The 56,624-nt window shown below is 71.1% G+C and carries 52 protein-coding genes and 1 tRNA gene (1 of these 53 running past the window's edge); 21 read left to right on the top strand and 32 right to left on the bottom strand.

Translation table 11 applies throughout. From position 1 onward, the window contains the following. Together DY218_RS33235 and DY218_RS33230 are read left to right on the top strand one after the other, a co-directional pair. Positions 1-1,286 carry the 3' portion of a nicotinate phosphoribosyltransferase gene (locus tag DY218_RS33235; protein ID WP_128559908.1) on the top strand. It extends 43 nt beyond the left edge of the window, so only the last 1,286 of its 1,329 coding nucleotides appear in the window; the start codon falls outside the window, past its left edge; it ends in the stop codon at positions 1,284-1,286. A gap of 197 nt (positions 1,287-1,483) precedes the next feature. Next, positions 1,484-2,071 carry a nicotinamidase gene (locus DY218_RS33230; RefSeq protein WP_128559907.1) on the top strand — a complete coding sequence of 196 codons (588 nt, stop codon included), beginning with the start codon at positions 1,484-1,486 and terminating at the stop codon, positions 2,069-2,071. 46 nt (positions 2,072-2,117) lie between these two features. Here DY218_RS33230 and DY218_RS33225 read toward each other — a convergent pair whose 3' ends face one another. Both DY218_RS33225 and DY218_RS33220 read right to left on the bottom strand, forming a co-directional pair. Then, a complete protein-coding gene (locus DY218_RS33225; RefSeq protein ID WP_128559906.1) occupies positions 2,118-2,438 on the bottom strand; it encodes a hypothetical protein in 321 nt (106 codons plus the stop codon). Positions 2,439-2,561: 123 nt separating this feature from the next. Continuing rightward, positions 2,562-4,940, bottom strand: coding sequence for an immune inhibitor A domain-containing protein (locus DY218_RS33220; RefSeq protein WP_128559924.1), 2,379 nt, complete (start codon positions 4,938-4,940; stop codon positions 2,562-2,564). Between the two features lie 392 nt (positions 4,941-5,332). Here DY218_RS33220 and DY218_RS33215 point away from each other — a divergent pair, with 392 nt between their 5' ends. Further along, positions 5,333-5,611 (top strand): hypothetical protein, encoded by a 279-nt coding sequence (locus DY218_RS33215; RefSeq protein WP_128559905.1) that lies wholly within the window; start codon positions 5,333-5,335, stop codon positions 5,609-5,611. An 82-nt stretch (positions 5,612-5,693) separates the two neighbouring features. On the opposite strand, the gene DY218_RS33210 is transcribed toward DY218_RS33215, so the two are convergent. Then, a complete protein-coding gene (locus DY218_RS33210; protein WP_128559904.1) occupies positions 5,694-6,374 on the bottom strand; it encodes an RDD family protein in 681 nt (226 codons plus the stop codon). 102 nt (positions 6,375-6,476) lie between these two features. Further along, positions 6,477-8,042: an RDD family protein gene (locus DY218_RS33205; protein WP_128559903.1), complete on the bottom strand. Its 1,566-nt coding sequence runs from the start codon at positions 8,040-8,042 to the stop codon at positions 6,477-6,479. Positions 8,043-8,466: 424 nt separating this feature from the next. Here DY218_RS33205 and DY218_RS33200 point away from each other — a divergent pair, with 424 nt between their 5' ends. The 3 genes from DY218_RS33200 (at position 8,467) to DY218_RS33190 (ending at position 10,242) form a co-directional block, all read left to right on the top strand. Next, positions 8,467-8,940 carry an SsgA family sporulation/cell division regulator gene (locus DY218_RS33200; RefSeq protein WP_128559902.1) on the top strand — a complete coding sequence of 158 codons (474 nt, stop codon included), beginning with the start codon at positions 8,467-8,469 and terminating at the stop codon, positions 8,938-8,940. Positions 8,941-9,002: 62 nt separating this feature from the next. Further along, the gene (locus DY218_RS33195; protein ID WP_128559901.1) at positions 9,003-9,686 is read left to right on the top strand and encodes a helix-turn-helix transcriptional regulator; all 684 of its coding nucleotides are present in this window, start codon (positions 9,003-9,005) and stop codon (positions 9,684-9,686) included. 31 nt (positions 9,687-9,717) lie between these two features. Beyond that, positions 9,718-10,242 (top strand): DUF3291 domain-containing protein, encoded by a 525-nt coding sequence (locus tag DY218_RS33190; protein ID WP_128559900.1) that lies wholly within the window; start codon positions 9,718-9,720, stop codon positions 10,240-10,242. Here DY218_RS33190 and DY218_RS33185 read toward each other — a convergent pair. Further along, the gene (locus DY218_RS33185; protein ID WP_128559899.1) at positions 10,220-11,599 is read right to left on the bottom strand and encodes an FAD-binding oxidoreductase; all 1,380 of its coding nucleotides are present in this window, start codon (positions 11,597-11,599) and stop codon (positions 10,220-10,222) included. The genes DY218_RS33190 and DY218_RS33185 overlap by 23 nt on opposite strands. 103 nt (positions 11,600-11,702) lie before the next feature. Here DY218_RS33185 and DY218_RS33180 point away from each other — a divergent pair, with 103 nt between their 5' ends. Beyond that, positions 11,703-13,382, top strand: a complete 1,680-nt coding sequence (locus DY218_RS33180) for a tetratricopeptide repeat protein (RefSeq protein WP_233522032.1) — start codon at positions 11,703-11,705, stop codon at positions 13,380-13,382. A 4-nt stretch (positions 13,383-13,386) separates the two neighbouring features. Here DY218_RS33180 and DY218_RS33175 read toward each other — a convergent pair whose 3' ends face one another. The 3 genes from DY218_RS33175 to hppD form a co-directional block, all read right to left on the bottom strand. Next, positions 13,387-13,830, bottom strand: a complete 444-nt coding sequence (locus DY218_RS33175) for a DUF6578 domain-containing protein (RefSeq protein WP_128559897.1) — start codon at positions 13,828-13,830, stop codon at positions 13,387-13,389. A gap of 50 nt (positions 13,831-13,880) precedes the next feature. After that, positions 13,881-15,353: a hypothetical protein gene (locus DY218_RS33170; RefSeq protein ID WP_128559896.1), complete on the bottom strand. Its 1,473-nt coding sequence runs from the start codon at positions 15,351-15,353 to the stop codon at positions 13,881-13,883. Positions 15,354-15,420: 67 nt separating this feature from the next. After that, entirely contained in the window at positions 15,421-16,566 is a 1,146-nt protein-coding gene (gene hppD / locus DY218_RS33165; protein WP_128559895.1) for a 4-hydroxyphenylpyruvate dioxygenase, read from the bottom strand. 128 nt (positions 16,567-16,694) lie between these two features. On the opposite strand from hppD, the gene DY218_RS33160 reads away from it, so the two are divergent. The 8 genes from DY218_RS33160 (at position 16,695) to DY218_RS33125 (ending at position 23,588) form a co-directional block, all read left to right on the top strand. Then, positions 16,695-17,168: an Lrp/AsnC family transcriptional regulator gene (locus DY218_RS33160; protein ID WP_128559923.1), complete on the top strand. Its 474-nt coding sequence runs from the start codon at positions 16,695-16,697 to the stop codon at positions 17,166-17,168. Positions 17,169-17,226: 58 nt separating this feature from the next. Next, positions 17,227-17,874 carry an ABC transporter permease gene (locus DY218_RS33155; RefSeq protein ID WP_128559894.1) on the top strand — a complete coding sequence of 216 codons (648 nt, stop codon included), beginning with the start codon at positions 17,227-17,229 and terminating at the stop codon, positions 17,872-17,874. After that, positions 17,867-19,171 (top strand): betaine/proline/choline family ABC transporter ATP-binding protein, encoded by a 1,305-nt coding sequence (locus tag DY218_RS33150; RefSeq protein WP_407703717.1) that lies wholly within the window; start codon positions 17,867-17,869, stop codon positions 19,169-19,171. Before DY218_RS33155 ends, DY218_RS33150 begins: the two co-directional genes overlap by 8 nt. Next, complete coding sequence (locus DY218_RS33145; protein WP_128559893.1) at positions 19,168-20,046, top strand: ABC transporter permease; 879 nt, start codon at positions 19,168-19,170, stop codon at positions 20,044-20,046. Before DY218_RS33150 ends, DY218_RS33145 begins: the two co-directional genes overlap by 4 nt. Beyond that, the gene (locus DY218_RS33140; RefSeq protein WP_407703716.1) at positions 20,043-21,047 is read left to right on the top strand and encodes a glycine betaine ABC transporter substrate-binding protein; all 1,005 of its coding nucleotides are present in this window, start codon (positions 20,043-20,045) and stop codon (positions 21,045-21,047) included. The genes DY218_RS33145 and DY218_RS33140 overlap by 4 nt, the downstream gene beginning before the upstream one ends. Positions 21,048-21,148: 101 nt before the next feature. Continuing rightward, positions 21,149-21,763 (top strand): winged helix-turn-helix domain-containing protein, encoded by a 615-nt coding sequence (locus DY218_RS33135; protein ID WP_128559892.1) that lies wholly within the window; start codon positions 21,149-21,151, stop codon positions 21,761-21,763. Continuing rightward, the gene (locus tag DY218_RS33130; RefSeq protein ID WP_233522027.1) at positions 21,760-23,058 is read left to right on the top strand and encodes an MFS transporter; all 1,299 of its coding nucleotides are present in this window, start codon (positions 21,760-21,762) and stop codon (positions 23,056-23,058) included. The genes DY218_RS33135 and DY218_RS33130 overlap by 4 nt, the downstream gene beginning before the upstream one ends. Continuing rightward, positions 23,052-23,588 carry a GNAT family N-acetyltransferase gene (locus DY218_RS33125; RefSeq protein WP_128559890.1) on the top strand — a complete coding sequence of 179 codons (537 nt, stop codon included), beginning with the start codon at positions 23,052-23,054 and terminating at the stop codon, positions 23,586-23,588. The genes DY218_RS33130 and DY218_RS33125 overlap by 7 nt, the downstream gene beginning before the upstream one ends. 18 nt (positions 23,589-23,606) lie before the next feature. On the opposite strand, the gene DY218_RS33120 is transcribed toward DY218_RS33125, so the two are convergent. From DY218_RS33120 to DY218_RS33095, 6 genes are all read right to left on the bottom strand, one after another. Further along, positions 23,607-24,407, bottom strand: coding sequence for a YlbL family protein (locus DY218_RS33120; RefSeq protein ID WP_128559889.1), 801 nt, complete (start codon positions 24,405-24,407; stop codon positions 23,607-23,609). A 103-nt stretch (positions 24,408-24,510) separates the two neighbouring features. After that, positions 24,511-25,152, bottom strand: coding sequence for an IclR family transcriptional regulator (locus DY218_RS33115; protein ID WP_128559888.1), 642 nt, complete (start codon positions 25,150-25,152; stop codon positions 24,511-24,513). 342 nt (positions 25,153-25,494) lie between these two features. Continuing rightward, entirely contained in the window at positions 25,495-27,282 is a 1,788-nt protein-coding gene (locus DY218_RS33110; protein WP_128559887.1) for a DEAD/DEAH box helicase, read from the bottom strand. 215 nt (positions 27,283-27,497) lie between these two features. Then, positions 27,498-28,481, bottom strand: coding sequence for an IS481 family transposase (locus DY218_RS33105; protein WP_031031371.1), 984 nt, complete (start codon positions 28,479-28,481; stop codon positions 27,498-27,500). 10 nt (positions 28,482-28,491) lie between these two features. Continuing rightward, positions 28,492-29,631, bottom strand: a complete 1,140-nt coding sequence (locus DY218_RS33100; RefSeq protein ID WP_031031369.1) for an FAD-dependent oxidoreductase — start codon at positions 29,629-29,631, stop codon at positions 28,492-28,494. 49 nt (positions 29,632-29,680) lie between these two features. Further along, positions 29,681-31,180: an MDR family MFS transporter gene (locus DY218_RS33095; RefSeq protein ID WP_031031367.1), complete on the bottom strand. Its 1,500-nt coding sequence runs from the start codon at positions 31,178-31,180 to the stop codon at positions 29,681-29,683. 150 nt (positions 31,181-31,330) lie between these two features. Between DY218_RS33095 and DY218_RS33090 the strand changes: the two genes are divergently transcribed. Beyond that, entirely contained in the window at positions 31,331-31,936 is a 606-nt protein-coding gene (locus DY218_RS33090) for a TetR/AcrR family transcriptional regulator (RefSeq protein ID WP_031031364.1), read from the top strand. Positions 31,937-32,111: 175 nt separating this feature from the next. Here DY218_RS33090 and DY218_RS34695 read toward each other — a convergent pair whose 3' ends face one another. After that, on the bottom strand, positions 32,112-32,258 hold the full coding sequence (locus DY218_RS34695) for a hypothetical protein (protein ID WP_199566933.1): 147 nt from the start codon (positions 32,256-32,258) through the stop codon (positions 32,112-32,114). A gap of 421 nt (positions 32,259-32,679) precedes the next feature. Between DY218_RS34695 and DY218_RS33080 the strand changes: the two genes are divergently transcribed. Continuing rightward, positions 32,680-32,751, top strand: a tRNA-Cys gene (locus DY218_RS33080). A 134-nt stretch (positions 32,752-32,885) separates the two neighbouring features. Here DY218_RS33080 and DY218_RS33075 read toward each other — a convergent pair. Beyond that, on the bottom strand, positions 32,886-33,560 hold the full coding sequence (locus tag DY218_RS33075) for a TetR/AcrR family transcriptional regulator (RefSeq protein WP_128559886.1): 675 nt from the start codon (positions 33,558-33,560) through the stop codon (positions 32,886-32,888). Positions 33,561-33,682: 122 nt separating this feature from the next. On the opposite strand from DY218_RS33075, the gene DY218_RS33070 reads away from it, so the two are divergent. Beyond that, positions 33,683-34,612, top strand: coding sequence for an SDR family NAD(P)-dependent oxidoreductase (locus tag DY218_RS33070; protein WP_128559885.1), 930 nt, complete (start codon positions 33,683-33,685; stop codon positions 34,610-34,612). A 31-nt stretch (positions 34,613-34,643) separates the two neighbouring features. Here DY218_RS33070 and DY218_RS33065 read toward each other — a convergent pair whose 3' ends face one another. From DY218_RS33065 to DY218_RS33050, 4 genes are all read right to left on the bottom strand, one after another. Next, positions 34,644-35,120: a VOC family protein gene (locus tag DY218_RS33065; RefSeq protein ID WP_128559884.1), complete on the bottom strand. Its 477-nt coding sequence runs from the start codon at positions 35,118-35,120 to the stop codon at positions 34,644-34,646. Between the two features lie 206 nt (positions 35,121-35,326). After that, complete coding sequence (locus tag DY218_RS33060; protein WP_128559883.1) at positions 35,327-35,881, bottom strand: GNAT family N-acetyltransferase; 555 nt, start codon at positions 35,879-35,881, stop codon at positions 35,327-35,329. After that, positions 35,874-36,407 (bottom strand): GNAT family N-acetyltransferase, encoded by a 534-nt coding sequence (locus DY218_RS33055; RefSeq protein WP_128559882.1) that lies wholly within the window; start codon positions 36,405-36,407, stop codon positions 35,874-35,876. Before DY218_RS33055 ends, DY218_RS33060 begins: the two co-directional genes overlap by 8 nt. Positions 36,408-37,075: 668 nt before the next feature. Then, entirely contained in the window at positions 37,076-39,340 is a 2,265-nt protein-coding gene (locus DY218_RS33050) for a DUF6571 family protein (RefSeq protein ID WP_128559881.1), read from the bottom strand. 69 nt (positions 39,341-39,409) lie between these two features. On the opposite strand from DY218_RS33050, the gene DY218_RS33045 reads away from it, so the two are divergent. Beyond that, positions 39,410-39,925, top strand: coding sequence for an NUDIX domain-containing protein (locus DY218_RS33045; protein WP_128559880.1), 516 nt, complete (start codon positions 39,410-39,412; stop codon positions 39,923-39,925). Here the strand turns inward: DY218_RS33045 and DY218_RS33040 are convergent. Continuing rightward, complete coding sequence (locus DY218_RS33040) at positions 39,916-40,224, bottom strand: hypothetical protein (RefSeq protein WP_233522031.1); 309 nt, start codon at positions 40,222-40,224, stop codon at positions 39,916-39,918. The genes DY218_RS33045 and DY218_RS33040 overlap by 10 nt on opposite strands. A gap of 523 nt (positions 40,225-40,747) precedes the next feature. On the opposite strand from DY218_RS33040, the gene DY218_RS34405 reads away from it, so the two are divergent. Further along, positions 40,748-40,885: a hypothetical protein gene (locus DY218_RS34405; RefSeq protein WP_158574185.1), complete on the top strand. Its 138-nt coding sequence runs from the start codon at positions 40,748-40,750 to the stop codon at positions 40,883-40,885. A 1,251-nt stretch (positions 40,886-42,136) separates the two neighbouring features. Here the strand turns inward: DY218_RS34405 and DY218_RS33035 are convergent. The 7 genes from DY218_RS33035 to DY218_RS33005 all read right to left on the bottom strand — a co-directional run bounded on the left by DY218_RS33035 (position 42,137) and on the right by DY218_RS33005 (position 51,047). Then, entirely contained in the window at positions 42,137-42,664 is a 528-nt protein-coding gene (locus DY218_RS33035) for a hypothetical protein (RefSeq protein ID WP_128559879.1), read from the bottom strand. 270 nt (positions 42,665-42,934) lie between these two features. Further along, positions 42,935-45,241, bottom strand: a complete 2,307-nt coding sequence (locus DY218_RS33030; RefSeq protein WP_128559878.1) for a xanthine dehydrogenase family protein molybdopterin-binding subunit — start codon at positions 45,239-45,241, stop codon at positions 42,935-42,937. Further along, complete coding sequence (locus DY218_RS33025) at positions 45,238-47,025, bottom strand: 2Fe-2S iron-sulfur cluster-binding protein (RefSeq protein WP_233522026.1); 1,788 nt, start codon at positions 47,023-47,025, stop codon at positions 45,238-45,240. Before DY218_RS33025 ends, DY218_RS33030 begins: the two co-directional genes overlap by 4 nt. After that, positions 47,022-47,921, bottom strand: coding sequence for an FAD binding domain-containing protein (locus DY218_RS33020; RefSeq protein ID WP_128559877.1), 900 nt, complete (start codon positions 47,919-47,921; stop codon positions 47,022-47,024). Before DY218_RS33020 ends, DY218_RS33025 begins: the two co-directional genes overlap by 4 nt. A 310-nt stretch (positions 47,922-48,231) precedes the next feature. After that, positions 48,232-49,863 (bottom strand): beta-N-acetylhexosaminidase, encoded by a 1,632-nt coding sequence (locus tag DY218_RS33015; protein ID WP_128559876.1) that lies wholly within the window; start codon positions 49,861-49,863, stop codon positions 48,232-48,234. A 172-nt stretch (positions 49,864-50,035) separates the two neighbouring features. Further along, positions 50,036-50,338, bottom strand: a complete 303-nt coding sequence (locus DY218_RS33010) for a DUF3039 domain-containing protein (RefSeq protein WP_128559875.1) — start codon at positions 50,336-50,338, stop codon at positions 50,036-50,038. Positions 50,339-50,459: 121 nt separating this feature from the next. Further along, positions 50,460-51,047, bottom strand: coding sequence for a YqgE/AlgH family protein (locus tag DY218_RS33005; protein WP_128559918.1), 588 nt, complete (start codon positions 51,045-51,047; stop codon positions 50,460-50,462). Positions 51,048-51,351: 304 nt separating this feature from the next. Between DY218_RS33005 and murA the strand changes: the two genes are divergently transcribed. Further along, a complete protein-coding gene (murA, locus tag DY218_RS33000) occupies positions 51,352-52,698 on the top strand; it encodes a UDP-N-acetylglucosamine 1-carboxyvinyltransferase (RefSeq protein ID WP_128559874.1) in 1,347 nt (448 codons plus the stop codon). A 103-nt stretch (positions 52,699-52,801) separates the two neighbouring features. Here murA and DY218_RS32995 read toward each other — a convergent pair whose 3' ends face one another. From DY218_RS32995 to DY218_RS32980, 4 genes are read right to left on the bottom strand one after another with little or no spacing between them, the layout of a single operon-like run. Next, a complete protein-coding gene (locus DY218_RS32995) occupies positions 52,802-53,764 on the bottom strand; it encodes an endonuclease/exonuclease/phosphatase family protein (protein ID WP_128559873.1) in 963 nt (320 codons plus the stop codon). Positions 53,765-53,801: 37 nt separating this feature from the next. Next, positions 53,802-54,866, bottom strand: coding sequence for an ABC transporter ATP-binding protein (locus tag DY218_RS32990; RefSeq protein ID WP_128559872.1), 1,065 nt, complete (start codon positions 54,864-54,866; stop codon positions 53,802-53,804). Beyond that, on the bottom strand, positions 54,863-55,708 hold the full coding sequence (locus DY218_RS32985; protein ID WP_128559871.1) for an ABC transporter permease: 846 nt from the start codon (positions 55,706-55,708) through the stop codon (positions 54,863-54,865). The genes DY218_RS32990 and DY218_RS32985 overlap by 4 nt, the downstream gene beginning before the upstream one ends. Next, on the bottom strand, positions 55,696-56,610 hold the full coding sequence (locus DY218_RS32980; RefSeq protein WP_128559870.1) for an ABC transporter permease: 915 nt from the start codon (positions 56,608-56,610) through the stop codon (positions 55,696-55,698). Before DY218_RS32980 ends, DY218_RS32985 begins: the two co-directional genes overlap by 13 nt. Positions 56,611-56,624: the final 14 nt, after the last annotated feature.

Below are 56,624 nucleotides of genomic sequence, written 5' to 3'. Positions count from 1 at the left end.
CAGCACTCTTCACGGACCACTACGAACTGACGATGCTGCAGGCCGCCCTGAAGGGCGGAACCGCCGAGCGGCGCTCGGTGTTCGAGGTCTTCACCCGGCGGCTGCCGGAGGGGCGGCGGTACGGCGTCGTCGCCGGCACCGGCCGAGTCCTGGACGCCATCGAGAGCTTCCGCTTCGACACCCGCGAGCTGAACTTCCTGCACGAGCGCGGCGTGGTCGACGAACCGACCCTGCAGTGGCTCGCCGACTACCGCTTCCGCGGCGACATCTGGGGCTACCCGGAGGGCGAGGTCTACTTCCCCGGCTCGCCCGTGCTGCGCGTCGAGGGCTCCTTCGCCGAGTGCGTCCTGCTCGAGACCGTGATCCTCTCGATCCTCAACCACGACTCGGCGATCGCCGCCGCGGCCTCCCGGATGGCCTCGGCCGCCGGCGAGCGGCCACTGATCGAGATGGGCGCCCGGCGCACCCACGAACTGGCCGCGGTGGCCGCATCCCGGGCCGCCTACGTCGGCGGCTTCACCACCACCTCGGACCTCGCCGCCGGGTTCCGTTACGACATCCCCACGGTCGGCACCTCGGCGCACGCCTTCACCCTGCTGCACGACAACGAACGCGACGCCTTCACCGCCCAGGTCGACTCGCTCGGCCGCGGCACCACGCTTCTCGTCGACACCTACGACGTCGCCGAGGCCGTCCGTACCGCGGTGGAGGTGGCCGGACCCGAGCTCGGCGCCGTGCGCATCGACTCCGGCGACCTCCTCCTGGTCGCCCACCGGGTACGGCAGCAGCTCGACGAACTGGGCGCGCGGAACACCAGGATCGTGGTCACATCGGACCTCGACGAGTACGCCATCGCCTCCCTGGCGGCCGCCCCGGTGGACGCGTACGGGGTCGGCACCCAGCTCGTCACCGGCAGCGGGCACCCGACCTGCTCGATGGTCTACAAGCTGGTGGCCCGGGCGCGCTCGGCGGAGCCGGACGCCCCGCTCGAGCCGGTGGCCAAGAAATCGCTCGGCGCGAAGACCTCCAAGGGCGGCCGCAAATGGGCGGCCCGCAGGCCGGACGCGGACGGCCACGCGGAGGCCGAGGTGATCGGCACCGGACCCGTCCCCGAGGAGCTCGCCCCGCACCAGCTGCTCGTCGAGCTCGTCCGGCGCGGCGAAGTGGTGGCCCGCGAACCACTGGACACGGTGCGCGCCCGGCATGCCGAGGCCCGCGCCAAGCTGCCGCTCTCCGCGACCCAGCTGTCCCGTGGAGAGGCCGTCATCCCTACGGAATACGTCTGACCGCTCCCCCTCCACGAAGGGGGGTCGTTCCGGCCGCTCGAGCGCCCGGATCGCGCATCCCCACCAGGTACCGGACACTCCGATGGCAAAATCGTGCACCCTTGAACGAATACGCATGAACACCCGACGAGCGGGAATGCAACGGCTGCTCACCGTCCGGCCCGAACCACCCGTCCCCCAGCCGAAGGAAAGGCATCATGCGTCGCGCCCTGATCGTCGTCGATGTGCAGAACGACTTCTGCGAGGGCGGCAGCCTCGCGGTCTCCGGCGGTGCCGACGTGGCTGCCGCGATCACCGAACTGGTGGGCCAGTCCGCCGGCGCCGGATACCAGCACGTGGTGGCGACCCGTGATCACCATGTGGACCCCGGGGACCACTTCTCGGACAATCCTGACTATCGGCGCAGCTGGCCGCGGCACTGTGTGGCCGGGACCGAGGGCGTCGGCTTCCATCCCAATTTCGCCCCGGCCGTCGCCTCCGGCGCCATCGACGCCGTCTTCGACAAGGGCGCCTACTCCGCCGCGTACAGCGGCTTCGAGGGCGCCGACGAGAACGGCACGGCGCTCGCCGACTGGCTGCGCGGCCACGAGGTCACCGAGGTCGACGTCGTGGGCATCGCCACCGACCACTGCGTACGCGCCACCGCCCTGGACGCGGCCCGCGAGGGCTTCCGCACCCACGTGCTGCTCGACCTGACCGCGGGGGTCTCCGAGGAGTCCACCGACGCGGCCCTGGACGAGCTGCGCACGGCGGGCGTGGAGCTCACCGGGAAGCCGGTCGTCTGAGGCTCGCGCAGCGGCACAGGCCCGTCCGCCCCCGAGGCGGCGGGCCTCAGGCCGGCCGGGCCGGCCTCAGCAGCGCCCGGATCGGGTGCCAGAGCTCCTCGGCGCGGTCCGGAGCGGTGCGCCATATGAGCCCGTCGGGATGGTGGAGCACCGCCGTGATCTCGTCCGGAGTCGGTGGCTCCGTGTTACCCCGCAGATACACCGCGCGCAGGCCCAGATTCCTGATCCGGGTCAGCGCCCGGGCCCGATTGCCCGCGTGCACCAGCACCCGGACCGTGCCGCCGGCCGGGCCGGCCGCCGGGTCGGGCAGCGACAGAGCGACCACCACCGTGCCGTTCGGCAGCTTGCTGAAGCCTCCTCCAGCCATCCCGATTCACACCCCCGTGAGACGTAGCGTCAATAAGAAATCCACAGCACGCACCTAAACACGATTGGCCGCGACCCGCTAGAGGGTCGCGGCCAATCACGCTCTGACCTGCAGTTTTGCTTCTCAGCCGTCCGACGGGCCGACCTGGAGCGTGATCGTCTCGCCGCTGCGCGGCTCCTTCACGATCTCGATCCTGGTGTTGGTGTCAGCGACCTTCACGCTTCCCGTGGGGTTCGACGGGTCGTAGTACGAGACCCAGTGGCCGTCGTCGAAGGCGGACACGCCCTCCTTGCCGGGGACCTTCGTCGGCACGCCGTCGTTGTGCAGCGTGAAGCCGTCGGTGCGGTGCCGGCTGAAGGGTGCGTCGTAGGCCTGGATGCGGTTCCGCATCACCGTGCCGTCGGCCCACTTCTCGGCCTTCGGGTGCGCGTCGATCGGCAGCACCAGACCCTCGCCCGGGTGCTGGCTGGTGTTGTTGTCCGCCTGCGAGGTGTCCCACTGCCAGATCATCAGGCCGTTCTGGTACGGGTAGTGCTCCACCCAGTTCGGCCGGTCGGTCGCCCAACCGAAGTTGTACGGGCCGGACTTGAGGGTCTTGTCGTAGCTGACGTACTGGCGGTTCTCCGCGATGTAGTACTGCGGGTAGTCCTTGGTGAAGGACTCGCCGACGCGGCTGAAGCCGTCCGCCGTCCAGCCGTTGTCGTCCTCCTCCGCGCCGTCCGCGAAGAGCTCCTCGCCGTCCGCGGTGATGCTGATCTCGTCGGCGGTGAAGCCGCGTTCGGCGAGACCGCCGTCGGTCTGGTAGCGGAAGCGCAGGTCGACCTTGTGGCCCGCGTATTCGTCGAGCGGGAAGTTCAGCTTCTGGTACTTCTCCGAGACGCCGGTCAGGCCGGGCTTGTCGCCGCCGTCGCGCGGGATCTGCTTGCCGTCCGCGGTGCCGTCGAGCGGGGTGTAGGTCGCGCCGCCGTCGGTGGAGGCCTCGACGTACAGGAAGTCGTAGTTCTCCTCGATCGACCACCAGCCCGAAAGGTCGAGGCTCGCCTCGGACTTGCCGGTCAGGTCGACCTCGCGGCTCAGGGTGTTCTTGAGGTCGTTGCCCTGGCCGCTCCACCACTGCTTGGTGCCCTCGGCGGGCTTGGTGATGGTGGTGGTGACCTCCTTGGTGGGCAGTTCCACCACGAGGCCCTGCTTGTTCTTGGTGTTGTACTCGGCGAGGCCCAGCTTGTGCGTGGACTTCGTCGCGGCCTTCGCCGTGTCGTAGTCCAGCCAGCCGAGCTGCAGCTTGTCCCAGGCGGTCATGTCGCCGGGCAGGTCACCGATGGAGTCCTTGCCGCGGCCGAGCCAGGAGCCCGACGACATCAGGGTCCAGAAGGCCGTGGAGTTCTCGCCGCCACTGGTGTCGTAGTGGTCGGGCAGACCCAGGTCGTGGCCGTACTCGTGGGCGAAGACGCCGAGTCCGCCGTTCTCCGGCTGCATCGTGTAGTCGCCGACCCAGATGTCGGTGTTGCCGATCTCGGTGCCGCCGGCCGGGTTGTCCGCCGGTCCCGTCTTGCCCGCGTCGGTGCCGTACGCGTACCAGCGGTGCGCCCAGAGGGCGTTCTCGCCCTCGGCGCCGCCGCCCGCGGACTCGTCCTCGCCGGCGTGCACGATCTGGAAGTGGTCGATGTAGCCGTCCGGCTCGTTGAACTCGCCGTCGCCGTCGAAGTCGTTGCGGTCCCACTGGTCGTACTCGGCGAGCTGCGCCTTGATCTCGGCGTCGGTCTTCCCGGCCGCCTTCTGGTCCTCGGCCCAGGCGGTGACGCCGTCGCGGACCGCGTCCCAGACGTTCGGGCAGTTGGAGTCGCCGCAGTAGTTCGAACCGTAACGGGCCTCGTTCCACTCGACCTTGACCCAGTCCGAGACCTCGCCGTCCACCGAGTAGCGGCCCGAGGACTGCTTCTCGTAGTACTTCTTGACGGACTCCTTCTTCTTGTCCGTGGAGAAGTAGAGGTCCTGGAAGTGCTGTTGGTCGAAGTCCTTCTGCCAGTCCGTGGAGTTGTCGTCCTTGCGGTCCGGCTCCGCGATGGTGTTGTGCAGCGGCCCCGGCTCGCCGCCGTACTTCTTCACCGGCTCCTCGGGCCCGTCCGGGCCGTCCGGGTCGTACATGGTCTCGTCGTCGACCTTGTCGCCGAACTCGACCAGGATGGTGAAGATCTTGTCCGTCTTCTCGCGGCCGAGCTCGACGTACTTGCCGTCGTCGAGCTTCACGACGTTCGATCCGCCGCTCTTCTTGACCTTCGCGTCGCCGGATATGACCTCGCGCAGTGCGTCCTCGCGCAGTTGGGCCTGCCGGTCGCTGAACGGGCCCTTGAGGTCGTGGTCCCCGTGCCCCTTCGCGGGCGCCGGGTCGCGGCGCTCCACTCCGGGCGCCCCCGCGGACCGGTCGTCCGCCTGCGCGGTCGCATACGCCGAGGCGGTGGCGCCCGTCGCGGCGAGCGCCGCGAGCACGGCGACCGTGCGCATCGACCGGCGGTGTCTGCCGGTGCCTGTCTCTCTGTTCACTTGACGTGTTCCTCCCCCGCGGCCGCGCCTGCGGATGGAGGTGGGTGTGGGGGTGGTGCGGAATCCGCGCGCCTGGCCGCGTCACAAGTGACGTCATTCGACCGGAGTTACGGAAGAAAAGACAGACCTTGACTTGAACCCGCCAAGTGCGTTACGCGGATGCGGAGTTGCGTTATCCGGACGGCGGGGCGGCGCGTCCGTCTCGACTGCTGGAACGCGGCATGAACCCGTGCGCCCCCCGTGCACCGGCGCCGTGGGTAAGGTCACGCTTACTTCCGGTTCCGGGCGGGAATCCAGCGAACTAGGGTCGCTACCGCTGCCCCGACACCGCTGTTCCGAGGACGGATTACGCCATGCCTCGTCCGACTGCCGCACAGCTCGCCTTCGGCTCCGCCACCGTGGTCTTCTCGACCCTCGCCATGCTGCTGCTCTCCGGCGCGACTTCGGCTCTCGGGGCCGCGGTCGTGGCCGTCGCGGGCCTCGGGCTCGGGCTGCTGGTCGCGGTGACCGTGCCGGCCCGGCCGCGGGCGGCGACACGTACCGTCGCGCCCCTGCCCGTCGCCTCGTCCGTCGAGCCCGCGCCCCGCACACGGCGTACGGAGGGCGAGCGCGTCTCGGCCCTGCACCGCTGACGCGGACACGCAGACGGCGGGCCGCTCGAGTCCCACGGCCCGCCGTTCGTGTGCTTCGCCCGCGCTCATCCCGCGCGGGCGCTCAGGGGACCGTCACCACCACGGTCTTGGCCGCCTTGTCGTGCAGCCCCTGCTTGTACGGCTTGTCCACGAAGCTCCAGCCACCGCAGATCGCGGTCCAGATGCAGGCGCAGCAGAACGCGAACGGCAGCCACAGGACCGCGGCACGGACCAGGCAGGTCTGCAGCGTCGGGGTCGCGCCGTCGTCCAGATTCGCGACCCTGAGACCCATCCACTTCTTGCCCAGGGTCTGACCCGTCCTGGAGATCATCACCGCGTCGTAGCCCATGTAGAGGACGGCGGCGAGCAGCGACTGTCCGAACGACGAGGTGTAGTTGACCTCGTCCGGGTCGGTCTCGAAGCGGACGCCGCCGAAGAGCAGCGACAGGACGTAGACCACGATCGCGACCATCAGCATGTCGATGATCCTGGCGAGTACGCGCTTGCCGCTGTCCGCGAGCGGGGGCATCCCGGCGAGGGGGTCCGCGCCGCCTCCGCCGTAGGGGCCGCCGCCGTACGGGGGCGGGCCGCCTCCCGGGGGCGGAGGGCCGCCCGAGCCCGGCGGGGGGCCGTACGGACCACCGCCCTGCGGGGAGTCGTAGGGGGAGCCGCCGCCGGGGCCACTGCCGGTGGGCGGCTGCTTCAGAAACGGGTCGTCGTCCGGCGGTTGGCCCGCGCCGGGGGGCGGCGGTTCACTACTCATGCGTCGAGTCGAACGCGGGGGCGAGGGTGACGCATCCGGGTGGGGGCCATTCGGGGCGTCGCCCCCCGGTCGGGAAGGCCAGCCCCGACGCGGGGCTGGGCCTCAGCCCCTGTCCGGCCCGAGGACGAACGTCCGCGCGGCCTTGTCATGCAGGCACTGCCGCCAGGGCCGGTCGAAGACGCACCACACCACACCCACGACCCCGACGACCAGCACCCCCGGCACCGCGTACACCAGCCACCGCCGCAACGCCGCCCCGAAAGAGGGCGATTCGTGGGCCTCGATGTCCCGGACCTGCAGCCCGAACAGCTTCTTGCCCAGGGTGCGGCCCCACTTCGCCGTGGGCACCGCCTCGTAGAGCACGCCGAAGACCAGCAGGACGCCGAGGACGATGCCGAGATACACCGATGTGGTGCCGTCGATCAGCCAGACCGTGACGGTCTCGCCGGACATCTTCGCCGTCTGGATCTTGTCGTCGATGTGGTCCGACGCCTTGGTGACGAACGGCAGCGCCGCGGCCCCCGTGACGGCCGCGAGCACCACCGTGTCGACGAGCCGCGCCAGGAACCGCCGCCCGAGCCCGGCCGGACGGCCCGAGGCCGCCGCCTGCGCGGCCGCCAGGAACGGGTCGTTGACCGGCGGCTTCCACGGCGTGACCGGCTGCGACTCCCCCGCCTGCGCCTGCGGCGTCTGCGCCAGCTGATGCACCTGCTGCGCCCAGGAGGCGGAGCCGCCACCGGACCCGGGGGTGAGCGGCGACCCGGCCTGCGCTGCCGGGGCACCCTGCGGATACCCGTACGCGGGCGGCGCGCCGGGTGACGCGGGAGCCGGAGCGGCGGGGGCAGGGGGCGCGGGAGCGGGGGCCGCGGCCGCGGAGCTCTCCGCGGAACTCCCTGCCGTACGCCCCGAGTCGGCCGCACTCCCGGGCAGCGCCCGGATCGTCATGGTGCCCTCGGTCGCCGGCGCGGGCGACGGCGCGGCGGGGTCCTCCTCCGCGGCGCGCCGCTCGCGGGCCTTCGCGTCGCCGGGCTGCATCCGGCGCACCATCATCGTGTCCTCGCCGGGCTTCTGCTCCGGCACCCGCGCGGCGGTGTCCGCGGACAGCGACCGGATGGCCATCGTCCCGTCGGCACGCGCGCCCTCGTCCCGGCCGCTCCCCGGCGCGGCGTTCGCATCCGAAGGAGTGGCGGATGCGGGGGTGGTTGACGAGGGAGCTGTTGACGCGGCCCCGCCGGACGGCGCCGACCCGGCCCGCGGGTCAGGGGTACCCGGAGTACCGCCCGGACCGGCCCCCCGCGGCGTACGCCCCGAGCCGCCCCAGGACACCCGTCGCTCGTCGTCGCTGCCGAAGCCCGCCTGCCGGTTGGTGTCGGCCTGCCAGGCGGAGGCCGGTTCCGGACGGGAGCCGTGCAACTCCGCCTCGTCCTGCGGCTCCTCGTCGAAGAAGACGGGTCCGGTCTCGTCCACGGGACCACCGTGCGCGGGAGGAGGCCCCGCCGCCGCGGCCGGCGGCGTCGGCATCGCCTCGCCCTCGGACGGCGCGGGCCGGCTCGTGCCGGGCACCCACGCGACGCCGTTCCAGTACCGGACATAGCCCGGAATGGAAGGGTCCGGATAGAACCCTGCCTTGGGGCTGCTGTCGCCGGGTGCCGGGGTTGGGGCGCTCATGGTCCGTCGTCCCGTATCTGCTCGGGGGTCTGTGGAGGGTCCACATTTATCAGACCCACGCTCGCTGCCGGGCCGGTCCCACCGTTCCTTCCACTTTCCGGTCACGTTCCTTCCGCTCCTGCGGGCGGGGCCGGTCAGAGTACAAGGGTGGTTGCTGCAAAGGGAGTTGAGGAGGAGACGGGTGCGACACGGACCGGCCGGTGCGGCCCGGCACGGGTACCCGAAGTACTCGTACCCGGGCGGGCGATCGTGACATGCGGCGGAATGCCGGGGGCTCAGCGTAGGGGCCGGGATCCGGGAGCGGACGGGTCTCGGAGAGGCCCTGAGAAAAAATCTCCGGAAGTCGCGTAATGGATGGTGAGGACCGCGCTCTCTCCGGTTGCGGGCCTGCCGAAGGCCCCGTCGCCGAGAGGAGCGCATCGAGATGAACACCGTCGTGGAACGCGAACTTGAGCTCAACCTGGTCCTGTCGCCGGAGCGGAGCATCCCCGTACCGGCCCGGCTCGCCTACCGGGCGAGCGACCCGTACGCCGTGCACATCACCTTCCACATCGGCTCCGAGCAGCCCGTGAACTGGACGTTCGCGCGTGAGCTCCTGGTCGAGGGGGTCTTCAGGCCGTGCGGTCACGGGGATGTCCGGATCTGGCCGACGAAGGTGGACGGCCGCAGCGTCGTCCTGATGGCCCTGACCTCGCCGGACGGGGACGCCCTGCTCGAGGCACCGGCCGCGATCGTCTCGGCCTGGCTGGAGCGCACGCTGCGCGTCGTGCCGCCGGGCACCGAGCAGGACCGCCTCAGCCTCGACGAGGTACTGGCCGACCTGCTCACCCCTACCCCGGCCGACGACCTGTGGCTGCAGAACCCGTGGCCGTCCGACGAGTCCAAGGACGGCGACTGACCTGCCCCGGGGAGCACCCGCACGCCGATTTCACAAGACTCGTTGGTCATAGAATTCGCCGTATGACCGACGAGGATTCCGCATTCGCGGCGCTCGGCATGCTGGGCGACCCGCTGCGCCGCCGCCTCTATCGCTACGTGGCCGCCGCCCCGGCCGAAGTCGGCCGGGACGCGGCCGCGGAGGAGGCGGGTATCTCGCGTTCGCTCGCCGCCTTCCATCTGGACAAGCTGGTGGAGGCCGGGCTGCTCGCCACGTCCTTCCGGCGGCTCTCCGGCCGCACCGGACCCGGCGCGGGCCGCCCGGCGAAGCTGTACCGGCGGGCCGACGGCGAGCACGCGGCGTCCGTGCCGCCGCGCTCGTACGACGCCGTCGGCCGCCTGCTCGCCCGGGTGGTGGAGGACGGCGGGCTCGACCGCGCGCTGCAGGCCGCGGCGAAGGCGGAGGGAGCGGAGCATCCGGACGCGGCGGCCGGGGATCTGGTCGAGGTGCTGCGGGCCCGCGGATACGAGCCGTTCCAGGACGGGGAGACGCTGCGCCTGAACAACTGCCCCTTCCACGGCCTCGCCGAGGAGTTCCCGGCCCTGATCTGCGGCATGAACCTCGCCCTGATCGAAGGGCTGGCGACCGGCCAGTGGTCGCCGACGATGGATCCGCAGCCGGGTGGCTGCTGTGTGAGCCTGCGGCGGGACGGCGTCCGGGACGCCTCTCGCGACGACCGGCGAGACTCTAAAAACAAAAAGGATTGACCATAGAACTGGACCCAGCCATCCTGACCTCATGCCCAAGACTGGATTCCATCTCGCCCAGGTCAACGTCGGCCGCATCGTCGCACCGATCGACAGCCCCGAGCTCGCCGGATTCGTCGAGCAGCTCCCCGAGATCAATGAACTCGCCGACCGCAGCCCCGGGTTCGTCTGGCGCATGGTCGACGACGAAGGCCAGGACGCGACGGGCCTGCGCCCCGACGGGCACGACGACCTGTTCCTGATCAACTGCTCGGTCTGGGAATCGGTCGAGGCCCTGCGGGCCTTCACGTACGAGACCGGGCATCTGCGTGTGCTCAGCAGGCGGCGCGAGTGGTTCACGCGCATGGTGGAGCCGCACCAGGCCCTGTGGTGGGTCCCGGCGGGTCATCTCCCGTCGGTGGCCGAGGCGTTGGAGCGGGTGCAGCTGGTGCGGGACCAGGGCCCTGGACCGGAGGCCTTCACCTTCCGCAGCCCGCACCCCGCACCGGACGAGGCCGCCGCACCGCCCGCGGCCCCCGAGGCGCCGGACGGGCTCAGAACACCTTCCCGGGATTGAGGATCCCCAGCGGGTCGAAGACCGACTTGATGCCGCGGTGCAGGTCGAGCGAGACCGGGCCGAGCTCCCTGGCCAGCCATTCCTTCTTCAGGACGCCCACGCCGTGTTCGCCGGTGATCGTGCCGCCGAGTTCCAGGCCGAGCGCCATGATCTCGTCGAAGGACTCGCGGGCGCGGCGGGACTCCTCGGCGTCGGACGCGTCGAAGCACACCGTCGGGTGGGTGTTGCCGTCACCGGCGTGCGCACAGACGCCGATGGTCAGATCGAACTTCTCGGCGATCCGCGCCGTACCCTCCAGGAGCGCCCCCAGCTGCGAACGCGGCACACACACGTCGTCGATCATCGTGGTGCCCTTCACCGCCTCGAGCGCGACCAGCGACAACCGCCTCGCCTGCAGCAGCAGTTCGGACTCCGCCCGGTCCTCCGCGGGCACCACCTGGGTGGCGCCCGCCGCCGAGCAGAGCGCACCGACCGCGGCAAGGTCGGCGGCGGGGTCCGCGGTGTCGAAGGCGCAGAGCAGCAGCGCCTCGGTGGTCTCCGGCAGTCCCATCTGCGCCATGTCGTTCACGGCCCGGATCGTCGTACGGTCCATCAGCTCGAGCAGCGACGGCACGTGGCCGCCGGCCATGATCCGGCAGACCGCGTCGCAGGCGGCCGCGGCGGAGGTGAACTCGGCGGCGAGGACCAGCTGGGCGGGCGGCCGCGGCTTGAGGGCGAGCACGGCGCGGACCACCACACCGAGGCTGCCCTCGGATCCGACGAAAAGCCGCGTGAGGTCGTATCCCGCGACGCCCTTGGCGGTACGGCGGCCGGTGTGCAGCAGGCGGCCGTCGGCGAGGACCACGTCGAGGCCGAGGACGTACTCCGCGGTGACTCCGTACTTGACGCAGCACAGGCCGCCGGATGCGGTGCCGATGTTGCCGCCGATCGTGCACTCCTCCCAACTGGAGGGATCCGGCGGGTAGTAGAGGCCGTGCTCGTCGACCGCCCGGGACAGCACCGCATTGACCACACCCGGCTCGACGACCGCGATGCGGTCGACGGGGTCGATCTCCAGGACGGCGTCCATCCGCACCAGGGACAGGACGATCCAGCCGTCCTCGGCGTTGGCCGCGCCGGACAGGCCGGTGCGGGCGCCCTGCGGGACGACGGGGACGCGCAGTTCCGTGGCGGTGCGCATCACGTGCTGCACCTCTTCGACCGTGCGGGGCAGGACCACCACCGCGGGGGTGCCGGCCTCGCAGAAGCTCGCCATGTCGTGGCCGTAGCTGCGGGTGATGTCCGGGTCGGTGAGGACGGCGTCGGCGGGCAGACCCGCACGCAGGAGCTCGGCAAGCCGTACGGAAGCAGCGTCCATGATCCAAGGGTGGCACTCGGGGCCATCGGTGTGAACCCGTCTGCGAACCCGTTCACGGACACCGATGTGCTCGTCGTACGGGCGCAGAGTGAGCGGCATGGAGATGGAGACGATGGAGCACGGCTCCGCGACGGAATCCGGCACGCGGGCGCCGAACGCACTGGAAGCGCGGACGCCGGAGCCGTCCGGGCCGGCCGCACCCCGTCGCCGCCGCCTCTCCCCCGTCGCACGCAAGGCGCTGATCTCCGCTGTGGCGGGCTGTGCGGTCCTCGCCGGGGTCCTGGTCCTCGTCCCGTGGGGCGACGGGACGCCGCCCCCGCCGGGCCCGGCCGACCGGGCGCTGCTCGCCGCCGGGGCGGGGCTGCCCGCGGCGCTGCCCGATCTGGCCGCGCTGATCGGTGAGCGCAGGGCGCAGGTCGCGAAGCACCCGAAGGACGCCAAGTCCTGGGCGGTGCTCGGCTCGGCCTATGTGGAGCAGGCGCGCAGGACCGGGAAGCACGCCGCGTACCCGAAGGCCGAGCGCGCGCTGCGCACCTCGCTCACCGTCCGCCCCGCAGCCCGCGGCAACGTGGACGCGCTGCAGGGCATGGCCGCGCTCGCCGACGCGCGGCACGACCACCGGGCGGCGAAGAAGTGGGGCGAGCAGGCGGTGGCCGCCGCCCCGGCACGCTGGACCGTGCACGCCCGGCTCATCGACACGTACACCGGGCTCGGCGACGCCAAGCGTGCCGATGCCGCGCTCGAGAAGCTGCAGAAGTACGGCAAGGGGCCCGCGGTCCTCGCGGGTGCAGCGGAGTTGTACCGGGAGCGGGGCTGGCGCGAGGACGCGGCGGCCGGGCTCTCGGACGCGGTGGCGCTCGCCGAGTCGCCCGCCGCGGAGGCCGAGTACCAGCACCGGGCCGGCGAACTGGCCTGGGAGCGGGGCGAACCCGCCGAGGCGCTGCACTACTTCGACGCCGCGCTGCGCGCCGACCCGACGCACCACGCCTCGCACGCGGGACGCGCTCGGGCGCTCGCGGGTCTGGACCGCGGGACGGACGCGGTCGCCGCGTACCAGACCGCGTACGGCGCGCAGCCACTGCCTCAATATGCCCTGGAACTGGGCGAGTTGTACGAGTCACTGGATCTGGAACCTGCGGCCCGCGGACAGTACGAGAGGCTGCGTACACGGGTGGCGCAGGAGGGCGCGGTCGGGGTGGGCGACGAAGGGGTGCTCGGACTCTTCGAGGCCGACCACGGGGACGCGGGTGCGGCGGTGAAGCGGCTGGAAGCGGAGTGGAAGCGGCACCCGGGGGCGCGGGTCGCGGATGCGCTCGGGTGGGCGCTGCACCGGGCGGGCGACAGCAAACGGGCGGAGAAATTCGCCAAGCGGGCGATGGAGAACGGGCCGCTCAGCGCGCTCTTCGCGTATCACCGGGCGGAGATTCAGCGGGAGTTGGGCGATCAGGGCGCGGCCCGCCGATTCTTCGAGCAGGCGCTTCGCATCAACCCGCACTTCTCCCCGCTGCTCGCGCCCGCCGCGCGTGCGGCGCTGAAGGACCTCGGGGAGCCGCCGGAGGGCGGGCCGGAGCAGGTGCAGCCGCCTGCGCCTGCTCCGCCGTCGAAGGCGGGGGGTGGTCACCGGCCCGCTCGGCCGGCGCCGTCCGGGTCCCCGTCCGCATCCGCGTCGCCGTCTCCGTCGGCTTCTGCACCTGCTTCGGCTTCGGCTTCGGCTTCGGCTTCGGGAAAGCCCTCCCCGGCGGGAACGCCCTCCGCGAAGCCTTCGGGCTCCGCCGCGCCGTGACGGGTCAGCGGGCCGACGGCAGGAGTTCGCCGTCGAGCTCGACCAGCATGCTCTGCTCGCTGCGATGCCAGGCGGCACCGCCGGGGCCGGTACCGGAATCGGTCTCGTGGCCGAACCACTTCGGTGCCCGGTCCACCGGGCGCAGCCACACTTCGCCGGGGACCGGGTGGAACATCCGGCTCCCCGGCTCGTGCTCGACGTAGCGCTGCTTCACCACCTGGATGCCCGCCACGCGGCCGCGCATCCGGACGCCGACGGCGGAGTGGCCGATGTGACCGATGTACGCCAACAGCCCCCGCTCGCCGTCCACTTCGCTGAGCGCGTCCGCCGGCCAGCCGGCCTCGTCCGGGATCAGCGACAGCTCCCAGTCGACCTCGTCACCGACGGAGAACGGCTCGCCGCAGCACTCCATCTCCCAGCCCTCGTACAGCACCTTCCGCATCGTCATGCCGTCCAGGATGCGTCACGGGGGCCCGGCGCGTCCGCTCCCGCACGGCGTCACCGCGCCCTGCGCCGGCGCCACAGGACCAGCAGACCGCCTGCCGCGGCGGTGGCTCCCACCGCCGTGAAGCCGATGGTGAGGCCGCTCGGGCCCGCTGCCTCGGACACCTCGGCCGGCAGGGCGACGGTGTCGTTGCCGTGCGTGCGGTCGTACTTCCCCACGGCGCGCACCGAGCCGCGCGCCCCCGGCACCTTGCGGTCGATGCGGATACGCGTGGTGACGGTCGCCCGCGCACCCTTCCGGCCCTCGACCCCTTCGAACGCTTCCCCGCCGAGGTCGCAGATCCACACCCGCTCGCGGTGCCGTGCCTCGGCGCACGCGCCGTCCATGGGATCGCCGTCCACCTCGTACGGCGTGGAGGTGATGGTGGTGCCCTCCGGCGGTACGACCTCCACGTGGTCGGGGTTGGGCCCCGGCAGCCGGCCGCCGTTGACGTTGCGCACCCCGATCCGCAGGCTCACCGTGTCGCCGACGCGACCGCGCAGCTTGCCCTGCACGACGGGCGCGTAGTCCATTTGCGCGGGCCCGCGCACCAGCAGGGCGCTCGCCCCGGTGCGGCTCTCGCGCACCTGCTTCGACGGGACGCGCTCGAGGTCGAGCTCCGGCCCGCTGCCGCGGTACGGGAAGTTCTTCGGGTCCCGGGTGCCGTGGACCGCTTCGTAGCGCACGCTGTCGGCCGGCATGGTCCGCTGCAGCTTTCCCCTCAGCGGCTGGGCCACCCGCCAGGCGCTGTGCGGGGGCAGCGGGGTGCTGAACTCGCACCACACCTCGCCGCTCTCCTCGGGATCGGCGATGCCGTCGCTGTACCAGCAGTTGCGGTAGCGCCGGTCGAACTCCATATGGTGCCCGTACGTCGAGAGCTTGAGCGCGTACTTCCGTACGGTCCACCGGCCGGGGTTGGCGAACGACGGCCGCAGTTCGGTCACGCCGTCGGAGGCCGCCTTCACGTGCTCGGGGCGGTTGCCGATCAGGTCGGGCGGGCGCACCTCGAGGCGGGTGCGGGCGCGTGCGGTCGGTGTGTTGTCGGCCCGCGCGGTGATCCGTACCGTGCCGCCGTCGCCCGGTGCCACGCCGTCCTTCCCGCGCAGGTGGAACGGCCGCGAGTGGGCTCCGTACTTCAGGTCGCGCGGGTCGAAGCGGCAGCGGAAGACGGCGCCCTGCCCGGTGCAGCGGTGGCCCGGGGTCAGGGTGCCGACCTTCTTCAGCTCGCGGGCGTCCACGGTGACCTCGACGTTCTCGGCCACGCCGTGGGCCGGCCGCACGAAGATCTCGTAGTCGTCCTGCCGTCCCTCGCGGCCCTCCGCGGCGTCGTACAGGCCGAACTCCGTCGGCGCCTCGACGGTCAGGGCGACCTCGGCGTTCGGCGGGGCGGGGGCGGCGCCGGTTCCGCCCGCCAGCACGGCGGCCACCGCCAGGCCGGCGGCCGCTCCGCGCAGCCACCGGCCACGTATACCTCCGTACATCATCACGCGACATACTCAACGCGCCCTGACCGACGAGATCAAGCCCGTCCGGCGTCCGCGGACGAGGCCTCGATCACAGGTTGCCGCGCTTCTCCTGCTCTCGTTCGATGGCCTCGAACAGCGCCTTGAAGTTGCCCTTGCCGAAGCCCATCGAGCCGTGGCGCTCGATGATCTCGAAGAACACCGTCGGCCGGTCCTGGACCGGCTTGGTGAAGATCTGCAGCAGATAGCCGTCCTCGTCCCGGTCGACGAGGATCTTCTGCTCGCGCAGGGTCTCCACGGGCACCCGGGTCTCGCCGGCCCACTCGCCGAGTGTGTCGTAGTACGAGTCGGGGGTGTCGAGGAAGGAGACCCCGCCGGCCCGCATCGCCCGTACCGTCTCGACGATGTCGTTGGTGGCGAGCGCGATGTGCTGGACGCCGGCGCCGCCGTAGAACTCCAGGTACTCGTCGATCTGCGACTTCTTCTTCGCGACCGCGGGCTCGTTGATGGGGAACTTGACCTTGAGCGTGCCGTCGGCGACGACCTTGGACATCAGGGCCGAGTACTCGGTGGCGATGTCGTCGCCCACGAACTCCTTCATGTTCGTGAAGCCCATGACCTTGTTGTAGAACGCGACCCATTCGTTCATGCGGCCGAGCTCGACGTTCCCGACGCAGTGGTCGATCGCCTGGAAGGTGCGCTTCGCGGGCGGCTCGACGATCGGCGCGGCGGCCGTGTACCCGGGCAGGTAGGCGCCGTCGTACCCGGACCGCTCGACGAGGGTGTGCCGGGTCTTGCCGTACGTGGCGATCGCGGCCAGCACCACGACACCGTGCTCGTCCTTCACCTCGTGCGGCTCGGTGATGCCGCGGGCCCCGTGCTCGATGGCGTACGCGTAGGCGGCGCGGGCGTCCGGCACCTCGATGGCGAGGTCGACGACGCCGTCACCGTGCTCGGCGACATGGCTCTCGAGGAAGGCGCCCCAGTCGGTGGAGGCCTTGATGACGGAGGTGAAGACGAATCGGGCGGAGCCGTTCTCCAGGACGTAACTGGCCGTCTCGCGGCTGCCGTTCTCGGGTCCCGAGTACGCGACGAGCCGCATGCCGAAGGCGGTCGAGTAGTAGTGGGCGGCCTGCTTGGCATTGCCCACGGCGAAGACGACCGCGTCCATTCCCTTGACCGGGAAGGGGTCGGCCTCGCGCGCGGTGTGGGGAGTTCGGTGTGTGGTCTCAGTCATGCCCGAAGCGTCCCGCCGAACCACAAGGTGCGCAATAGTTCGTGCATTCACTGGTCAATCTGCACAGCAATACGGCAGCATCGCCGGTCTATCTGTACAGGCTGACCACTGGGAGTGTGACGCAGGCCATGGCGATCGACGCACTGGACGGACGACTGCTCGTACTGCTCGCCCGCGAGCCCCGGATCGGCGTCCTGGAGGCGTCCCGCAGGCTGGGGGTCGCCCGGGGCACCGTGCAGGCCCGCCTCGACCGGCTTCAGTCGAATGGAGTCATCCGCGGATTCGGCCCGAACGTGAACCCGGAGGCGCTCGGCTACCCCGTCACCGCCTTCGCCACCCTCGAGATCAAGCAGGGCCAGGGGGCCGACGTACGGGCGCACTTGAGCGGCGTACCGGAAGTGCTCGAGCTGCACACCACGACCGGCAGCGGCGACATGCTGTGCCGGCTCGTCGCGCGCTCCAACGCCGATCTCCAACGTGTGATCGACCGGGTTGTGGGCTTTGATGGCATCGTTCGGGCCTCCACGGCGATCGTCATGGAAAATCCCGTTCCGCTGCGGATCATCCCGCTGGTCGAGCAGGCCGCGGAGGACGGCAGCTGAGTTCTGTGCACCTCCCGCGCCGACGCAGGAGGTGACCGAGGTGACCGAGGTGACCTGAGTGAACTTCTGGGAGTACCTGGGCAGTCGCCACCAACAGCTCCTGACGGACGCCTATCAACACGCCAGCGCCGTCTTCCAGTGCATGGTGGTGGCCACCGTCATCGGCGTACTGATCGGCGTGGCCACGTACCGCAGCGACTGGGCGGGCAGTGTGGCCACCACCGCGACGTCGACGATCCTGACGATCCCGTCGCTGGCCATGATCGGTCTGCTGATCCCCATCGTCGGACTCGGTGTCGCGCCGACGGTGGTGGCGCTGACCCTGTACGGGCTGCTGCCGATCGTGCGGAACTCGATCGTGGGCCTGCGCGGGGTCGACTCCACCCTGGTGGACGCCGCCCGCGGCATCGGGATGTCCCGTACGGCGCAGCTGCTCAGGGTGGAACTGCCGCTCGCCTGGCCGCCGATCCTCACCGGGATCCGGGTCGCCACCCAGATGCTGATGGGCATCGCCGCGATCGCCGCCTTCGCCTCGGGCCCCGGCCTCGGCAACGAGATCTTCCGCGGCATCGCCTCGCTCGGCAGCAAGAACGCACTCAACCAGGTGCTCGCGGGCACCCTCGGCATCGTCGTCCTGGCGCTGCTCTTCGACGCCGCGTACGTCCTCATCGGACGACTGACCATCCCGAGGGGGATCCGTGCCTGAATCCGTGACGACGACCGGGGCCACTCCGCCCGGCGACCCCGCCCCGAGCGGCGGCTCCGACGAGACGAAGGCGACCGGCGCCACCATCGAGCTCGAGAACCTCACCAAGCGCTATCCGGGCGCCGCCGACGCGGCCGTGGACAGCGTGAACATGGAGATCAAGGCCGGCGAACTGGTCATCTTCGTGGGCCCGTCGGGCTGCGGGAAGTCCACCACCCTGAAGATGATCAACCGTCTGATCGAGCCCACCGGCGGCCGCATCCGGATCGGCGGCGAGGACGTCACCGACATGGACTCGGTGAAGCTGCGCCGCAAGATCGGGTACGCGATCCAGTCCTCGGGCCTCTTCCCGCACATGACCGTCGCCCAGAACATCGCCCTCGTACCGAGGATGGTCGGCTGGTCCAAGTCGAAGATCAAGGGGCGGGTCGAGGAGATGCTGGACCTGGTCGGCCTTGACCCGGGCGAGTTCCGCGGCCGCTATCCGCGCCAGCTGTCCGGTGGCCAGCAGCAGCGGGTGGGGGTGGCGCGGGCGCTCGCGGCCGATCCGCCGGTGCTCCTGATGGACGAGCCGTTCGGCGCGGTCGACCCGATCACCCGTGACCATCTGCAGGACGAACTGATCCGGCTGCAGCACGAGTTGCACAAGACGATCGTCTTCGTCACGCACGATTTCGACGAGGCGATCAAGCTGGGCGACCGGATCGCGGTGCTCCGCGAGCACTCGCACATCGCCCAGTTCGACACCCCGGAGGCCATTCTCACCAACCCCGCCGACGACTTCGTCTCCGGATTCGTCGGCGCGGGCGCGGCGCTGAAGCGGCTGAACCTCACCCGCGTACGGGACGTCGAGATCCGCGACTACCCCACGGTGACCGTGGACGATCCGCTGCAGGACATCTTCGACAAGCTGCGCTCCGGCAAGGTCAACGAGATCCTGCTGCTCGACAAGCGCGGCCGCCCGTACAAATGGCTGCGCCGCGGCGACATGATGCGCGCCCGCGGCTCGCTCGCCCGCGCGGGCACCCTGGTGCACGACACCGTGACCAGGGACGCCACGCTGCGCGACGCCCTGGAGGCGGTGCTCACGGACAACGCGGGCCGGGTCGCGGTCACCGGCCGGCGCGGCGCGTACGAGGGCGTCGTCGACATGCAGACCCTGATGAACTCGGTGCACGAACTCCTCGAGGCCGACCGGCTCGACGCGATGGAGCACCAGCACGAGCTGGAGGAGCAGCGGCACGCCCAGACCCTGCAAGCACAGGAGGGCGGCGGCACCGGGGAGGTGCCGCGGTGAGCAGTCCACGCGGCAGCAAGCACCCGCCGGCCGAGTCCCGGCACGAGGGCTCGCACGAGGTGAAGGGGCATCCCTTCCGGGACGCCGGGGAGGCGGAGGAGGAGGCCACTCCACCGGAGCACGCGCGGGCGCCCGAACGTCGGATCGGCTGGCCCCAACTGGTGATCCTGCCAGCCGTGTTGGCGCTGATCCTGCTCGCCACCTGGCTCTGGTTCCAGCAGGCCGACCTGGACTCGATCTCCGAGAACGCGCTGTCCGGCGACAAGGTGGTCAAGGCGCTGTGGCAGCACATCGAACTGACCGCGATCTCCACCTTCTTCGTACTGATCATCGCGATCCCGCTGGGCATCCTGCTGACCCGCGGCGCCCTGCGCAGGGCCGCACCGGTCGCGATGATCCTGGCCAACATGGGCCAGGCCACGCCCGCGATCGGTCTGCTCGCGCTGCTCGTCATCTGGATGGGTACGGGGATGAAGGCCGCCCTGTACGGCATCATCATCTACGCCGTGCTGCCGGTGCTCTCCAACACGATCGCCGGGCTCAAGGCCAATGACCCGACCCTGCTCGAGGCAGCCCGCGGCATCGGCATGTCGCCGGCCGGTGTCCTCACCAAGGTCGAACTCCCCCTCGCCGTACCGCTGATCCTGGCCGGTGTGCGCACGGCCCTGGTCCTGAACGTCGGCACCGCCACCCTCGCCACGTACGGCGGTGGCGGCGGACTCGGCGATCTGATCACCACCGGCATCACCAACCAGCGGATGCCGGTCCTGATGCTCGGCTCGGTACTGACCGTGGTGCTCGCCCTGCTGATCGACTGGCTGGGGTCCCTTGCCGAGCAACTGCTGCGGCCGCGGGGTCTGGAGGCGACGTCATGAGGTACGCGATGCCGTACGTGCGCAGATTCCGGCGCACCACCCTGACCGCCGCCCTCGCGGGCGCACTGCTCGTCCCCTCGCTCCTGGCCGGCTGCGGTCTGACCAGCGGATCCCCGATGGTCGACGACGTCGAGCCCGGCATCGTCGGCAAGGGCAAACCGCTCGAGGGTGCCAAACTCACCGTCACCTCCAAGGAGTTCACCGAGCAGCTGATCCTCGGCGCGATCATGGGCATCGCCTTCGAGGCTGCGGGCGCGGACGTCCTGGACCGGACCGGGATCCAGGGTTCGATCGGCGCGCGCGAGGCGGTCAAGGGCGGCGACGCGGACGGCATGTACGAGTACACGGGCACCGCGTGGATCACGTACCAGGGCAACTCCAAGCCGGTGCCCGACCCGCAGGAGCAGTGGAAGGTGGTCCGCGACGCCGACCGCAAGAACGGCCTCGACTGGCTGCCGCCGTCCGAGCTCAACAACACCTACGCGCTGGCCATGAACCCGGCCAACGTCAAGAAGCTGAAGACCAAGAACCTCTCGGACGTCGCCGCGCTCCTGAAGAGGGACCCGGGCGCGGTCACCCTCTGTGTGGAGAGCGAGTTCAACAACCGTGCCGACGGGTTGGCCGGCATGAAGAAGACGTACGGCATGAACATCCCGGCCGGGAACATCACGCAGATGGACGCCGGCATCATCTACACCCAGGCGGCCAAGGGCAGTTGCGCCTACGGCGAGGTCTACACGACGGACGGCCGCATCCAGGCGATGGACCTCACCGTCATGGAGGACGACAAGAAGGCCTTCCCCAACTACAACGCCGCCCCGTCCATCAACTCCAAGGCCCTCAAGAAGTATCCGGCCATCGCCGAGATCCTGGCGCCCATCACCGCCAAGCTCGACAACACGATCGCGCAGCAGCTCAACGCCAAGGTCGACGTCGACGGCGAGGACCCCCACAAGGTCGCCCTGGACTGGATGCTGGACGAGGGCTTCGTGACGGAGTAGTCGACCGGCCGACCCTCGGGCGACCACAGAGGTTCCGCTGCAAAGCAGTTGTTGCAAAGACTCCATTGCAGCGGACTCTCTGCGTTTCTACGCTCGCCGGCATGACGGACTCCCGCGACCTCGACGCCCGTTCGCTGCGCGGGCTCGCCCACCCGCTGCGCATGCGGCTGCTCGCCGTGCTGCGCGACGACGGGCCTGCCACCGCGTCCCGACTGGCCGCCCGGCTGGGTGAGTCGAGCGGATCGACCAGCTACCACCTGCGTCAACTCGCGCGGCACCGGTTCGTGGTGGAGGAGCCCGGTCGCGGCAAGGGGCGCGAGCGGTGGTGGCGGGCCGTGCATCGGTCGATCAACTCCAACACCGAGGAGTTCCACCGGAATCCGGACCCGGCGGTGCGCGGCGCGGTGAACACCCTGCTGCACGAGATGGCCACCGGGCACGCCGTGGAACTCGGCGCCCACCTCGGCACCATGCATGAGCGCCCGGAGTGGATCGGCGGCACGGTGATGAGCGACTGGACGCTGAATCTGACAGTCGATCAAGCGCGCGCCCTGAAAGTCGAGTTGTTCGAGGTGATCGCGCGGTACGACGCGGCGTCGGGCGACACGGACCCGGGTGACGACGATCCGGGTGGCGCCGAGCCGGAAGCGGCCGCGTACCGGCTGCAGTTGCACGGATTCCCTCGCCCCGCGACCTCGCACCACCCCGCGCCGTGACCCGCGACCGGCGGCCGCTCGCCGCCGCGCTGATCGCCAACACCGCGTCCGTCTGGGGTAGTTCACTGACCCTCATCGGCATCCCGTGGTTCGTCCTCGAGGCGACGGGAAGCGCCACCAGGGCCGGAGTGGTGGCCTTCTGCGCCATGGTGCCGGTGGTGGTGGCCTCGCTCGCCGGCGGGCCGCTGATCGACCGGATCGGCAGACGGCGCATCAGTGTCGGGACCGATCTGCTGTGCGGGGCGGCCGTCGGGGCCGTACCGCTGCTGCATCGCGCCGGCCTGCTGGAGTTCTGGACGCTGTGTGCTCTGATGGCCGCCCACGGCCTGTTCCACGCACCCGGCGAGACCGCGCGCAGCGCCCTGCTCCCCGAGCTCGCCGAGCGGGCCGGCACCACGGTCACCCGGGCCGCGAGCCTCTTCGACGGAGTCTCGCGCGGGGCCCGGATGCTGGGCGCCGCGGTCGGCGGCGTACTGATCGCCGCACTCGGCGCCGAGACGGTCCTCGCCTGGGACGCCGCGACCTTCGCCGTGTCGGCGGCCGTGGTGGCGGCGGGCCTGCGCGGCCTTCCGGCCGGCGAGCCCGTACGCCGCACCACGCCCCGCCCCTCGTACCGCCGCGAACTGGCCGAGGGATACGCCTACTTGGTCCGTACGCCCCTGCTGCTCGCCATCTCCGGGTTGGTGCTCTGCACCAACGCCCTCGACCAAGGCGGTTCCGCCGTGCTCCTGCCGGTGCACGCGGAGCGGGAGTTGGGCGGACCGGCCGCCCTCGGTCTGGTGTCGGCCCTGTGGGGCGTGGGAGCGGTCGTCGGTGCGCTGCTCTACGGGGCGTTCGGGGCCCGCTTCCGCCGGTGGCCGGTCTTCGTCGCCTGCGCCCTCCTGATCGGACTCCCCCGGTACGCCACCGCCGCGTTCTCGTCCGAACTCGCCCCGCTGGCCGTGGTGATGGTGTGCGGCGGACTCGCCGGCGGCATGATCAACCCGATCCTCTCGACGGTGACCTTCGAGCGGGTGCCGGCGGAGCTGCGCACCCGTGTCCTCGGCGTGTCCCGCGCCGGGTCGATGCTGGCCACTCCGCTGGGCGGCCTGACCGCCGGCCTGCTCGTCGATGGAGTCGGACTCACGGCCGCGTTCCTGGTGGTCGGGGGCGTCTACTTCGTGGTGACGCTGACGCCTCTGCTGTTCCCGGTGTGGCGGCAGATGGACGGCGGGCGACCCGCGCAGGATCCGGTGCGCGGGCAACTAAACGGATTGCCGTTCGTGTCCCGTACGGATAGGAAGCCTGCATGCTGACAGGTGACAAGGTCGGGCTCCGGGCCCGGCACGACGAGGACATACCGGTACTGCGCGAAGAGCTCTACGGCGATGTGACCGTCACCTCGCGGGCGGAGGGGCGGGCGTGGCTACCGGTGCCGCCGAACGCGGAGGACGGGCCGTTCTCGGTGCGCGACAAGGATCCGGCGTACGCCCTGTTCTCCTCGGTGGATCTGGCGAGCGGCGAGCTGATCGGCACGGCGGCCCTGTGGGGCATCGACACCCACAACCGGTCGGCCCATCTCGGGCTCGGACTGCTGCCCTCCGCACGCGGCAAGGGGTACGGCACCGATGTGATCGCGGTGCTCTGCCACTACGGATTCGTGGTGCACGGTCTGCAGCGGCTGCAGATGGAGACACTGGCGGACAACACGGCGCTGCTGCGCGCCGCCGACCGCAACGGCTTCGTACGGGAGGGCGTGCTGCGTTCCTCGGCCTGGGTCCTCGGCGAGTTCCTGGACCAGGTGATCCTCGGGCTGCTCGTGCGGGACTACCGGGGCCGCGCGTAGCCTCGATGCCGGCAGGGCTCAGCAGCTGGGGACCTTCGCGCCCTTCTCCAGGGCACGAAGCGAGTCGATCGTGGCGGCGAGCGTGGTGACCGGGATCAGGCGGAGTCCCTCGGGGCGGTGCGCCTCGGCGTCGGCGCACTCCGCCTTCGGCACCAGGAAGACGGTGGCTCCGTCGCGGCGGGCCGCCTGCGTCTTGAGCGCGACACCGCCGACCGGGCCGACCTTGCCGGAGCCGGTGATCGTGCCCGTACCGGCGATGGTGCGGCCGCCGGTGAGGTCACCGCCGCTGCCGTTCCCGTCGAGCTTGTCCACGATGCCGAGGGAGAAGAGGAGACCCGCGCTGGGGCCGCCGACATCGGCGAGTTCGAGATCGACCTGCACGTCGTCGGGGCTCTTGTCCAGGTGGTTCAGGGCCGCCTGGACGGCGGAGTTCTGGGACTTCGTCATCTCCGCCGCATTGTGCTGCTCGATCTCCTTCGTGGACTCGCCGCTCGGGTAGACCGCATCGCGCGGCATCACCGCGCGATCGTCGCGGAACCAGCCGTCGAGCACCTCGCCGAGGCGTACGTCCGCGTCGGGACCGGTGGCGAGGATCGTCGTCATCCGCAGCTGGCCGTCCGTCTCCCGGGTCGGCGCACCCTTGACCGTGATGACAGGTTTGCCCTTGTTCTTCCCCAGGACGTCCGTCGTGGTGCCCGGCTGCGCGACGGCGAACGGCAGCGGCGAGACCGAGGCGACCGCGAGCAGCGCGACGAACGGGACGGCACTGATCGCGAGGGCCTTGGGCCGGGAGATGGGCCTGGAGAGACGATTGAGCACGAGGCCAATCTAACGTGACGGCCGGTACGGCGCCCCGGTCGGCCGGTGCGGCCCGAGGCGACGCGGCCGGCTCCGCGCTCCCGCGCCGGACACCCGCCCGCGCTCAGCGCAGCGCGTCCGCCACCTCGCGCGCCGCGTCCATGACACGTACACCCACTCGCTCCGGGACCGAGTCCGCGAGCATCACGACGCCCACGCTGCCCTCTATCCCGGTCACACCGAGCAGCGGCGCCGCGGCTCCGCTGGCGCCCGCCTCGAGTTCGCCGTGGGTGAGCGTGTAGCCCGGGTCGTTCACCATGCCGCGGCGGGCGGCGAGTATCGCCTTGCCCGCGGCGCCCTTGTCGAGCGGATGCCGGAAGCCCGTGCGGTACGCGACGTGATAGTCCGTCCAGGTGGGTTCGACGACCGCGACGGCCAGCGCCTCCGTACCGTCCACCAAGGTGAGATGCGCGGTGGCGCCGATGTCCTCGGCCAGCGCCCGGAGCGCCGGCAGCGCGGCCTCCCGGACCAGCGGATGCACCTGCCGGCCGAGGCGCAGGACACCGAGCCCGACGCGGGCTCTGCCGCCGAGGTCGCGGCGTATCAGGGCGTGCTGTTCGAGCGTGGCGAGCAGGCGGTAGACCACGGTCCGGTTGACCCCGAGCTTGTTGGACAGCTCGGTGACGGTCAGGCCGTGGTCGGTGTCGGCGAGCAGCTTGAGGACCTTGAGTCCCCGGTCGAGCGTCTGGGAGGTCTCCGCGGTCACGACGGCCTCTCCTTAGAGGTGAGTCGACGGCCCCCTCGGCGGCGCAAGCGCCACCGGTCCCATCGGCGACGCGCGTCAGAGGCCGCCGGACGAAGCCGGGCTCGGAGCGTGTGCCCCGTCCGCCGCCCAGCACCGGCTGCGCTCCGCGGCGGCGCTGCCACGGGGCGTGTGCGTTGCCGGGACACTAGCGAGCCGGTCCCGCTGAGCGGAAGACTCCGTCCAGAATCCGGTCACAGGGGACGGAGATTGCCTTCCGGATCGCCCGTGATCTCCGCAATGTCCGGGAGGTTTGGACTTATGGGCCGCGACCGCTTCGAGAGCTCGGCCCCGTACCGCACCCGGTCACTTCATCCGCGTGGCCCACTCCTGGACCTTGGCGATCCGCTGCCGGATCTGCCCCGCCGTCGCCTCCGCGCTCGGCGGGCCGCCGCACACCCGGCGCAGCTCGGTGTGGATCACCCCGTGCGGCTTGCCCGACTGATGGACGTACGCCCCCACCATCGTGTTCAGCTGCTTGCGCAGTTCGAGCAGCTCCTTGTGGGAGACCACCGGCCGCCGCTCGGCGGGCAGTTCGAGCAGATCGGCCTCGTCGTCGGGCCTCTTGCGGCTGTGCGAGATCTGCCGGGCCTGCCGCTTCTGCAGCAGCATCTGCACCTGGTCCGGTTCGAGGAGCCCGGGAATGCCGAGGTAGTCCTGCTCCTCCTCGCTGCCGGGATGCGCCTGCATGCCGAACTCGGCGCCGTCGTACAGCACCCGGTCGAAGACGGCGTCGGACTCGAGCGCCTCGAACGGCAGCATGTCCTGTTCGCCGGTGTCCTCGTCCTGCTCCTGATTCGCCTCGTCCATCTCCTTCTCGGACTCGGCGTACGGATCCTCCTCGCCGTCCTTCTTCGGCTTGTCGAGGACGTGGTCCCTTTCGACCTCCATCTCGTTTGCGAAACCGAGCAGGTCGGGGATGGTCGGCAGGAACACCGACGCCGTCTCGCCGCGCCGCCTGGAGCGTACGAAACGCCCCACGGCCTGCGCGAAGAACAGCGGCGTCGAGATCGTCGTCGCATACACACCGACCGCGAGCCGTGGCACGTCCACGCCCTCGGACACCATGCGGACGGCCACCATCCAGCGGTCGTCGCTGTTGGTGAACTCCTCGATCCGGTCGGACGATCCGGCGTCGTCGGAGAGCACCACGGTCGCCTTCGACCCGGTGATCTCGCGGATCAGCTTCGCGTACGCCCGCGCGGAGTCCTGGTCCGCGGCGATCACCAGACCGCCCGCGTCCGGGATGCCCTTGCGGACCTCGCTGAGCCGGTGGTCGGCGGCCCGCAGCACATTGGGCATCCAGTCGCCGCGCGGGTCGAGCGCGGTGCGCCAGGCCTGCGAGACCGCGTCCTTCGTCATCGGCTCGCCCAGCCGCGCCGCGATCTCGTCGCCGGCCTTCGTGCGCCAGCGCATGTTGCCGCTGTACGAGAGGAAGATGACAGGGCGCACGACGCCGTCCCCGAGCGCGTTCCCGTATCCGTAGGTGTAGTCGGCCGATGAGCGCCGGATCCCGTCGTTCCCCTCCTCGTACTGGACGAACGGGATGGGGTTGGTGTCGGAGCGGAACGGCGTACCCGTCAGCGCGAGACGGCGGGTGGCCGGCTCGAACGCCTCCAGGCACGCCTCGCCCCATGACTTGGAGTCGCCGGCGTGGTGGATCTCGTCGAGGATGACGAGCGTCTTGCGCTGCTCGACGCGGTTGCGGTGCAGCATCGGCCGCACCCCGACACCCGCGTACGTCACGGCGACACCGTGGTACTCCTTGCTGAGCGGGCCCGCGCTGTACTCCGGATCCAGCTTGATGCCTATCCGGGCGGCGGCCTGCGCCCACTGCTTCTTCAGGTGCTCGGTCGGCGCGACCACGGTCACCTGCTGCACGACGTGGTGGTGCAGCAGCCAGGACGCGAGCGTCAGGGCGAATGTCGTCTTGCCGGCCCCCGGCGTCGCCACCGCGAGGAAGTCCCGCGGCTGCTCCTGGATGTACCGGTCCATGGCTCCCTGCTGCCAGGCACGCAGCTTGCCGGCCGTACCCCATGGAGCACGGCCGGGGAAGGCGGGAGAGAGGTGGTGGGAGGTGGGGGTGGTAGTCACGGTCTCCGGTTCGGGTCGAGCTTCCGTCTCGCACACGTATGGGCTACGTATGACGTATGGGCTACGTATGACAACCGGGCCACCCTACCGGTGGGGCACCCGGGGCGGCGGAGTCCCGGGGTGAGTGGACTGGCTGATGGACGAGGCTTGTGAACGGCAGATGGCAGTCGCATTGCGGCAGGTCCGTGGCTCTTGAGGCCGGCGATGCGGGCGCCCTAGCTGTATTGACCCGCAGGGTTGTTGACTCGGCTGATGGGCGGCCGGCCGCCGAGCGCGGTGTGGCCACGGTGATGGTTGTAGATGTGGATGAACTCCGCCAAGGCGTCGGTGCGTTCAGCGTTGCTGGAGTACGGACGCACATACGCCCATTCGTCGAGAAGGGTGCGGTTCAGGCGCTCCACCTTCCCGTTCGTCTGCGGACGGTAGGGCCGGGTGCGCTTGTGGACGATGCCGGCAGCGTGCAGTGTCTGTGCGAACAGCCTGGATCTGTAGCAGGAGCCGTTGTCGGTGAGGACCCGCTCGACGGTGATGCCGTGCGCGGCGAAGAAGGCGTTGGCTCGCTGCCAGAACTCCGCTGCGGTCTCCTTGCGTTCGTCGGTGAGGGCCTCGCTGTAGGCGAGGCGGGAGTGATCGTCGACGGCGGTGTGGATGAAGCTGTAGCCGATCACGGGGCTGCCGCCTTTGCGTGCGCTGGTCGTGGCTTGCCGGTTGGCGCCGGCCTGCTGGCGGGGCATGATCCGATGCCCGCCGCCGTCGGGGATGTTGCCGAGCTTCTTGATGTCGACGTGTACCAGTTCGCCCGGTCGTGATCGCTCGTAGCGGCGGATGACCTGGCCAGTGGGGCGGTCCATCCACCGCAGACGGTTCAGGTGGTGCCGAGTCAGGACGCGGTGGATCGTTGAGGCGGGCAGTCCCAGGATCGGGCCGATCCGTGCGGGGCCGAGTTTCCTCTCACGCCGCAGGTCGCAGATGCGGGCCTCGACATCGGCGGGGGTGCGGTGCGGAGTTGTGTGTGGTCTGCTGGGGCGGTCGTACAGACCGGCGTCACCTTCGGCTCGCCAGCGGCGGACCCACTTGTGGGCCGTGGTGCGGGAGATGCCCATCTCGTCGGCGACGTGGGCAACGGGCCTGCCGGCCCGGACCCGGTCGACGAGAAGGCGTCTGCCGTGGACGGTCAACCGCGCGTTGGGGTGGGGCACGGGCAGCTCTTCAGTCCGTGGCCGTTGCGTCCTGGGCGAAGTCGGGTAGCTCGGTGGACAGTAGTTCTTCGGCGCCGTTGTCGAGGAGCTGCTGCATCTGGGTGGAGCGGGGCAGCATGGTCTTCTCGTAGGCGAGGACGGCGTCGTCGATGGTGTCGTGCTGTGCGATGGCGAGGGCGAGTTCGCAGGCGTCCAGCATGGCGAGGTTGACGCCGACGCCGAGCGGGGGCATCAGGTGGGCGGCATCGCCCAGGAGCGTGACGGTGGGGTTGTGCTCCCAGGTGTGCGGGACCGGCAGGGCGTTGATGGGGCGGTCGACGTATCGGCCGTCGTTGTCGGTGAGCAGGCGGCGCAGGTTCGGTGACCAGTGGCAGTAGCGGTCGAGCAGGAGGGCGCGGATGCCGTCGGTGTCCTCGATGGTCAGGCCGGCCGCGGTGATCCAGTCGGCGGCGACGCGCTGGATGATGTAGACGCGGATGTGGTCGCCGCTGTTGCGCTGGGCGAACAGGCAGCGGTCGCCGTCGGCCGCTGCGGCGCTGCCCTGGCCGACGAGTTCGGCGATCTCGGGGTGCCGGGTCTCGACATCGTGGAACCAGGCTTCGAGGAAGCTGACGCCGGTGTACTCGGGGGTGGCGTCGGAGATGGCGCGGCGGACCTTGGACCAGGCGCCATCGGCTCCGATGACGAGGTCGGCCTCGATGACGGTGCCGTCGGCGAAGTGGAGTTGGCGGGGACCGGTGGTGGGTCCGTCGACGAAGCGCAGGGTGTAGCCCCAGCGCACGGTGCCGGGCTCGAGTGAGTTCAGCAGGAGGTCGCGCAGTGCGCCTCGGTCGATCTCCGGTTTGAAGCGTTCGTCTTCTTCGGGGACGTGGTGGAAGACGATGGCGCCAGCGCTGTCCAGCTGGCGCATCTCCTGCCCCTCGGGGCGCGAGATGGTCAGGAAGTGGTCAAGGAGTCCGGCTTCGCGCAGGGCGATCTGGCCGTTGTCCTCGTGGAGGTCGAGGGTGCCGCCCTGGTTGCGGGCGTCGGGGCCGCTGTCGTGGTCGTAGACGGTGGCGGTGATGCCGTGTCGCTGCAGGATGCGGGCGCAGGTCAGGCCGCCGGGGCCGGCGCCGATGATGGCGATACGGGGGGTGGGTGTGGTGTTCATGGTGGTGCTCCGTTCGTGTTGCATGTGTGCTGTGTTGCCGTATGCCGCGTCAGTTGGCGGCGGAGGCGGGGGTGTTCTCGGTCTTGTCGGCCGAGGGGGCGGGCGGTCCGGCCTTCTTCAGGGGGACTTCGATGACGAAGAGCGCGGCGACGAAGGCGAGCGCGCACAGGATGGCGGCGGTCAGGAAGATGTGGCCGGTGCCGGTGGTGACCGCCTGGAGGTAGGCGTCCCTGGCGTCGGCGGGCAGCGCCGGCTGGACGGCGCGGGTGAACAGCGAGCCGAAGACGGCGACGCCGAGGGAGCCGCCCAGGGTGCGGAAGAGGTTGACGGAGCTCATCGCGGCGCCCATATCGCGCAGGGGCACGCTGTTTTGCGCGATGGTGCCCGACATCTGCAGGGTGAAGCCCAGGCCGATGCCGACGAGGACCATGTACAGGCCGGTCAGCAGCTGTGAGGTGTCGGTGCCCATGGTGGCCAGGAGCCCGAGGCCGGCCGTGAGGAACACGGTGCCGAGGACCGGGAAGATCTTGTACTTGCCGGTGGCCGACATGACCTTGCCCGCGATGGTCGAGACGATCACGACGGGAATCATCATGGGCAGCATCAGCAGACCCGAGTTGGTGGCGGAGGCGCCCTGCACCGTCTGCTGGAACAGCGGCAGGTACAGGCCGGCACCGAACATGACGACACCGGCGGCGAGGATCAGCACCATCGCGAGCGGGTAGTTGCGGTGGTTCGTGAACACGCTCAGCGGCAGCAGCGGCTCAGCGGCCCGCTTCTCCACGGCGACGAACGCAGCCAGTCCGATCACGGCCACCGCGCCGAGGGCGAGGATCTGCCAGGAGCCCCAGGCGTAGGTGGTGCCCGCCCAGGTCGCGGCCAGCACGATCGCGCTGATGGAGCCGGTCAGCAGGCCGATGCCCGCCCAGTCGATCTTCGCCTTGATGCGCTGGGCGGGCACATGCAGCATCCGCCACAGCCACACCAGGGCGAGAAGGCCGAGGGGCAGGTTGACGTAGAAGGCCCAGCGCCAGTCGAAGTGGCCGGTGACGAACCCGCCCAGGAGCGGCCCGCCGATGGTGCCGATCGCCATCACCGATGCGGTCATGCCCTGGTACTTGCCGCGCTCGCGGGGCGGCACGAGCGCACCGATCAGGGCGAAGGCGCCCGCGCCGATCCCGCCGGCGCCGATGCCCTGGACGACGCGGAAGGCGATCAGCTCGGTCATCGACTGGGCGGCCCCGCACAGCGCGGATCCGACGAGGAACACGGCGATCGACGCCAGATACATGGGCTTGCGGCCGAACAGGTCGCCGAACTTGCCCCAGATCGGCGTCGTGATCGCGGTGACCAGCGTGTAGGCGGTGACCACCCAGGAGATGTGCTCGAGCCCGCCCAGGTCGCCGACGATCGTCGGCATCGCCGTGCTCACCACCATGTTGTCGAGCATGGACAGGAGCATCGCGAGCATGATGCCGAGCAGCACCCAGCGCACGTTCTTGGGGACGGCCGAGGGGCCGGAAGCGGGGAGGGAATCGGACGTGGACATGCCTGATCACCCCTTTCGGAGACGAGGAACGGAAGAAGAGGGCCGCCGGACTGTGCCCCCACGGCGACCACTCCAGAAGAGCACAACGGCTCAATAAGTGCAACTGCTCAACTTTTGTAACCGGGCAACCCGACGGGGTAGAGTTCGAGCATGAGCGACACCGAGAACGGCTCCGCACCAGTGGGACGCCGCGAGCGCAAGAAGGCCGCCACCCGCCAGGCCATCGCCGACGCCGCGCTGCGCCTGTTCCTGGAGCGCGGCTACGACGACGTCGGCATCCGCGAGATCGCGGAGGCCGCCGATGTGTCCACCACCACGCTGTTCAAGCACTTCCCGGTCAAGGAAGCCCTCGTCTTCGACGAGGAAGCGGACCGGGAGGCGCACCTGCTCGCCGCCGTACGCGAACGCCCCAAGGGCCAGTCGATTCCCGCGGCGCTGCGCGAGCACGCGTTGCACTCTCGTATGGCCACGGCAGGCGGTGACGCCCGTTTCACCGCGTACCTCGACCTCGTGAACAGCACGCCGGCCCTGCGCGACTACTCACAGGGCATGTGGCTGCGCCACACCGCCGCCCTGGCCCAGGCCATCGCCGAGGAGAGCAGCCGGCCGGCCGACGACCCTGCCTGCACCGCCCTGGCCCACTTCGCCCTCGAAGCGCCCCGCGCGGCCCGCGGACACGACGACCTCCGCCAGGCGATCACCGTCGCCTTCGATCTCCTTGAGAACGGCTGGCGGGCCCTCGCCCCCGGCGAATGAACCTCGCAGCCCCTCAGCCATCAGGTCATCGGCTCATGAAGGCCACCGCGAACGACACCCCGGACGCCTCAGAGGCGACACCGAGTGGCACGCCGGGCGGAATGAGCAGCCTTTCAACCTCAACTTCTCGGCCTTGGCCGTCATCCGGCAGCCCGCCCATCTCCTGCGCCGCCGGTCAGACACCGCCCGTCACTTCTCGACCGCTCCCGTCGTCCTCGTCCACCTCCGTCGTGTCCGGGTCGCGCAGCGGGCGCAGGGCGCCGGCGACCGGTTTCGGGGCGGTGAAGCTGTAGCGGCTCAGCAGGTTCGGGCTGGGTGGCACTGGGCCGCCGAAACCCCCTGTTGAAACGCCGCTACGGCCTCACCCCTCGTACCTCACGGCACGAACCAGCCTGGGGAGCGCTTCGTTGCCACGCGGGCGGTGCACTGTGGCGACGTCGGCTGGGGGCAGGCGCCCGGACAGGACCTCAGCGCATCCGATGTGGTCAGCGTGCGAGGCCGTTGAGGATCGACCCGATGGTGAAGTCGAAGCGGTCGTGTCCGGTGCCCGAGGTCAGCTCAGCCGCATGCAGCCTGGTCTGGGGAAAGGTGGACGTGGGCTGTCCCGATGCCCGGAACTCCGCGCAGCGAGCACCCCAACAGCCGCTCCCCCGACACTGTCAACAACGCTCGTGGTCAATACACCTAGCGTCGGGACCGGCGCCGACGGTCCTGCTTGGCACGGACGGCGCGGAGCATGACACGGCCGTGTGCCCGAGTGGTTGAGGGGCTCGCCTGCAAAGCGAGTTACGCGGGTTCGATTCCCGCCACGGCCTCCGATGTCTCTTCGGGATCCGAGGGCTCTTCGGGGTCCGAGATCTCCTCGAGATCCGAGGTGCCCTCGGTCGTCTCATCGGGACCCGAGGTCTCGCGAGGAGGCGAGACGGCTCGACGGGATCGCTCTCGGCTTTCAGGCTTTCAAGTCGCGTGGCAGCGCGCCGAGGAGCGTCGCGGTGAACGAGGCGCGCAGGGCCTCGTCCAGCTCCAGGTGGAGCGCACCGAGCGCGGGTTCGTCCGCGTAGGCGGCAAGGAGGCTCGGGGGCGGCGGCACGTACGCCGACAGGGCGCCCGCCGAGACCAGGCTCATCAGGCAGAACAGCTGTGCGCCGGCGCCGAGTTCGGGCACGTGGCGGCGTACGAGATCGGTCATGGTGGTGAGCCGCGCGAGCGAGGAACGCTTGTGCCGCTTGACCACCTCGACCGAGACATTGTGCTCGAGCACACCGCCCTGCGCGCCGAAGAGGTCGCACAGCACCGTGCGGTCCGCCAGGGATCGGCTCAGCACTTCGGCCAGCTCACGCGCCCGCTCCTCCGGCCCTGCATGCGCGTCGACGCCCGCGGCCAGTTCGTCGGCCAGCTCGGTGAGCCAGCGCTCCAGGAAGACGTCGAGCAGTTCGAGCAGGACCGCCTCGCGTGACTCGAAGTACCGCAGGACGTTCGACTTGGCCAGGCCCACCCGTCGGCTGAGTTCGTTGAGACTCACCTCGGCCACGGGCATCTCGTCGAGCATCGCCGCCGCCGTGTCCAGGATCGCCCTGCGGCGGATCTCCCGCTGCTCCTCGCTTCGCGCCCGCTTGAATGTCACACCCTCACCCCAGTGAATCTCACACCTTCACCCTAGCTTGCAGACCACCGGTCTCTTGACTGAAGACCGGCGGTCTCTTATGTTTGCAGTGTAACAGACCGGCGGTTCTTTAGGAGTGGGTCATGAACGGCAACTGGACCGAGCAGCGCATCCCCGACCAGCACGGCCGGGTGGCGATCGTGACCGGCGCCAACACCGGCCTCGGTTTCGAGACCGCCCGGATGCTCGCGGAGCGCGGAGCGAAGGTGGTCCTCGCGGTCCGCGACGTCGACAAGGGCGAGCGGGCCGCCGCCCGCATCTCGGGCGACGTCACCGTCCAGGCGCTCGACCTGGCCTCCCTGGACTCGATCCGGTCCGCGGCGGCCGAACTCCGCGCGTCCCACCCGCGCATCGACCTCCTGATCAACAACGCGGGCGTGATGCACACCCCGCGCCGGACCACCGCCGACGGCTTCGAGCTGCAGTTCGGCACCAATCACCTCGGGCACTTCGCGCTGACCGGCCTGCTCCTCGACCGGCTGCTGCCCGTCCCCGGATCCCGCGTCGTGACGGTGAGCAGCATGGGCCACCGCATCCGGGCCGCCATCCACTTCGACGACCTGCAGTGGGAACGCTCGTACAGCCGCATCGCCGCCTACGGTCAGGCCAAACTCGCCAATCTGATGTTCACTTACGCGCTGCAGCGCCGGCTCGCACCGAACGGCACCACGATCGCGGTGGCCGCCCACCCCGGCGCCTCCAACACCGACCTCCTGCGCAACGCACCCACCGTCATCCGCGTACCCGCCACCCGGCTCGCGCCGCTGTACACACAGAAGGCCGAGATGGGCGCGCTGCCGACCCTGCGCGCCGCCACCGATCCGGCCGTGACCGGTGGTCGGTACTACGGGCCCGGCGGCCGGGGAGAGATGCGCGGCCACCCGAAGCTGGTCACCTCCAGCGCCGACTCCCACGACCGGACCGCTCAGGAACGGCTGTGGACCGTCTCCGAGGAGCTCACCGGCGTGGCCTTTCCGGCGGTGGCAGCGCAGCGGAACGGATCCGGTTCCTGACCCGCGCGCTCCACGTACGCCGGTGGCGGCGTCAGCCGTCGTAGGCAGCCTGCAGAGCCTGGACGTCGATCTTGCCCATGGCGAGCATCGCCTTCATCACACGGCCGGACTTCTCCTCGTCCGGGTCGGACAGCAGCTCCACCAGGGCCCTCGGGACGATCTGCCAGGACAGGCCGTACTTGTCCTTGAGCCAGCCGCACGGGCCGGGCTCGCCGCCGCCCTCGATGAGCTTCTCCCAGAGGTCGTCGACCTCCTTCTGGTCCGCGCAGTCCACGCTGAGCGAGATCGCCTCGTTGAACTTGAACTCCGGCCCGCCGTTCAGCGCCTGGTACTGCTGGCCGTCCAACTCGAAGTCGACGGTCATCACCGAACCGTCGTCACGCATGCCCTCCTTGCCGTACCGCTCGATCCCCACGATCCGGGAATTGTCGAAGACGGAGACGTAGAAGTTCGCCGCCTCCTCCGCCTCGGTGTCGAACCACAGACATGGCCTGATCTTCTGCTGCATCGCTCTGCCTCCTGCCGCCCTGTGCACGGGCCCTCCGCCCGCACCGTTCGCGGTCACACAGCGGTAGACCGTGCGCGCCGCGTGAACTCATCGGAGTGGGCGAATCCGTCGCGGTGTGCGAATCCGTCGAGCGAACCTGTCCCGGCGAGGAGTGGGAGACGGGGGTGTGGGCGGGGCGAATTGGGCGGAGCGAATGGGGTGTGGAATCAGCCGCGCTGCCAGCGTCGCTCGCCGTCGTGCATACGGTCGGTCGGCTCCAGGCCGGCCGCGGCGGCGACGGCTGCCGATGCGTGGTGCTCGGGGTGCACATGCGCGACGACGACGGTGACGCCGTACTGCTCCCGCAACAGCTCGACGAGAGCGCGCGCCGCGTCCTTGGCGATACCCCGGCCCTGCCAGGCGGTCCCCACGACCCAGGCGATCTCTGCGGTGGGGGTGCGGGGGCTGGTGGCTGTCGGGGTGGTGGTTGTCGAGGTGACAGTTGTCACGGTGGCCTGAACGGTGCCGGTGAGCTCACCGGTGGCGCGCCATTCCAGGACCCAGTTGCACCAGGTGACCGCGGGGTCCGGGGAGCCGGCGACCAGGCGTTCGTACCGGCGGCGCAGAGCCTTCGCGTCCGACGGCTCCCCGCCCATGAACGTGTGCAGCGCGGGGTCGGACAACACCTCCGCCATCTCCTCCGCGTGCTCGACCCGCAGCGGGACGAGGGCCAGGAGGTCGGTCCGCCACCGGGCCCCGGGGCGGGAGACGGGGTCAGTCATGGGTGGTCGCCGTGTGCTGCCAGACGTGCAGGATCAGGGGGCGGCCCTTCTCCACCACCTTCTCCGGTGGCACGTCCAGCTCCTCATAACCGGCCGAGCGGGCGACGGCCATGCTGGGCCGGTTGTCCGGCTCGATCTCGAGCAGCACTCGCGCCAGACCGAGCGTCTCGTGGGCGTACGCGGTCAGCAGGCGGGTGGCCCGGCCGGCGAGGCCCTGACCACGGTGCGCCGCGCCGATGGCGTAACCGATCGATCCCCGCGCGCAGTTCACCAGCACCTCGCCCAGTGGGGTGTCGCCGTCCGTGGTGATCGCCAGGTGCAGCCGGGTTCCTTCGGCCCGCTTCCTGCGGATCATGTCCAGGTACTCGCGTGCGGCGGCATCGTCGAAGGGGACGGCCAGTGGCGTGCGGTAACCGACGTCCGGGTCGTCGAAGAGCTCGCGCAGGGCGGGCAGGTCCGCGTCGTCCCACTCCCGCAGGACGATTCCCTCTGCGGATATTCGGACCCGTTCACGATGCTCGGTCATCCCCTCACGGTACGGCCGCGGGGACGTCCCGCGGGACGACGGGCTTGTTCACACACCCCATCCCATCGACGACCACGCGCGTGGCGTGCAGCAAGTGCCGAAAGTGAACCTTGGGGCCTTCGGCCCCGGGGAGGGTGTCGGTCATGGTGCCTTCTAGGGGGACCTGGGTTTTTTGCTCCGGTACAGCTCGCTCGATGCCACACATGACGATGACTCGATATACAACGCGTCCACCAGGCGCCAGCTTTCCCCACACAAGCTTTACACCCGACGATGCGCTAACGACTCGCTGATCTCCGATCACCCTCGACGGTGCGTCGAATTCGTGCTCAAACGGGAAGATGGACGGGCCGAAACTTAGTTGCAGGTAGCGCCCCGAAATCGCTTTTCCTGCCCGCGCCTTACAAACCTGCGAGTCACCGTGAACCGAATCAGAAAGGGAACCGGGATGCCACGCTGACACCTGCGACCGATATCGATCTCGGGTCTGCTTGACACTGTCTGCACCACCCATGGCAATCTCGCCCGAGCCGTTGCCCCGTTCACTCAGCCAACGAACCCCAGCCTCCCCGAGCACAGCGCGGCACTTGTCTCCGGCCTTCTCGTCACGCTCATGACCCGACGTGCATGAAGTCACAGCCAGTAGCGCGAAAACGAAGACGGTCAATCTAAAAGCGAGCATTGTCCGAATCGGCGAAATGCCCACCTTGGGCGTAGGATACATAGGCGCGCCGTTCCACATCTCTAAACTCCTTAGGACCCATCCCTCTCGCCTCTGCGAAATTCTGTAACGGCACCATCGCATTACGTTCACCCTCGCGCTGGGCACGCTGAATGCCCTGTCTCGCGTCCTCGCTGTTGTCATACTCACGCGCACTGAGCCAATCGATCGTGTTCGTGGCCCAGGCCGTTTCCGTCGCGCCCTGGGCCGCGTCGAAGGCCAAGGGCGCGACGACCGCCGCAGCCCCCGCCGCCGGAACCACAAGCGCCGCACCCGCGCCCGCGACGACCGCCACCGACGCCCCCACCGCGTACGAACGCCACTCACCCTGCTTCTCCAGCTCACGGTTGCGCTCGTCGGCCTCGTCCGCGTACTCCTTGCCGATGGCCTCCGTGCGGGCCTCGTCCAGCAGGCCGTGTACGACCGTGCCCGCCATCCCCGCGTCGATCGCGTCCTCGTGCCGGTCGCCCTGTGCCGCCATCAGGCTCGACGTGTACGCCTGTTGGGCCGCGGACACCGTGTCGTAGGAGCTCTTCTCGGACGCAAGTGCCGTGAGGAAATTGACCGTGTCCGACTGGCCGAAGTCGGCCAGATGGCGACCCTTCGCGTCGAACAACCCGTCCCGGTCCGTGAGTTCGCCGCTGCCGCCGAAGTTGGCCATCGTGTAGGAGATGCTGTCGACGTGCCCGGCCGCGATGCGCGCCAGGCTGTCCCGGACGCCGGGCTGCGCGTCGATCGTCTCGGCCGAACCGTAGTGATCGACGACCCGGGCCGTCAGCGCCGTCCTCGCCTCCCGTGCCTCGATGTCCGCGGCGGTGGTCATCGGCGGCGGGGAAGGGTTCCGGGCGTCGTACGCGTAACCGAGCGTGGCCGATTCGAGTGCGTGGCCGAGGTTGTCGTGGCCGACCGGTTCTCCGTCCTCTCCGGGCGGCCAGGCCCGTACGTCGTCGCCCTTGCCGACCAGGTAGTCGAAGTTGTCCGTACGGGCCAGCCCGTCCCGGCCCTCCCCGGTGGCGTCGTTGAAGAACTTCAGGGATGCCTCCGGGTTGTGCCCCAGGGCTTCGAGGTAGCCGGCCATGGGATCGTTCGGGGCGCCGTCCGGCGGGTGGTCGAGGGTGGCGCGGCTGCGCCAGACGACCTCGGGGTCGGCCGGGTAGCGGCGCTCGAACTCGATCAACTCCTCGCCGTAGTCGCGCAGAAACCCGGATTCGTATCTCCCTTTGTTCATGAGGCTGCTCATGATCTGGAATCCGTACGGGCCCGTGCCCGTCCTGCCCTCGCCCGGGAAGTACGTGCCACCCGCCGAGATGACGTCGCGTTTCCAGGCGTCCATCGCGGGGCTCTCGCTGTGGGTGGCGCTCGCCAGGGTCATGCTCAGGTGGTCCTGGGTGTCGGCGAGCAGGCCGGAGCGGGCGGCGTCGACACCGCCCTCAGGGGAGGACAGGTCGCGCCAGAACTCGAGCGTCCCGCGTCCTCCGAGGGCCACCGCGAACGCCTCCGTGAAGGCGCTGTTCCCTCGCTGCAGTCCCAACATCTCGTTGAACCGGCCGAGTTCGTCGTCGCTCCAGCCCGCCACGTCGCCGCGGGCGATCTTCGCGGCCCAGTACTTCGCGTCCGCCGCGCCCTGCCGGGCCGCCGCGTCCGCGAGGCCGGCGACCGGGCGTCCGGCGAAGTCGTGCCGGTCACGGGACAGCGCGCGCAGCGCCCGCGCGGCGACCCGGTCGGTCTCGTCGGCCTCGCGCAGGATGCGGGCCACCTGCTGTTCCACCGCGGCCAGTTCACTCTTCGTGGGGCCTTCGGGCCGGTCCTCCTGGGCCAGCACTCCCGGCGGCGCGGACGGTGGCTGGGCGCCTCCCTTGTCGTTGATGTGGATGTTGCGGCGGGTGGCGTCGGCGATGACGGCGGCGAGCGCGTCCTGGTGCCGGGTCAGGCCCGAGTGGGCGTCACGCAGCACGGCGTGGACGCTGCGGGCGGCGGCGGCCGCGTCGTTGAACTCGCCGGCGGTTCTGGTCACGAAGCCGCGGCCCACCTGGGCATTTGCCCCGCTCCAGTCCGCCTTGCGGGCCCGGGCGTCGAGCTGCTTCGCTCCCGCGTCGCCGTCCGTGCCCGTGGCGAGTGCGCGGAGTCTGCGCGCCATGGACTGCCAGTCGTCGACGGTCGCCTTGAGCCCGCCGAGCTGCAGATCCAGCAACTGCCGTACGGTCAGTCCCACTCACACCTCACCTCCCCGGCGAACTCGCGGCCGGCTCCGCGCACCGACACCGCCTGGCACCATGCGTCCATGGCTGAACTGATCGAGCGCGTCGACGAAGAGGACCGGGTACTGGGGATCGTCGACCGGGCGGAGGCGATCCGACGCGGCTGGCTGCATCGCATCGCGACCATCGTGTGCCGGGACGAGCGGGGCCGTTTCCTCGTGCATCGCCGACCCGACGACGCGACTCGCTTCCCGGGGCTGTGCAACTGGATGCTCGGCGGCGCGGTGGGCGTCGGTGAGTCGTACGAGGAGGCCGCGGCCCGGGAACTCGAGGAAGAGCTGGGCGTGCGTGCCGCGCCACGGCTTGTGTTCACCTTTCGGTGCGCCGGTGCGATCGGCCCGTACTGGCTCGGTCTGCACGAGGTCGCCGTCCCGGCGTCGGCCCGCCCGGATCCCGGCGAGATCGCGGCGCACGACTGGCTCGACGCGCCCGAACTCGAACTCCTCGTCCACAGTGCGGAGTTCGTCCCCGATGCCCGCCAGGCGTACGACCGATACCGGGCGCTGGACCGCCGGGCTCCGATGGCTCCTCATCGGTAGTACTCGGTGATGCGGGAGGTGCTCACCTCGGTGGCCACCTTGACGTCGTCCTTGGAGTGCTGGGACCTGGTGAAGTCGAGATGGTTGGAGATGTGACCGCAGGCGTCGACGAGGGTGCGGGACTGGGTGTTCCAGGCCTCGGAGAGCTGGGTGAGCGCTGCTCCCAGGTCCAGGCCGCCGTTGAACAGGCTGGTGGCCGCGGCGAATGTGCCCGCGCGGGCCTGGTCCGCGTCCCGCCGAAGACGCTCGCGGAGCCCGTAGGCGTGTGAGCCGAGTGCGCCGAGCTCGTTGTCATGCACCACGAGGTCCCGACCCGCGCCCCCGGGTGGACTTGCGGCTCCCGGGCCGAACCCGCCATGGCCGATCCCACCACCCGGACTGGCCCCGGCTCCGTCTCCGAGACCGGCTCCGCCACCGGGCCCGAATCCGTCTCCGAGGCCCACTCCACCGCCGGAGATCACACCGCTCCCCAAGCCCACGCCGCCGTTGGAACCGGCCGTCCCGGACCCGAGGTCCGGTCCTCCGCCGATGAGACCGGTCCCCGGTCCCGCTTCTCCTCCCGACCCCGCTCCCGGTGCGGTCCCTGCGGGCGGGTGGCCGCCGCCCGCAGCCGACTTCAGCTGCTCCCACTCGGACCAAGCCATCTGCTCCCGCGCTGAACGCGCGTCTCCTTCCCCGTCGGTTCATCCACGTCCGCGATCCACTCCTCCGCCCACCCCAGGTCAAGCACCCCTTGGCGGTACGAGGCCGCCCTCGGGATCCGCCCGGGTCGGTACGGAGCCGCCCCCGCCGCTCGCCGGCTCGGCGCCGACCACCACGCCCGTGGACCGCCGCCTGTCCCGCTGCTTCGCCGAACTGCCGCCCGCCGAACGGGAGACGGAACCGGAACGCGCGCCGCCCGCCCCACCCGTCCCCGTCGTCCCGCCCGGCGCCGCCACCTGCGCCATCGGCACCGGGTGACCTCCGACCACGCCGGCGGGGCCCTGCACCGCCCTGCTCCCGTACGACGACGCATGCGCGCCCGGGCCCCCACTCCCAGTCGAGCTCGGGCCCGGACTCAGGCCCGGACTCGGAGGTCCCCCAGCAACCACACCTCCCCGGGCACCGCCTCCGCCCCCTACGGGCGCCGCCCGGCCCGAACCACCCGAACTCACCGGCCCCATCTGCCCGACCGGCCCCACAGCTCCAGGCAGCAACGCACCGCCCGCATCACCCACCACGCCCGCACCCGGCACCGAACCCGCCACCGGCCTCCCGGCGGCCGTCTCCGGACCGTGGGACGCGGACGGCGCCGCCCCCGTGACCGCCGGGCCCATCCCGGACACACCGTCGATCACCATTCCCACGCCGCCGTCCGGCCGCGCCACACCCGACCCCACCGGGGACCCGCCCTCTCCGCACCCCCACCCGGTCCCGACACCACGGACCACATCCCTCTCCTCCGCCACGGCACCCCTGGACGGCCACCCATCGGACGCCCAAGCCCCAGCCGTCGCACTCACCGCTCGACCAGGCGCCGCGGCCTCACCGCTTCCCTCCGTCGACGTCGACGAACTGACGCCACCTACCGGCGTCGCACCAACACCCCGCTCCCGACCTCCGGCGCTACCGCCCCCGCTCCCGGCCCCCGCCGACTCCCCCGGCACCGGCGGAAACTCGGGCCGCTCCAGGCCGTTCAACTGCGACGCCGACAGCTCGTACGCCTGGCTCAACTTGCGCAGCTCGGCCACCGCCTCCAGGCGCAGCCGCTCCCTGGCCGCCTTCAACACCGCCTCCCGCACCGCCAGTTCGCTCGCCGTCGCATCGCTGTCCAGAGCGATCCCGCCATCAGGCCGCGCCGCACCCGGGACCGCCCCCGAAATCCCGCCGCTCTGGGTCTCCCCGCCCTCACGGGGCACCGCGGCCTGTGCCCGCGCGATCGCCTCGGCCGCACGCGTGAGCCAGCCGGCCGCCTCCTGGCTCAGGTCGCCGAATCGCCTCGTGGCGCCGGCCACTTCCGCGCTCCACCGGCAAAAGGCGTCCGCTCCTTCCCCCTGCCACACCACACCCTGCGGCCGGGTCCGCAGCTCGCCGGCGATCCGGTGGATCATCCGGGAGGCCGCGGTGAGCCGCTCCGCCGCGGCCTGCACCGCACCGCTGTCCGCCTGATCGATCCACCGCACCACCTCGGCGTGCGACATCCCCTCGAACGATCCACCGCCGCCGTCCCGCTCACCACCCACGCCCGCTCACCCCACTTCCGCCGGCCACAACCCCGCCGGCACCCCCACCAGCACCTCTTCCAGCACCGGGGTCGCCCAACGCCGCCCCGGCAGCAACGACCTGGCTCCGCACCTCGCCGTCCAGACTCTCGTAACCTCGCCGGGCGGCCAGCCCCGTACTGCCGACCGCCGCCACCGAGGCGTCCAACAGGCGGGCGAACACGCCCAGTTCACGCAGCAGCGCCTCGCAGGCGCCGTGCACCGCCGCCGCCTCTCCCCAGGCGTCCGCGCCGCCGCCCAACTGCCCGCGTGCGACCCGCTCCTGACCGAGCACGGCGGCGCTCGCGGGCGAGCCGCGGAGGTCACGCAGCAACTCCCCCACGGCCGACTGCAACCCACGCAGCGATGTGAACTCCGAGACCAGCGCCCCGACCGCACCGGCCGCTCCCGGACCCGCCCCCGAACCGACGCCCGCGAGCCCACCGAACACCGCCGCCCCCGCGACACCGTCCGCGGGCACATCCCGCACACGCCCCACGCCGCCCTGCACCATCACCGCACCCCGACTCTCGTGTCACACAACGTCGATCACTCGCGACACAAGGTAGCCGCACCCACCGACAATCGGCTCCGAGTTATCCACAGGCAGGCCCTCGTCACACGGTTGTCCACAGGCGCCCGGCACCCGCGGAACGCACTCCGCCCAAGCAAGAAGCGCGCCACCGCCCCCGCGGCAACGCGCTCACAACTCCCGCAGGCAGCACCGGGATTCAGCCCAAAGGGCGAACCCGGCCGCTGCCGCCACCCGTTACTCCCCCGACGTCACCACAGCCGCCTGCGGCCGGATCGGAAGCCGGTTGACCGGCCGGCCCGTGGCCGCCCGCACCGCTGCAGCGACCGCGGCGGGCGATGTCACGACCGGCACCGCGGAGGCCGCCTTCGCGCCGAACGGCGCGACCACGTCCCGTTCCTCCACCAGCTTCACGATGCGGATGTCGGGTGCGTCCAGGGCCGTGGGCAGCGCGTACCCGGTGAGGTCGGGGTGCCGGACGAGTCCTCGCGGTGCCCGCAGATTCTCCGTCAACGCGGCGCCGACGCCCTGCGTGACACCGGCCTCGATACGGGCCCTGAGCTGGTCCGGGTTGAGCACCCGGCCCACGTCCTGGGCGACGGCGAGTTCGACGACCCGGATCGCGCCGATCTCCACATCCACGTCGACCACGGCACGTACGGCGCAGAAGGCCATGCCGACGAAGGCGTCGCCCTGGCCGGTCTCGTCCAGCGGCTCGGTCGGATGCGGGCGGCACTGCGCGGTCGCCCACAGCTCCTTGCCGTCCATGGCCTCCATCACGGTGGTGGACAGGACGCCGTCGTACGAGGTGATCTTGCCGTCGGTGATCTGGAGCAGTTCGGTGGACATGCCGAACTTGGCGGCGAGCGGCTGCAGGAGCTGGGTCCTGACCATCTTCGCGGCCCGTTCCACGGCGCCGCCGGACACCCAGGTGTGGCGGCCGCGGCAGGCGGGGCCGGCGGGCGGCTGGTCGGTGTCGGCGGGGGCGACGTGCACCTCGTCGAGACCGAGGGTCTCCTGCACGATCTGGCGCGCGAGCGTGGCGAAGCCCTGGCCGGTGTCGACCGCGGCGCAGATCACGGTGGCCACGCCGTCCTTGACCTTCACGGTGGCCGTGGAGACCTCGTCGGCGCCCTCGGCGCCGAGCATGTGGACCATGCCGAGCCCGTAGCCGACGCCGCGGCGGACGGCGCCCGGCTCGCCGGCGCCCTCCGGGCCGCCCGGCAGCAGCCAGTCCTCCTCGGGGGTGTCCTTGGGCAGCTGGGGCAGCGGGAAGTCGCGTACCTCGCGAAGCAGTTCGGCCACCGGGGCGGGGCAGGTCACCGTCTGGCCGGTGGGCAGGATGTCGCCGGTCGCGAGGGCGTTGCGCAGCCGCAGTTCGGCCGGGTCCATGCCGATCCGGGCGGCGAGCTTGTCCATCTGGGCCTCGTAGGCGGCGCACACCTGCATCGCGCCCTCGCCCCTGACGTGCCCGGACGGCGGGTTGTTGGTACGTACCGCCCAGCCCTCGATGAAGGCGTGCGGGACGACGTACGGGCCGCAGGCGAACGCCACCGCGGCGGCAAGGGACTCGGACGAGGCGTCCGCGTAGGCGCCGCCGTCGAGCAGGATCTGCGCCTCGACCTTGACCAGACGGCCTTCGGCGTCGGCGTGGTGGCGGTAGCGCAGCAAGGTGGGGTGCCGGTGTGGGTGGCCGAGGAAGGACTCCTCGCGCGTGGCGGTGATTTTCACCGGGCAGCCGGTCTTCAGGGCGAGCAGTCCGAGCGGCAGTTGCAGTCCGGGGTCCTCGCGGTCCGCGGTGGCGCCCGGTACGCCGGTGACGACGACCTTCACTCGGGACGGCTCGAGGCCGTAGCAGGCGGCGGCGAGGTCGCGGTCCGCGTGCGGGTCGGTGGAGGCGACATAGAGCTCCACGCCGCCGTCGGGCCGCGGTACGGCGAGGCCCGCCTCGGCGCCGATGGGGGCAGGGTCCTGGCGGCCGATGCGGTAGAGGCCCTCCACGACGACGTCGCCTGCCGCCTCGGGGTCGCCGTAGCGCAGCGGGATATGGCGGATCAGGTTCCCGTCGGGGTGCAGAGGTTCGGCCGCGAAGGCCTCTTCCGGGTCGGTGACGGGATCGAGCACCTCGTACTCGACCGCGATGGCGGCGGCGGCCATCCGCGCCGTGTCGGGGTGGTCGGCTGCGACGGCGGCGATCGGTTCGCCGTGGTGGCGCACCAGATCCGAGGCGAAGACGGGGCGGTCGGCGATGCGGCGGCCGTGGGCGGGGTCGCCGGGGACGTCCTCGTGGGTGACGACCGCGTGCACGCCGGGCATGGCCGCGGCGAACGACGTGTCGATGGACACCACGCGCGCGTGGGGGTGCGGCGAGCGCAGGATCGCCGCCCACAGCAGGCCCTCGGCCCACAGGTCGGCGGCGTACGGGAAGGTGCCCTCGGTCTTGGCGCGGGCGTCGGCCGGCTTGAGCGAGGTGCCGAGCCCGTGCGGGGGCGGGGTCGGGGCCGTGTCGGTGGGGTCGGCCGCGGTGGCGGTCTCGTTGCTCACGCCTGGCCTCCGTCGTACGGGTACTGCTCGGGGTCGTGCGGGTGATGGCCGTACGGGTCGGGGCCGTGACCGTACGGCTCGGGGTGCGCGCTGCCCGCGCCGGGTGGTGCCTGGTGCGGGACGCGGGCGTCCCGTTCCGCGGATTCGGTCTGCTGCCTCTCCTCGGCCTCCGCTGCCGATGCGGCGCGCCGCTCCGCGACGACCTCGCTGACGGCGTCGAGCACTCCGCGGTAGCCGGAGCAGCGGCAGAGGTTGCCACTGAGGGCCTGCCGCGTCTCGCGCTCGCTGGGGTCGGGGTTGCCGGCCAGGAGGTCGTGCACGGTCATCGCCATGCCGGGGATGCAGAATCCGCACTGGACGGCGCTGCCGCAGGTCAGGGCGCGCTGGACGTCGGAGGGCCGGCCGTCGGCGGCGAGCCCCTCGACCGTGCGGATCTCGCTGCCCGCGGTGGTGGCCGCCGGCACCAGGCAGGAGGCGACGAGGCGTCCGTCGACCTGGACCGCGCAGGCTCCGCACTCGCCCTGCGAGCAGCCGTCCTTGGCACCCGCAAGACCGAGTCGCTCGCGCAGCACGTAGAGCAGCGATTCGCCGATCCAGGCGTCGGTGACGGGCCGGTCCGTCTCGTTGACACTGAGCACGTACGACGCGAGGGGGCGGTCGTCGTGGAAGGCGGGTTGCGGTGCGTCGGCCGGCGTCAGGTCCGGGGCTTCGTCCGCGGTGTCCTCGGGTGGTGCGTCCGGGTGCGGGGTCCGGTCCTCGGAGTCGGCGGAATCGTGGGCCGTTGCGTCTCGGCGTTCCTCGTCCGGGTGCCCGGCAGGTGGCTCGGCTCCGGTGGGGCTGTCGTCCGCCGCCTCGGGGTCGTCGCCTTCGGCAGCCGTCCCCGCGCGCGTGGTCGCCGTTTCGGGCTCCACGCGCGTAGGGGGCGTACCGTCCTCCACGCGCGCGTCGGCAGGGGCGGCGCCCTCGTCCGCCGGTGCCTGCGGAACGCCGGGCTGTTCCGTACGCGGCGCCCAGGGTGCCGGAGCGCCGCCCGGCAGCGTCGCCGGCGCCCCGGACGCCCACTGCTCGACGAGCGCCGACTGGGTGAACTCGCCCGACTCGTCGGGCAGATCGCCCCGGGCGACGGGAATGGACCACTGCCCGGTGACATTGACCGCGTCGGCGTCGGCGTCGGCGTCGTCGGCGGGGGCGGGGGTGGCCACGCCGTGACCGGCGCCACCGCCGTCGGAGTCTTCCGGCGCGCCTTCGGTGAACGACCACGACCCGGTGACCGCCGACGGGTCCCGCACCGGTTCCTGCGGCGCATTGGGCTCGGGCCACCGCACGGCCTCACCGACACCGGCACCGACACCAGCCCCCGGGCCTTCACCTGCGCCGCCCTCGGGACCGTCGAAATTCGGCACCACGAAGGCACCGGTGGCCGCGGGGTCGGTCGCGGCGCCGGGCGCCACGGAGATCGGCGGCGGCACGAATCCACTGCCCGGAGCCGCGAGCGGAATGTCCGCGTACCCCTCGGGAAGCTGGACGAACGCCGTGGCCTCCGCGTCGAACGCACCCTGCGGAGTGGGCTGCCACCCGCCCTCGGGAGCGCCGTCCCCACCGGTGGCCTGGTAGCCGCCCTCAGGGGCTTGCGTACCGTACGCGTCCTGCGAACCGTACGCGTCCTGCTGACCGTGCGAGCCCTGTCCATAGGGGTGCTGATAGTGCACCTGGGGCGGGTCGTCGTAGTCGCCGGGACCGCGGCGCTCGCGGTCTCCGTCACCGTGGTGCTGGGTGTTGCTCACGCCAGTGCCCTTCCGAGTGCTCGCCGGGCCAGCGCGGCGACCGTGCGCCGCAGATGCAGTACCGCCGGCGAAAGCTGCTCAGGCGTCCCGTCGGGCGCCGTACCGTCGGGGATGCAGGCCGCGGCCACATAGTCGCCGAACGCCGTGAGGGCTTCCGGTGCAAGGGCGCGGCCCGCGTCCCAGTCGATGTGCGAGGCCACCCACGCCTCGGCCTCCAGGGGCCGCAGCGGCATCGGCGCTATGGCGCCCACCGCGCAGCGCACCCCGCGCCGCGCCGGGTCCAGGACCACGGCCACGGAGCCGGTGGAACGTCCGGGTCCGGTCCGTCCGGTGGCCTTCAGGAAGACCTGCGGGGCGTGCAGCAGCGGCACCCGTACGAAGCCGATGAGTTCGCCGGCGCGCAGATTGTCCATGCCGGCGAGCAGATGGGAGACCGGGACCTCGCGCAGCGAACCGCCGGGTCCGGCGATGATCAGGGTGGCCTCGAGGGCGGCCAGCACGGGCAGCGAGTCACCGGTCGGCGCTCCGGCGGCGATGTTGCCCCCGAGGGTGCCGGCATTGCGGATGGTGGGCGGTCCGGCCGCGCGTGCGGCGGCCGCGAGCGCGGGGATCAGGGCGGCGAAGTCGGGGCGTCCGATGCGCGCGTGGGTGAGCCCGGCGCCGAGCAGCGCATGGCCGTCCTGGTACTGCCAGCCGCGGATCTCACTGATCCGCCCGAGACCGACCAGTGCGGCGGGCCGCAGCTGTCCGGAGTTGACCGAGGTCATCAGGTCCGTGCCGCCCGCGACCGGCACGGCGGCGGGCGTCGCCGCGAGCGCCTCCACGGCCTCGTCGAGCGAGGCCGGAAGCAGCACGGACGGCGCCGCGTGCGTCGAATGCGGTGCGTGCGTGGTCAACCGGCTGCCCCTTCCCAGTGCCCTGCCCGTCGGGCTCGTTCCGCCGTACGGTACGTGCTCCACAGCTGGACGTGGCAACTCTGGCACATCTTCCGGGCCCGCCGACGAACGGGTCCGGTACGAGCTGTTCCAGCCCCTTCGTAAGGTAGGCCCGTATTCATCCGATACGGGCCCTGAGCTGCGCTTGTGGCGCTTTGCCGACCCTTGTCCGTGTTCTGCATCGTTCTGCGTTTCCCGCACGGCCACGGGCTTCTCCGCAGCCCCCAGAGTCCCAGGGCCGCACCCCTGGGACGTGCCCCCGGCGGGACACTCACACGTTCGGGGGCGCTCCCTCGATCGGACGTCCGAGAACGCCCGGCCGCTGCTGCCACGGCAACGGGCCGCCGGGCGGCCGGTATCCGACGCCGAGCGCGTCAAGTCGCGCGTAGTGGGCGGTCATCCGGTCCTCGAACTCGGCGAAATCCCGCTCCTCGGAGGCGGGCAGCGTGCTCCAGGCGACCTCACTGAAGGCGGCGAGCCGTGGGAACGCCTGGTAGTCCACGCGCGCCTGGCTGTCCATCACCTCGGTCCAGAGGTTGGCCTGGGTGCCCAGGACGTGCCGTGCCTGTTCCGGCGTCAACTGCGGTGGTACGGGCTCGAATCGGTAGACGTCCTCGAGGGTGCGGACGTATCCGATGGGCACCGGCTCGCTCTCGCCGCCGTGCTGCCGGTGGTCCAAGTACACCTGCTGTTCGGGGCACATGACGACGTCGTGGCCCGACTGTGCCGCCGCGATGCCGCCCGCGTAGCCGCGCCAGGAGGAGACCGTGGCGCCGGGTGCGAGGCCGCCCTCGAGGATCTCGTCCCAGCCGATGAGCCGGCGGCCGCGCTCGGCGAGCCAGGTGTCGAAGTGCCGGATAAACCAGGACTGGAGCTCGTCCTCGTCGGCGAGGCCCAGTTCCTCGATGCGGGCCTGCGCCGCCGGGGACTGCTTCCACTGGTCCTTCGGGCACTCGTCGCCGCCGACGTGCACGAAGGTCGACGGGAAGAGTTCGAGGAGCTCCTCGAAGACGCCCTCGTAGAAGCGAAGGACGTTGTCAGTGGGCGCGAGTACGTTCGGTGTCACGCCCCAGGAGTCCCAGACGGAGAGGGTGGTGGTGTCGATGACGTCGGTGTTGCCGAGCTCGGGGTATGCGGAGATCGCGGCCTGCGAGTGGCCCGGGATGTCCACTTCGGGGACGACGCTGATATGCCGTTCGGCCGCGTAGGCGACGATCTCGCGGATGTCGTCCTGGGTGTAGTAGCCGCCGTGCGGCCTGTCCTCCCACAGCGGTGAGGCGCGGTGGCCGTACTTGGTGCGGGAGCGCCAGGACGCGTGCTCGGTGAGCTTCGGGTGGCGCTTGATCTCGACGCGCCAGCCCTGGTCGTCGGTGAGATGGAAGTGGAAGACGTTCAGCTTGTGCGCGGCAAGGAGGTCGATGAAGCGAAGGACACCGTCCTTGGGCATGAAGTGCCGTGCCACGTCGAGCATGCTGCCGCGCCAGCGGAAGCGCGGCCGGTCCTCGATGGAGGTGCCGGGCAGGATCCACTGCCGCTGCGCGACGGGGGCCCGGCGGAAGGCTTCGGGTCCCACCAGTTGCCGCAGCGTCTGCGCACCCCAGAAGACGCCGGCCGCACCGCCGCCGAGGATGGTGACGCCGCTGGGCGCGACATCGAGCCGGTAGCCCTCGGGCCCGGGTGCACCGGCTCCCTCGGGGTCGATGCGCAGGCGCACCGCGTGCGGGTCGCCGGCCGCCCCGGGGGCGAGCGGGAGTCCGGTGGCGGCGCCGACCGTGCCGCGCAGCCAGCGTGCGGTGCCCTCGGTGCCGGGGCCCGCGTCGATGACGGTGTGCTCGTCGAGTACGAAGTCTCCCGGGGTGGCGCGCCGGGCGCGCGGTGCCGGGATGATTCCGGGATCTGTCATGGGGCGAGCCTGCCACGCCACCGAGGCGGTGGGACAGCACCCCCGTCGACCGGATCATGGCCCTGACGAGGGGACTTGACGGCAGGGGCGGACCTCACGGGTCACCCGGGAGCGTCCGTCCCGGACCGCGGTCCGGGACGGATCCCCCGAGCGGTGCCGGGGCCCTGGCGGGCTACTTCTTGTCGCCGCCCTTGCCGCCCTGGCCGCCCTTGTCGCCGTCTCCGCCGGCGCCCATGGACTCGTAGATCTCCTTGCACATGGGGCACACCGGGTACTTCTTCGGGTCGCGGCCCGGGACCCAGACCTTGCCGCAGAGTGCGACGACGGGCGAACCGTCGAGCGCGCTCGCCATGATCTTGTCCTTCTGGACGTAGTGGGCGTAGCGCTCGTGGTCGCCGTCTCCGTGCGACGTCTGCGGCGTCGGCTCTACGAGGGTCCCCGTACCTGCCCCGCGCTCGGGCTCGAGAGTGCTCATAACTGCCAAGGGTACCCAGGCGCCGGAGCTGCCCGCAGCGACAGCTGCCACCGATGCCGCGCCGGGGCGGCGCGCATCCGCGCGGACAGCGGGAGGCCGCCGGGGACAGGCCGGTCGCCGGTCAGTTGAGGGAGGGATCGTCCGGATATGTGGCGACCATCGCGAGCTCGCTGCGCTGTCTGCGCAGTACGGATCGCCACAGCCCTTCCGGCACCGGTGAGGAGACGTCCCCCGGCTCGGAGTCGACCACGTACCAGGCGCCCTCGGTCAGTTCGTCCTCCAGTTGCCCCGGGCCCCACCCCGCGTATCCGGCGAAGATCCGCAGCGAGCCGAGGGCCGCGGCGAGCAGTTCCGGTGGGGTCTCCAGATCCACGAGTCCGATCGCGCCGTGCACCCGGCGCCAGCCGACGGGATCGCGCGCACCGGGCCGCGGCCCGGTGTGGTCGTCGCCGGGCACGACGCCGACCCCGAGCGCCGAGTCGAGCGAGACGGGACCGCCCTGGAAGACGACACCGGGCTCCCCGGTCAGCGAGGCCCAGCCCTCCAGAATGTCGTCGACCCCGACGGGCGTAGGACGGTTGAGGACGACACCGAGGGAGCCCTCCTCGTCGTGGTCGAGGACGAGCACCACGGCCCGGTCGAAATTCGGGTCCGCCAGGGCAGGCGTGGCCACGAGCAACCGCCCTGTGAGCGAGGACACCTCGGTCATGCGAGACATGATCCCGCATCTTGCCGCCCGGTGGGGAGGCAACGGCCACAAGCGCCCGCCGAGCGCCTCAATCCGCTGGCAGCGCCCGCATCCGCATCGCTGCGCCCGCCCCGCGCCTCCCACCCGTCACGACCGCGATCCGGTGACCCTGTGCGGCGGCCGGTGCACCGCTCGTGTCGGTTCGCGATCCGAAACGGCTTCGGTCGCCCTCGCCCTTACAGGAAGGGGGTTGACGCCCATTACGCTTGCGCCCGGGACTCCACAGCCCAACGCCCTCAGCCCACCTCACCGGAACGCGAGATACATGACCGTCAACGGCAATGACGACGTACTGCTTGTCCACGGCGGGACCCCGCTGGAGGGCGAGATCCGCGTCCGCGGCGCGAAGAACCTGGTCCCCAAGGCCATGGTCGCCGCGCTGCTCGGCAGTGGTCCGAGCCGGCTGCGCAACGTCCCGGACATCCGTGATGTACGCGTCGTACGCGGCCTGCTGCAGCTGCACGGGGTGACCGTCCGTCCCGGTGACGAGCCGGGCGAGCTGGTCATGGACCCGTCGCACGTGGAGAGCGCGAACGTCGCGGACATCGACGCGCACGCCGGTTCCTCGCGGATCCCGATCCTGTTCTGTGGCCCGCTCCTGCACCGCCTCGGCCACGCCTTCATCCCGGGCCTCGGCGGCTGCGACATCGGCGGCCGGCCGATCGACTTCCACTTCGAGGTGCTGCGGCAGTTCGGCGCGACGATCGAGAAGCGGGCGGACGGCCAGTACCTGGAGGCCCCGCAGCGGCTGCGCGGCACCAAGATCGAGCTGCCCTACCCGTCGGTCGGCGCGACCGAGCAGGTGCTTCTGACGGCGGTGCTCGCCGAGGGCGTCACAGAGCTGTCGAACGCGGCGGTCGAGCCGGAGATCGAGGACCTGATCTGCGTCCTGCAGAAGATGGGCGCGATCATCGCGATGGACACCGACCGGACGATCCGGGTCACCGGTGTCGACCAGCTCGGCGGCTACAACCACGCCGCGCTGCCCGACCGCCTCGAGGCCGCCTCCTGGGCGTCCGCGGCGCTCGCCACCGAGGGCAACATCTACGTGCGCGGCGCCCAGCAGCGCTCGATGATGACGTTCCTGAACACATACCGGAAGGTCGGCGGCGCCTTCGAGATCGGCGACGAGGGCATCCGCTTCTGGCACCCGGGCGGGAACCTGAAGTCGATAGCGCTGGAGACGGACGTCCACCCGGGCTTCCAGACGGACTGGCAGCAGCCGCTCGTCGTCGCCCTCACCCAGGCCACCGGCCTGTCGATCGTGCACGAGACGGTGTACGAGTCGCGGCTCGGCTTCACCTCCGCGCTCAATCAGATGGGCGCCCACATCCAGCTGTACCGGGAGTGCCTCGGCGGCAGCGACTGCCGTTTCGGGCAGCGCAACTTCCTGCACTCCGCGGTGGTCAGCGGCCCCACCAAACTCCAGGGCGCCGACCTGGTCATCCCCGACCTGCGCGGCGGCTTCTCGTATCTGATCGCGGCGCTGGCGGCGCAGGGCACCTCCCGGGTGCACGGCATCGACCTGATCAACCGCGGCTACGAGAACTTCATGGACAAGCTCATGGAGCTCGGCGCGAAGGTCGAACTGCCGGGCGGGGCGCTGGTGTAGCTCCCCCGACCACGAGAGAACGGCGTCGTCCCGCACCTCACGCGGGGCGACGCCGTTCTTCGTACGTACGAGCCGTTCTTCGTACGTACCAGTACGAGGAGAGTCAGCTCACCGAGAAGGTGGTGAGTACCGCCGCGTGGTCCGTCGGCCAGGCGTTGTCGGCGTGGTCCGGATACGGCTTCGGATCGCCCTCGAGGATCACCGAGGAGTCCTGGACGCCGAGCTTGCTGCCCGCGTAGGTGATGAAGTCGATCCGGTCCTGCGGCTCGGGGTCGCCCGTGGAGCCGTCGTGGTTCGGGTAGATGGGCGACCAGGTGGTGGCGGGGTCGGCGGCCGGGTCCGGGTGGGCCTGGCGGTAGGAGTCGGTCATGCCCGCGTCGGCGACGATCTTCGTGGCGGGCCAGTCGATCTGCCCGTAGCCGCAGTGCTGGTTGGCGTCCGTCCAGTCCAGATGCGAGGGCGAGTTGAAGTCGCCGACGAGCAGCACCGGGGTGTCGTCCGCGTCCGCGATCTTGCCCTCCAGCTTCTCGGCGAGCTCGGTGGCCTGGCCGGTGCGGCCGGACTCCGCCTCCCGCTCCATGATCGTGTCGACCGGCATCTGGTCGAAGCAGGCGTCGTACGGCCCGTACGGCGTGTAGCCGAGGTGGGCCGTCCACAGCTCGACCTCCTGGCCGGTGGACTCGTCGATGCGGATGCGTACGCCCGCGCCCGCACCCCCGCCGATGGTCTCGGCGTCCGAGGTGATCGGGTGCCGGCTGATCACGCCGAGGCTGCCGTCGGACTGCCAGTGGTCCCAGCCGAGCCGCTCGGCGAGGTCCTTCGCCGCGTGGCCGGAGGTCTCCTGGAGGCCGACGACGTCCGGCTTGTGCTTCTCGATGACGGCGACCTGCTTGTCCAGGCCGTCGTTCACCTGTGCTCCGCCGTGCCACAGGTTCATGGTGAGCACGCGCAATTCACCGGCCGCGCGGGGTGCCGCGTCGGGTCCGGCCTGGGCGGATGCGGTGGTGGTCGCGGCGGCCACGGCGGTGGCGGCCACGGTGAGGAAGATGCGCCGTGTGACAGTCACGAGGGGGGTCACTCCTTGTGGGCGGTGCGCGGTCGCGTCAGGTCTGTTCGGATTCGACCTCGGCGACGAGCACGGACTTGTCGTGCGGACGGATCGTGCAGCGGGAGCCGGGGGCGAGTGCGCCCGCGTCCCGGCTCGGCAGGTCGGCCTTGACGGCCGTCCCGGACTCGGTGGTCAGGAGCAGTCGGGTGGTCGGCCCGAGGAAGGTGGCGACGCGTACGGTGGCCGGCTCGCCCTCGGCGTCCGGGCCCGCCACTGCGAGGCCTTCGGGTCGCAGGAGTACGTCGACGGCGGTCCCGGCGGCGAACTCCCGCTCTCCGTGCGCGGGCAGCCGCCGGCCGAGCAGCTCGACGGTGCTGCCGTCGCTCATCACGGCGGGCAGCCGGTTCATGGTGCCGACGAACTCCGCGACGAAGGGGGTGGCCGGGCGGTCGTACAACTCGCTGGGCGCGGCGCACTGTTCGAGCCGGCCGTCCTTCATCACGGCGACCCGGTCCGCCATGGACAGCGCCTCCTCCTGGTCGTGCGTGACGAAGACGGTGGTGATGCCGAGTTCGAGCTGGATGCGGCGGATCTCCTCGCGGAGGTTGAGGCGGACCTTGGCGTCGAGCGCGGACAGCGGCTCGTCCAGGAGCAGCACCTTGGGCCGTACGGCGAGGGCGCGGGCCAGCGCGACGCGCTGCTGCTGGCCGCCGGAGAGCTGGTGCGGGTAGGCGCCCTCGCGGCCGGGAAGGCCGACGAGTTCGAGCAACTCGTGGGCACGGGAGGTGCGTTCGGCCGCGGAGGCGCCGCGCACCCGCAGTCCGTAGCTGACGTTCTCGGCGGCCGTCATGTTCGGGAAGAGGCTGTACGACTGGAAGACCATGCCGATGTCGCGCCGGTGGGCCGGCACGTCGGTGACGTCCTGGCCGTCCATCAGGAGTTCGCCGCTGTCGGCCGACTCGAAGCCCGCGATGATGCGCAGGGCGGTGGTCTTGCCGCAGCCGGACGGTCCGAGCAGCGCGACCAGCTCGCCCGCGGCGATGTCCAGGTCGAGCCCGGAGAGCGCCGTGGTGGAGCCGAACTCCCGGCGCAATTGCTTGAGTTGCACGGGGACGGTCATGAGGTCTTCCTTTGCGTGCGGGGCGTACGAGACGTGCGGGGCGTACGGGACGTACGGGTGCGCCCGCCGGCGAGCGCGGTGAGCAGGAGCAGCAGCCCCCAGGTGAAGAGCAGGCTGAGCATCGCCGCGGCGACGGACAGCTGGGCCTCGCTGTCGCCGGCCTCGACCATCCACACGGCGAACGGCCGGAAGCCGAGCACCGAGGCGACCGAGTACTCGCCGAGCACCATGGCGAGGCTGAGCACCGCACCGCCCATCACGGCCTGCCGCAGATTGGGCGCGACGACCTGCCACAGGGATTGCACCCGGGAGGCGCCGAGGCTGCGCGAGGCCTCCACCAGGACGCGCAGATCGACGGCACGCAGTCCGGCGTCGAGCGAGCGGTACAGGAACGGCAGGGACATCACCGTGTAGACGATCACCAGGATCAGCGGGAAGTCCGGGTTGATGAGCGCCTGGAAGGTCCCGTAGAGCGGGGTGGCCGCCAGGTCCTGCTGCCAGGCGAGCACCGAGGTGACGCCGGCGACGAGGGCGATGGGCGGGACGACGAGCGGCATCATGCAGAGCGTCTCGACGGTACGGCGCAGCTTCGGCAGCCGCAGTGCGACTGCGACCATGGTGGGCACCATCAGGAGAAGGCCGAGTACGACGGTGGCGAGCCCGATCCCCACCGAGAGCGTCAGGCTGGTGATCAGCCCTTCGGAGCCGAGGCCCTTGGTGTACGCCTCGAAGCTGATGCCGTCGGTGTCGTCGATCGTGAACCACAGGGAGGCCGCGATCGGGACCAGGAAGTAGAGCGCGGCGACCGTGAGGACGGGCGCGCGGGTGTTCAGCCGAGCCATCGGGCACTCCTGCGCTGCAGCGGGATCTGGACGGCCATCACGAGCAGCGCGACGACCACCATGTTGAGGCTCATGGCGAGCGCGAGGTTCTCCTGGCCGGCCAGCACGTTGCCGTTGAGGGCGTTGGCGATCTGGATGGTGATCAGCTCGACGGAGCCGCCGACCAGGACGGCAGCGGTGGCGTGCGAGGCGAAGGCGGTGCCGAACATCAGGACGGCGCCGCCGAGCAGCGAGGGCGTGAGCACCGGGATGCCGATGTGCCGCCAGAACTGGCCGCGGGTGGCGCCGCAGGAGGCTGCGGCCTCCCGCCACTGACTGCGCAGACCGTCGAGCGCCGGCAGCACGGTGACCACCATCAGCGGAATCATGAAGTACAGGTACGCGAGCACCAGACCGGTGAAGGTGTAGAGGCTGAAACCCGTCGATCCGAGCGAGAGCAGCTTGGTGAGCGTGCCGGTGGTGCCGAGGGTGGCGATGAAGGCGAACGCCAGGGGCGCACCGGAGAAGTTGGCGAAGACTCCGCAGGCCGAGACGACCGCCCGGCGCAGCGCGGGCCGCTTGGACGCGACCAGCGCCTGGGCGATCACGGTGCCGGCGGCGGTCGCCAACAGGGCGGTGATCAGGGACAGTTCGAGACTGCGGGTGAGGCCGCCGGCGTAGACCCCGGACAGCGATCCGGTGATGTTGTCGGTGGTGAACACGGTCGCCCCGCTGTCCGGGTCGACCGCGGTGAACGCGCCGTACGCCATGGTCCCCGCGGGCAGTCCGAAGCCGACCGCGAGGAAGACGAAGAACGGCACCACGGCGAGCCACCGGGCCCGGCCCCGGCGCGCGGGGCGGCGCCGGGGTGCGGGGTCCTGCAGGGGCGCCGGCTCCGCGGGCGCGGCCGGGGCCTCGGCCACGGTATGGACTGCTT

It is taken from the genome of Streptomyces triticagri, assembly GCF_003429565.1.
Taxonomy (GTDB): Bacteria; Actinomycetota; Actinomycetes; order Streptomycetales; family Streptomycetaceae; genus Streptomyces; species Streptomyces triticagri.
Note: the sequence above shows the minus strand (reverse complement) of the source record. Positions and strands in the feature narration are given on the sequence as shown.

What these genes read in the sequence shown, in the direction of transcription:
- DY218_RS33230 (WP_128559907.1), top strand. Translation starts at nt 1,484, where the DNA reads ATGCGTCGCGCCCTGATCGTCGTCGATGTGCAGAACGACTTCTGCGAG.
- DY218_RS33225 (WP_128559906.1), bottom strand. Translation starts at nt 2,438, where the DNA reads ATGGCTGGAGGAGGCTTCAGCAAGCTGCCGAACGGCACGGTGGTGGTC.
- DY218_RS33220 (WP_128559924.1), bottom strand. Translation starts at nt 4,940, where the DNA reads ATGCGCACGGTCGCCGTGCTCGCGGCGCTCGCCGCGACGGGCGCCACC.
- DY218_RS33215 (WP_128559905.1), top strand. Translation starts at nt 5,333, where the DNA reads ATGCCTCGTCCGACTGCCGCACAGCTCGCCTTCGGCTCCGCCACCGTG.
- DY218_RS33210 (WP_128559904.1), bottom strand. Translation starts at nt 6,374, where the DNA reads ATGAGTAGTGAACCGCCGCCCCCCGGCGCGGGCCAACCGCCGGACGAC.
- DY218_RS33205 (WP_128559903.1), bottom strand. Translation starts at nt 8,042, where the DNA reads ATGAGCGCCCCAACCCCGGCACCCGGCGACAGCAGCCCCAAGGCAGGG.
- DY218_RS33200 (WP_128559902.1), top strand. Translation starts at nt 8,467, where the DNA reads ATGAACACCGTCGTGGAACGCGAACTTGAGCTCAACCTGGTCCTGTCG.
- DY218_RS33195 (WP_128559901.1), top strand. Translation starts at nt 9,003, where the DNA reads ATGACCGACGAGGATTCCGCATTCGCGGCGCTCGGCATGCTGGGCGAC.
- DY218_RS33190 (WP_128559900.1), top strand. Translation starts at nt 9,718, where the DNA reads ATGCCCAAGACTGGATTCCATCTCGCCCAGGTCAACGTCGGCCGCATC.
- DY218_RS33185 (WP_128559899.1), bottom strand. Translation starts at nt 11,599, where the DNA reads ATGGACGCTGCTTCCGTACGGCTTGCCGAGCTCCTGCGTGCGGGTCTG.
- DY218_RS33180 (WP_233522032.1), top strand. Translation starts at nt 11,703, where the DNA reads ATGGAGACGATGGAGCACGGCTCCGCGACGGAATCCGGCACGCGGGCG.
- DY218_RS33175 (WP_128559897.1), bottom strand. Translation starts at nt 13,830, where the DNA reads ATGACGATGCGGAAGGTGCTGTACGAGGGCTGGGAGATGGAGTGCTGC.
- hppD (WP_128559895.1), bottom strand. Translation starts at nt 16,566, where the DNA reads ATGACTGAGACCACACACCGAACTCCCCACACCGCGCGCGAGGCCGAC.
- DY218_RS33160 (WP_128559923.1), top strand. Translation starts at nt 16,695, where the DNA reads ATGGCGATCGACGCACTGGACGGACGACTGCTCGTACTGCTCGCCCGC.
- DY218_RS33140 (WP_407703716.1), top strand. Translation starts at nt 20,043, where the DNA reads ATGAGGTACGCGATGCCGTACGTGCGCAGATTCCGGCGCACCACCCTG.
- DY218_RS33135 (WP_128559892.1), top strand. Translation starts at nt 21,149, where the DNA reads ATGACGGACTCCCGCGACCTCGACGCCCGTTCGCTGCGCGGGCTCGCC.
- DY218_RS33125 (WP_128559890.1), top strand. Translation starts at nt 23,052, where the DNA reads ATGCTGACAGGTGACAAGGTCGGGCTCCGGGCCCGGCACGACGAGGAC.
- DY218_RS33100 (WP_031031369.1), bottom strand. Translation starts at nt 29,631, where the DNA reads ATGAACACCACACCCACCCCCCGTATCGCCATCATCGGCGCCGGCCCC.
- DY218_RS33095 (WP_031031367.1), bottom strand. Translation starts at nt 31,180, where the DNA reads ATGTCCACGTCCGATTCCCTCCCCGCTTCCGGCCCCTCGGCCGTCCCC.
- DY218_RS33090 (WP_031031364.1), top strand. Translation starts at nt 31,331, where the DNA reads ATGAGCGACACCGAGAACGGCTCCGCACCAGTGGGACGCCGCGAGCGC.
- DY218_RS33070 (WP_128559885.1), top strand. Translation starts at nt 33,683, where the DNA reads ATGAACGGCAACTGGACCGAGCAGCGCATCCCCGACCAGCACGGCCGG.
- DY218_RS33065 (WP_128559884.1), bottom strand. Translation starts at nt 35,120, where the DNA reads ATGCAGCAGAAGATCAGGCCATGTCTGTGGTTCGACACCGAGGCGGAG.
- DY218_RS33060 (WP_128559883.1), bottom strand. Translation starts at nt 35,881, where the DNA reads ATGACTGACCCCGTCTCCCGCCCCGGGGCCCGGTGGCGGACCGACCTC.
- DY218_RS33055 (WP_128559882.1), bottom strand. Translation starts at nt 36,407, where the DNA reads ATGACCGAGCATCGTGAACGGGTCCGAATATCCGCAGAGGGAATCGTC.
- DY218_RS33045 (WP_128559880.1), top strand. Translation starts at nt 39,410, where the DNA reads ATGGCTGAACTGATCGAGCGCGTCGACGAAGAGGACCGGGTACTGGGG.
- DY218_RS33015 (WP_128559876.1), bottom strand. Translation starts at nt 49,863, where the DNA reads ATGACAGATCCCGGAATCATCCCGGCACCGCGCGCCCGGCGCGCCACC.
- DY218_RS33010 (WP_128559875.1), bottom strand. Translation starts at nt 50,338, where the DNA reads ATGAGCACTCTCGAGCCCGAGCGCGGGGCAGGTACGGGGACCCTCGTA.
- DY218_RS33005 (WP_128559918.1), bottom strand. Translation starts at nt 51,047, where the DNA reads ATGACCGAGGTGTCCTCGCTCACAGGGCGGTTGCTCGTGGCCACGCCT.
- murA (WP_128559874.1), top strand. Translation starts at nt 51,352, where the DNA reads ATGACCGTCAACGGCAATGACGACGTACTGCTTGTCCACGGCGGGACC.
- DY218_RS32990 (WP_128559872.1), bottom strand. Translation starts at nt 54,866, where the DNA reads ATGACCGTCCCCGTGCAACTCAAGCAATTGCGCCGGGAGTTCGGCTCC.
- DY218_RS32985 (WP_128559871.1), bottom strand. Translation starts at nt 55,708, where the DNA reads ATGGCTCGGCTGAACACCCGCGCGCCCGTCCTCACGGTCGCCGCGCTC.